General features: G+C 59.5%; 48 protein-coding genes (2 of these 48 only partly in view). 14 read left to right on the plus strand and 34 right to left on the minus strand.

The window, feature by feature from the left end:
- The 3 genes in view from H7H48_RS04780 to H7H48_RS04790 are tightly spaced (at most 22 nt apart) and all read left to right on the plus strand, a layout consistent with a single transcriptional unit that may run on beyond the window.
- Positions 1 to 3,901, plus strand: the 3' end of a protein-coding gene (locus H7H48_RS04780) for a non-ribosomal peptide synthetase/type I polyketide synthase (RefSeq protein WP_229447641.1). Its footprint begins 4,085 nt before the window's first position; 3,901 of the gene's 7,986 nt are visible here — the last part of the coding sequence; its start codon lies beyond the left edge, outside the window; its stop codon occupies positions 3,899 to 3,901.
- Entirely contained in the window at positions 3,898 to 6,705 is a 2,808-nt protein-coding gene (locus H7H48_RS04785) for a condensation domain-containing protein (RefSeq protein WP_229447642.1), read from the plus strand. The genes H7H48_RS04780 and H7H48_RS04785 overlap by 4 nt, the downstream gene beginning before the upstream one ends.
- Before the next feature lie 22 nt (positions 6,706 to 6,727).
- Positions 6,728 to 8,305: a hypothetical protein gene (locus H7H48_RS04790; protein WP_229447643.1), complete on the plus strand. Its 1,578-nt coding sequence runs from the start codon at positions 6,728 to 6,730 to the stop codon at positions 8,303 to 8,305.
- On the opposite strand, the gene H7H48_RS04795 is transcribed toward H7H48_RS04790, so the two are convergent.
- Together H7H48_RS04795 and H7H48_RS04800 are read right to left on the minus strand one after the other, a co-directional pair.
- Complete coding sequence (locus H7H48_RS04795) at positions 8,275 to 9,081, minus strand: 4'-phosphopantetheinyl transferase superfamily protein (RefSeq protein ID WP_229447644.1); 807 nt, start codon at positions 9,079 to 9,081, stop codon at positions 8,275 to 8,277. The genes H7H48_RS04790 and H7H48_RS04795 overlap by 31 nt on opposite strands.
- Complete coding sequence (locus H7H48_RS04800) at positions 9,071 to 10,249, minus strand: DegT/DnrJ/EryC1/StrS aminotransferase family protein (RefSeq protein ID WP_229447645.1); 1,179 nt, start codon at positions 10,247 to 10,249, stop codon at positions 9,071 to 9,073. Before H7H48_RS04800 ends, H7H48_RS04795 begins: the two co-directional genes overlap by 11 nt.
- A gap of 289 nt (positions 10,250 to 10,538) precedes the next feature.
- On the opposite strand from H7H48_RS04800, the gene H7H48_RS04805 reads away from it, so the two are divergent.
- Positions 10,539 to 12,194: a GMC family oxidoreductase gene (locus H7H48_RS04805; protein WP_229447646.1), complete on the plus strand. Its 1,656-nt coding sequence runs from the start codon at positions 10,539 to 10,541 to the stop codon at positions 12,192 to 12,194.
- 12 nt (positions 12,195 to 12,206) lie between these two features.
- Here H7H48_RS04805 and H7H48_RS04810 read toward each other — a convergent pair whose 3' ends face one another.
- The 6 genes from H7H48_RS04810 to H7H48_RS04835 all read right to left on the minus strand — a co-directional run bounded on the left by H7H48_RS04810 (position 12,207) and on the right by H7H48_RS04835 (position 20,836).
- On the minus strand, positions 12,207 to 13,730 hold the full coding sequence (locus tag H7H48_RS04810; protein ID WP_370633306.1) for an oligosaccharide flippase family protein: 1,524 nt from the start codon (positions 13,728 to 13,730) through the stop codon (positions 12,207 to 12,209).
- A gap of 376 nt (positions 13,731 to 14,106) precedes the next feature.
- Complete coding sequence (locus H7H48_RS04815; RefSeq protein ID WP_229447648.1) at positions 14,107 to 14,826, minus strand: sugar transferase; 720 nt, start codon at positions 14,824 to 14,826, stop codon at positions 14,107 to 14,109.
- A gap of 111 nt (positions 14,827 to 14,937) precedes the next feature.
- Positions 14,938 to 16,290 carry a glycosyltransferase family 4 protein gene (locus H7H48_RS04820; RefSeq protein WP_229447649.1) on the minus strand — a complete coding sequence of 451 codons (1,353 nt, stop codon included), beginning with the start codon at positions 16,288 to 16,290 and terminating at the stop codon, positions 14,938 to 14,940.
- Positions 16,291 to 16,300: 10 nt separating this feature from the next.
- Positions 16,301 to 17,215, minus strand: a complete 915-nt coding sequence (locus tag H7H48_RS04825) for a glycosyltransferase family 2 protein (RefSeq protein ID WP_229447650.1) — start codon at positions 17,213 to 17,215, stop codon at positions 16,301 to 16,303.
- Positions 17,205 to 19,472, minus strand: coding sequence for a polysaccharide biosynthesis tyrosine autokinase (locus H7H48_RS04830; RefSeq protein ID WP_229447651.1), 2,268 nt, complete (start codon positions 19,470 to 19,472; stop codon positions 17,205 to 17,207). The genes H7H48_RS04825 and H7H48_RS04830 overlap by 11 nt, the downstream gene beginning before the upstream one ends.
- Positions 19,473 to 19,504: 32 nt before the next feature.
- Positions 19,505 to 20,836: a polysaccharide biosynthesis/export family protein gene (locus H7H48_RS04835; protein ID WP_229447652.1), complete on the minus strand. Its 1,332-nt coding sequence runs from the start codon at positions 20,834 to 20,836 to the stop codon at positions 19,505 to 19,507.
- A gap of 322 nt (positions 20,837 to 21,158) precedes the next feature.
- Here H7H48_RS04835 and H7H48_RS04840 point away from each other — a divergent pair, with 322 nt between their 5' ends.
- From H7H48_RS04840 to H7H48_RS04865, 6 genes are all read left to right on the plus strand, one after another.
- Positions 21,159 to 22,355, plus strand: coding sequence for a glycosyltransferase (locus tag H7H48_RS04840; RefSeq protein WP_229447653.1), 1,197 nt, complete (start codon positions 21,159 to 21,161; stop codon positions 22,353 to 22,355).
- Positions 22,356 to 22,362: 7 nt separating this feature from the next.
- The gene (locus tag H7H48_RS04845) at positions 22,363 to 22,767 is read left to right on the plus strand and encodes a hypothetical protein (protein ID WP_229447654.1); all 405 of its coding nucleotides are present in this window, start codon (positions 22,363 to 22,365) and stop codon (positions 22,765 to 22,767) included.
- Between the two features lie 371 nt (positions 22,768 to 23,138).
- Positions 23,139 to 24,182, plus strand: coding sequence for a hypothetical protein (locus tag H7H48_RS04850; RefSeq protein ID WP_229447655.1), 1,044 nt, complete (start codon positions 23,139 to 23,141; stop codon positions 24,180 to 24,182).
- A gap of 117 nt (positions 24,183 to 24,299) precedes the next feature.
- The gene (gene panB / locus H7H48_RS04855; RefSeq protein ID WP_229447656.1) at positions 24,300 to 25,133 is read left to right on the plus strand and encodes a 3-methyl-2-oxobutanoate hydroxymethyltransferase; all 834 of its coding nucleotides are present in this window, start codon (positions 24,300 to 24,302) and stop codon (positions 25,131 to 25,133) included.
- Entirely contained in the window at positions 25,130 to 25,987 is an 858-nt protein-coding gene (gene panC / locus H7H48_RS04860; RefSeq protein ID WP_229447657.1) for a pantoate--beta-alanine ligase, read from the plus strand. Before panB ends, panC begins: the two co-directional genes overlap by 4 nt.
- A 209-nt stretch (positions 25,988 to 26,196) precedes the next feature.
- On the plus strand, positions 26,197 to 26,439 hold the full coding sequence (locus H7H48_RS04865) for a hypothetical protein (protein ID WP_229447658.1): 243 nt from the start codon (positions 26,197 to 26,199) through the stop codon (positions 26,437 to 26,439).
- Between the two features lie 81 nt (positions 26,440 to 26,520).
- Here H7H48_RS04865 and H7H48_RS04870 read toward each other — a convergent pair whose 3' ends face one another.
- From H7H48_RS04870 to H7H48_RS04925, 12 genes are all read right to left on the minus strand, one after another.
- Entirely contained in the window at positions 26,521 to 27,609 is a 1,089-nt protein-coding gene (locus H7H48_RS04870) for an AI-2E family transporter (protein WP_229447659.1), read from the minus strand.
- On the minus strand, positions 27,593 to 28,060 hold the full coding sequence (locus H7H48_RS04875; protein ID WP_229447660.1) for a hypothetical protein: 468 nt from the start codon (positions 28,058 to 28,060) through the stop codon (positions 27,593 to 27,595). Before H7H48_RS04875 ends, H7H48_RS04870 begins: the two co-directional genes overlap by 17 nt.
- Before the next feature lie 41 nt (positions 28,061 to 28,101).
- Positions 28,102 to 29,637, minus strand: a complete 1,536-nt coding sequence (locus tag H7H48_RS04880; protein ID WP_229447661.1) for a phosphatidylserine/phosphatidylglycerophosphate/cardiolipin synthase family protein — start codon at positions 29,635 to 29,637, stop codon at positions 28,102 to 28,104.
- A 137-nt stretch (positions 29,638 to 29,774) separates the two neighbouring features.
- Positions 29,775 to 30,137 (minus strand): ArsC family reductase, encoded by a 363-nt coding sequence (locus H7H48_RS04885; RefSeq protein WP_229447662.1) that lies wholly within the window; start codon positions 30,135 to 30,137, stop codon positions 29,775 to 29,777.
- A gap of 82 nt (positions 30,138 to 30,219) precedes the next feature.
- On the minus strand, positions 30,220 to 31,281 hold the full coding sequence (locus H7H48_RS04890) for an ABC transporter ATP-binding protein (protein ID WP_229447663.1): 1,062 nt from the start codon (positions 31,279 to 31,281) through the stop codon (positions 30,220 to 30,222).
- Between the two features lie 3 nt (positions 31,282 to 31,284).
- Positions 31,285 to 32,073 carry an ABC transporter permease gene (locus H7H48_RS04895; RefSeq protein ID WP_229448110.1) on the minus strand — a complete coding sequence of 263 codons (789 nt, stop codon included), beginning with the start codon at positions 32,071 to 32,073 and terminating at the stop codon, positions 31,285 to 31,287.
- Positions 32,073 to 32,936: an ABC transporter permease gene (locus tag H7H48_RS04900; RefSeq protein ID WP_229447664.1), complete on the minus strand. Its 864-nt coding sequence runs from the start codon at positions 32,934 to 32,936 to the stop codon at positions 32,073 to 32,075. Before H7H48_RS04900 ends, H7H48_RS04895 begins: the two co-directional genes overlap by 1 nt.
- Positions 32,937 to 33,013: 77 nt before the next feature.
- Positions 33,014 to 34,069: an ABC transporter substrate-binding protein gene (locus H7H48_RS04905; RefSeq protein WP_229447665.1), complete on the minus strand. Its 1,056-nt coding sequence runs from the start codon at positions 34,067 to 34,069 to the stop codon at positions 33,014 to 33,016.
- A gap of 31 nt (positions 34,070 to 34,100) precedes the next feature.
- Entirely contained in the window at positions 34,101 to 35,066 is a 966-nt protein-coding gene (locus H7H48_RS04910) for a PfkB family carbohydrate kinase (protein WP_229447666.1), read from the minus strand.
- Entirely contained in the window at positions 35,063 to 36,094 is a 1,032-nt protein-coding gene (locus H7H48_RS04915) for an ADP-ribosylglycohydrolase family protein (protein WP_229447667.1), read from the minus strand. Before H7H48_RS04915 ends, H7H48_RS04910 begins: the two co-directional genes overlap by 4 nt.
- Positions 36,095 to 36,097: 3 nt before the next feature.
- Positions 36,098 to 36,823, minus strand: coding sequence for a GntR family transcriptional regulator (locus tag H7H48_RS04920; protein ID WP_229447668.1), 726 nt, complete (start codon positions 36,821 to 36,823; stop codon positions 36,098 to 36,100).
- A 218-nt stretch (positions 36,824 to 37,041) separates the two neighbouring features.
- Entirely contained in the window at positions 37,042 to 37,626 is a 585-nt protein-coding gene (locus H7H48_RS04925; protein ID WP_229447669.1) for a TetR/AcrR family transcriptional regulator, read from the minus strand.
- Positions 37,627 to 37,756: 130 nt separating this feature from the next.
- Between H7H48_RS04925 and H7H48_RS04930 the strand changes: the two genes are divergently transcribed.
- The 3 genes from H7H48_RS04930 to H7H48_RS04940 are packed head-to-tail and all read left to right on the plus strand — an operon-like array spanning position 37,757 to position 40,525.
- Complete coding sequence (locus H7H48_RS04930; protein ID WP_229447670.1) at positions 37,757 to 38,968, plus strand: MFS transporter; 1,212 nt, start codon at positions 37,757 to 37,759, stop codon at positions 38,966 to 38,968.
- Positions 38,965 to 39,159: a hypothetical protein gene (locus H7H48_RS04935; protein WP_229447671.1), complete on the plus strand. Its 195-nt coding sequence runs from the start codon at positions 38,965 to 38,967 to the stop codon at positions 39,157 to 39,159. Before H7H48_RS04930 ends, H7H48_RS04935 begins: the two co-directional genes overlap by 4 nt.
- A complete protein-coding gene (locus tag H7H48_RS04940) occupies positions 39,146 to 40,525 on the plus strand; it encodes an amidase (protein ID WP_229447672.1) in 1,380 nt (459 codons plus the stop codon). The genes H7H48_RS04935 and H7H48_RS04940 overlap by 14 nt, the downstream gene beginning before the upstream one ends.
- A 57-nt stretch (positions 40,526 to 40,582) precedes the next feature.
- Here H7H48_RS04940 and H7H48_RS04945 read toward each other — a convergent pair whose 3' ends face one another.
- The 14 genes from H7H48_RS04945 to H7H48_RS05010 all read right to left on the minus strand — a co-directional run bounded on the left by H7H48_RS04945 (position 40,583) and on the right by H7H48_RS05010 (position 56,215).
- Complete coding sequence (locus H7H48_RS04945; RefSeq protein ID WP_229447673.1) at positions 40,583 to 41,671, minus strand: 3-carboxy-cis,cis-muconate cycloisomerase; 1,089 nt, start codon at positions 41,669 to 41,671, stop codon at positions 40,583 to 40,585.
- Between the two features lie 64 nt (positions 41,672 to 41,735).
- Positions 41,736 to 42,335 carry a protocatechuate 3,4-dioxygenase subunit alpha gene (gene pcaG / locus H7H48_RS04950; protein ID WP_229447674.1) on the minus strand — a complete coding sequence of 200 codons (600 nt, stop codon included), beginning with the start codon at positions 42,333 to 42,335 and terminating at the stop codon, positions 41,736 to 41,738.
- Between the two features lie 2 nt (positions 42,336 to 42,337).
- Positions 42,338 to 43,066 carry a protocatechuate 3,4-dioxygenase subunit beta gene (pcaH, locus tag H7H48_RS04955; protein WP_229447675.1) on the minus strand — a complete coding sequence of 243 codons (729 nt, stop codon included), beginning with the start codon at positions 43,064 to 43,066 and terminating at the stop codon, positions 42,338 to 42,340.
- The gene (gene pcaC, locus H7H48_RS04960; RefSeq protein ID WP_229447676.1) at positions 43,063 to 43,446 is read right to left on the minus strand and encodes a 4-carboxymuconolactone decarboxylase; all 384 of its coding nucleotides are present in this window, start codon (positions 43,444 to 43,446) and stop codon (positions 43,063 to 43,065) included. The genes pcaH and pcaC overlap by 4 nt, the downstream gene beginning before the upstream one ends.
- Before the next feature lie 242 nt (positions 43,447 to 43,688).
- The gene (locus tag H7H48_RS04965; RefSeq protein ID WP_229447677.1) at positions 43,689 to 44,702 is read right to left on the minus strand and encodes an amidohydrolase family protein; all 1,014 of its coding nucleotides are present in this window, start codon (positions 44,700 to 44,702) and stop codon (positions 43,689 to 43,691) included.
- A gap of 99 nt (positions 44,703 to 44,801) precedes the next feature.
- The gene (locus H7H48_RS04970; RefSeq protein ID WP_229447678.1) at positions 44,802 to 46,850 is read right to left on the minus strand and encodes a tripartite tricarboxylate transporter permease; all 2,049 of its coding nucleotides are present in this window, start codon (positions 46,848 to 46,850) and stop codon (positions 44,802 to 44,804) included.
- Positions 46,851 to 46,862: 12 nt separating this feature from the next.
- Positions 46,863 to 47,615: a class II aldolase/adducin family protein gene (locus H7H48_RS04975; RefSeq protein WP_229447679.1), complete on the minus strand. Its 753-nt coding sequence runs from the start codon at positions 47,613 to 47,615 to the stop codon at positions 46,863 to 46,865.
- Between the two features lie 62 nt (positions 47,616 to 47,677).
- The gene (locus H7H48_RS04980; RefSeq protein WP_229447680.1) at positions 47,678 to 48,715 is read right to left on the minus strand and encodes a tripartite tricarboxylate transporter substrate binding protein; all 1,038 of its coding nucleotides are present in this window, start codon (positions 48,713 to 48,715) and stop codon (positions 47,678 to 47,680) included.
- 212 nt (positions 48,716 to 48,927) lie between these two features.
- A complete protein-coding gene (locus tag H7H48_RS04985) occupies positions 48,928 to 50,007 on the minus strand; it encodes an AbrB family transcriptional regulator (protein WP_255663330.1) in 1,080 nt (359 codons plus the stop codon).
- A 3-nt stretch (positions 50,008 to 50,010) separates the two neighbouring features.
- The gene (locus H7H48_RS04990) at positions 50,011 to 51,489 is read right to left on the minus strand and encodes an aldehyde dehydrogenase family protein (protein WP_229447682.1); all 1,479 of its coding nucleotides are present in this window, start codon (positions 51,487 to 51,489) and stop codon (positions 50,011 to 50,013) included.
- 98 nt (positions 51,490 to 51,587) lie between these two features.
- Positions 51,588 to 52,661, minus strand: coding sequence for a tripartite tricarboxylate transporter substrate binding protein (locus H7H48_RS04995; RefSeq protein WP_229447683.1), 1,074 nt, complete (start codon positions 52,659 to 52,661; stop codon positions 51,588 to 51,590).
- Between the two features lie 43 nt (positions 52,662 to 52,704).
- Complete coding sequence (locus H7H48_RS05000) at positions 52,705 to 54,507, minus strand: thiamine pyrophosphate-binding protein (protein WP_229447684.1); 1,803 nt, start codon at positions 54,505 to 54,507, stop codon at positions 52,705 to 52,707.
- Positions 54,507 to 55,250 (minus strand): class II aldolase/adducin family protein, encoded by a 744-nt coding sequence (locus tag H7H48_RS05005; protein WP_229447685.1) that lies wholly within the window; start codon positions 55,248 to 55,250, stop codon positions 54,507 to 54,509. The genes H7H48_RS05000 and H7H48_RS05005 overlap by 1 nt, the downstream gene beginning before the upstream one ends.
- Before the next feature lie 227 nt (positions 55,251 to 55,477).
- Entirely contained in the window at positions 55,478 to 56,215 is a 738-nt protein-coding gene (locus H7H48_RS05010) for an IclR family transcriptional regulator (protein WP_229447686.1), read from the minus strand.
- A 244-nt stretch (positions 56,216 to 56,459) separates the two neighbouring features.
- Between H7H48_RS05010 and H7H48_RS05015 the strand changes: the two genes are divergently transcribed.
- Positions 56,460 to 57,671, plus strand: the 5' portion of a protein-coding gene (locus H7H48_RS05015) for an FAD-dependent monooxygenase (RefSeq protein WP_229447687.1). 429 nt of this gene lie beyond the right edge of the window; the window shows 1,212 of its 1,641 coding nt (coding positions 1-1,212); its start codon is at positions 56,460 to 56,462; its stop codon lies beyond the right edge, outside the window.

Genomic DNA, 57,671 nt, shown 5'->3' on the forward strand with positions numbered 1-57,671 from the left:
CCATCCGGAGCTGCAACCGGTCGAATTCGTGCGTGCGCTGCGCGCGCTCGCAACGGAACGCGATTTCGCTCTGGTGTTCGACGAGGTGGTGACGGGCTTCCGCGTCGACCCCGGTGGCATGCAGGCCGTGTGGGGCATACGCGGCGACCTCGCCACCTATGGCAAGGTGCTGGGCGGCGGAATGCCGATCGGCGTTCTGGCCGGTGACAGCCGGTATATGGATGCGCTCGATGGCGGTCATTGGGATTATGGCGATGACAGCGTGCCAATGGTCGCGCCGACTTTCTTTGCAGGCACATTCGTGCGCCATCCTGTCGTGCTGGCGGCGACACGCGCCGTGCTCGAGCACATCAAGGGTGAAGGCCGTGCGCTCTATGACCGGGTGGCCACCCGCACGGAAACGCTTGTCACGGAGCTGAACGGCCAGCTTTCGGATCGCGGGATTGCGACGCAGATCCATGGCTACAAGAGCTGGTTCGTGACAGATTTTGGCAATGCCGACCCGCTCGGCGCGCTGTTTTATCCCTATGCGCGGATGCAGGGCCTGCATGTCCAGGACGGCTATCCCTGTTTCCTGACGACCGCGCATTCGGAAGAAGACTTTTCGCGCATTGCAACGGTCTTCGGCGAGACGCTCGATGCGCTTCAAGGTGCCGGCATTCTAGTCGCCGATGACGGACGGGCGGAGCGCCCCACCGCAAGGCCCCTGCAGGAGACGCCGCAACAGGCACCGCTGACCGAGGCGCAGAAGGAAATCTGGCTTGCAGCGCAGGCCGGCGACGAAGCCTCCTGCTCCTTCAACGAATCCTTCAATCTCACGCTCGATGGCGCGCTGGATGAAGCCGCATTCCGCAAAGCGTTTGATCTTATCGTTGCGCGACACAATGCGCTTCACATCCGTTTTGCGCGGACGGGCAAGCATTTCGACGTGACGCCCGATTTCCGCATCGACATGCCGTTGACGGAGGTTTCTGATGACGAGGCGCTTGCACAAATCATTGAGCGCGAGGCGCGGACCCCGTTCGATCTCGTCAATGGTCCGCTGGCGCGCGCAGAACTCGTTCGGCTTTCAAACGACCGGCACGTGCTTGTCTTCACGGCCCATCATATCGTTTGTGATGGCTGGTCGGCGAATGTGCTGATCGAAGAGCTTGCAACAGCCTATAGAGCGCTCGCGCAGGGAGACACGCCTGACCTGCCCCCGGCACTGGCTTTCTCGAGCTATGCGCAGGCGCGCGCTAGCCGGACGGAGGACGATGAAGAGACGGAGCGGTTCTGGCTTTCGCAATTCGAGACCGTACCGGACCTGCCGGACATGCCGACCGACCGGCCGCGCCCAGAACAGCGCAGCTTTGCTGGCGGCACCGTGACCGCGCATATCGACAGCGATGTCTACAGGCGGCTGAAGAAGGCCGGCGCGAAGAACGGCGCGACGCTGTTTTCGACCCTGCTCGCAGCCATGCAGGTGATGATCGCGCGGCTTTCGGGCAGCAACGACATCGTGATCGCCGTGCCTTCGGCAGGGCAGAGCCTGCTTGATGACGAAACGCTGGTCGGCCATTGCGTCAATCTTCTGCCCCTGCGGCAGGCGCTTGATGAAGAACGGTCCTTCGCCGAGCATTTGAAGGACACGCAGCAACTGGTTCTTCAGGCTTTCGAGCATCAGGACTTTACCTATGGAACGCTGGTGCGGAAGCTTGGCCTGAAGCGCGATCCAAGCCGCCTTCCCCTGACCGAAATCCAGTTCAACCTGGAGCGGGTGACGAAGGGAATGGATTTTGGCGGGCTTGCCGCCGAGGTCACGCCCAACCCCAAGGCGTTTTCGAATTTCGACATGTTCGCCAACATGATCGAAAGCGAGGACGGCATCCGCATCGATGTCGACTACAATGGCGACGTGTTCGATCCGGAGACCATCGAACGCTGGCTCGGCCATTTCGCCACGCTCGTGGGGACGCTGGCAGAAGATATGTCCAAACCCATCGAGCGCCTGCCGCTCATGTCTCAGGACGAGATGGACTGGCTTGCCTATGAGCTCAACCAGACGCAGGCGGCCTATGACGACGAGCGCTTTGCCTTCGAGCTGTTTGGCGACCGTGCGGCGGAAACGCCCGACGCCATTGCCGCCACTCATGGCAAGGAAAGCATCACCTATGGGGAACTCGATGCGCGAAGCTGGCAGATGGCACGGCTGCTCCAGGAAAAGCTGCTCGTGCCCGGCTGCCGTGTCGCGGTGGCGCTCGACCGCTCCATAGACATGCTGGTGACGCTGCTGGCAATCATGAAAGCCGACCACATCTATGTGCCGCTCGACCCGGATCACCCCGAGGCACGCCTGCGGCAGACCATGGAGGCAGCCAAAATCTCCGCGGTGATCTGCAAGAGTGACAGGATTGCCGCCCTTGCCGGTGAAGACGTGCTGCCGATCATGCTCGATGAGGAGCGCGATGCGATTGCCGCCAGGGATGCAGCACCGCTCGAGGAGCGGGTTCATGGCACGCAGGCTGCGGCCTACATCATCTTCACTTCAGGTTCGACCGGTGTGCCGAAGGGCGTGGAGGTTCCGCACAACGCGCTGGTCAACTTCCTAACCTCCATGGCGAAGGAACCCGGCTTTACGGCAGATGACACGCTGCTTGCCGTCACCACCATTTCCTTCGACATCGCCGCGCTGGAACTCTACCTGCCGCTGATCTGCGGTGGCCGCGTGGTGATCGCCGACAGGATCGAGGTGCAGGACGGGTTTCGGCTCGTGCAACGTCTCGACGAATGCGGCGCAACCGTTCTGCAGGCAACGCCAACGCTCTGGCAGATGCTTGTCGAAGCGGGGCTGGGCGAGAGGAAATCGCTCAAGATGCTGTGCGGCGGCGAACCGCTGCCCGCAACGCTGGCGCAGAGCCTGTGCGCGCTGGGCGGCGAATTGTGGAACATGTATGGACCGACCGAAACCACGATCTGGTCGTCGGTCGCGAGGATCGACAATCCGGATGCGCCGATCACCATCGGCCAGCCCATCGCCAACACGCAGCTCTACATTCTGGACGCGCGCAACCGGCTTGCGCCCGTGGGCGTGACGGGTGAACTGAACATTGGCGGCGACGGCCTTGCCGTCGGCTATTTCAAGAACGCCGAGCAAACCCATGCCGCTTTCCGCAATGTGTCGATTGGCGGCGTTCCGCAACGGCTCTACAAGACGGGAGATGTGGGACGGCGCCTGGCCGATGGCTCGCTCCAGCTTCTGGGGCGCCGCGACAACCAGATCAAGCTGCGCGGCTTCCGTATCGAGCTGGGCGACATCGAGGCGGTCATCGCAAAGGCAGATGGCGTGCGCCAGTGCGCCGTTGTCGCCCCCGTGAACCGCAATGGCGACCGGCAGCTCGTGTGTCACACCGTGCCTGACGATCCGGCGAGCCCGCCGGAAGCAAAGGCGCTCAGCGCCCATGCCAAGGCGCATCTTCCCGGCCATATGGTGCCCGCCTTTTGGGTCAATGCCGAAGCGCTGCCCCAGACGGCCAATGGCAAGCTCGACCGCAAGACGCTCGAAAAGCAGGGTATCCCGCGCCAGGAGGCGGCCATCATCCGCACCGCGCCGCGCACGCCCATGGAAGAGAAACTCTCGGCCATCTGGTGTGACGTGCTCAACATTCCCGAAATCGGCGTGGAGGAGAACATCTACGCGCTGGGGGCGGATTCGCTCAGCATTTTCCGCATCGCAGCCCGGATGATCGATGCCGGCCTGCCGCTGGAGGCGCGGCATCTCCTGCAACACCCCACGATCGGGGAGCTGGCGCTGATCGCCGATGAAGCGGACAGCCAGCCGGTGAACGGGATCAAGCCGCATGTCCCCTCGCTGAAAGATTTCCGGCATGGCGCGCGGCGGCGCATGGAGGCACACGGATGAGCGACATTGAACACCGCGTGATGGCCTCCGGTTCGGACGACATCATTGGAGAATTTCCCTGCACGCAGACGCAGATGCGTTGCTGGTTCCTGGATCGTCTGAATCCGGGAAACCCCGCGCTCAACGTCGCCGTGCGGTGGGAGATTCGCGGGAACTTCAGGACCGAGAGCATTGAGGAGGCTTTCCGGCAGATCATCCAGCGACACGAGGTCCTGCGAACCCGTTTTGTGGAGAAGGATGGGCAACCCACGCAGCAGGTGGTGCGCGGGGTCGAGTTCCGCATGCCGGTCATCGACCTGCGTCACGTGCCGGAAGACCAGCGCGAGGCGCGCATCCAGTCGATCAGCAGGGAGACGGCGGCAGCGCCGTTCGACCTCGGCCAGCCGGGGCTCTTCCGCGTCACGCTGTTGATGGTGGAGAACAGGCGCGGCTTCATTCTCATCACCGCGCATCAGAGCTGTTTCGACGGCTGGTCGATCCGCGTTCTGGGGCGCGAAGTGGGAGAACTCGCAGCGGCCATCGACGCGAAACGCGCGCCGCACCTGCCGGAGCTGGCGCTGCAATATGGCGACTTCGCGCTGTGGCAGGACGAATACCGGAACAGCTATGGTTTCGAAGCGGAGAAGACCTATTGGCGCGAACAGTTGCGCGACGCGCCCTATTTCGAGATCAGGCCGGACCGCCCGCGCGGGCGCGTAAAAACCAGCCGCGGGGAGATCCTTTCCGCCGTGCTCCCGCTGGAATTCGGCGAGCGGATCGAGGCGGCGGCGCGGGCGCATCACGTATCGCTGTTCAGCTATGGCGTGGCGGTCATCAGTGCTGCACTTCACCACTATTCGGGCGAACGTGAAGTGCTGTTCGGGACGCAGATCGCGGGGCGCGAGGATGTGGATCTGGAGAATCTCATCGGCGTGTTCATCAACAATCTCGTTCTGCGTTTCGATATCGGTGAGGAGTTGAGCTTCGCCGATCACCTCTCAAGGGTCAGCGCAACGGTGGGGGCGGCCCTCAACCACCAGAAAATGCCGTTCAACAATCTCGTCGAACTGATCAACCCGGTGCGGGACCCTTCCCGCAATCCACTTGTTTCGGTGAACTTCAACCAGCAAAAGGCCTTTCTGGAAGACACTCGCTATGGCGATTTCGAGCTGATCAGCGCCCCGTCGCAATCGCCGGGCGTGATCTATGATCTCAACTTCATCATGATCGGCCGGCCGACCGGCTGGCGCATGTCGGTGGAATACAACACCGATCTGTTCGACGAAGCGACCGCGCGGGAGCTGCTCGATCTGTGGCAGAAGGCCTATGCCTTCGCGCTTGACGATCCGCAGGCGCAGATTGGCGCGATGGCGGGGCCGGTTCGTGCCGGCACATTGCCGAAGGAAGCGCAGCCGAAACCGGCATCGCGGCTGGAAGCGCTGCTTCTCGCGCAACCGGATGTCGCCGATGTCGCGGTCCGGCGAGACGGACCGGTCGGCCGGTCTCACGCCTTCGTGGTGCCGACTGCAGGGCTCATGGTGCCGCTCGAGACCCTTCCTGCACAACTGAACGCCTATCTGGCAGAACGGCTGCCAGAGGAAGAGGTACCCGCCGCAATCAGCGTTCTTCTTTCCCTGCCGAGACGGGCGGACGGCGCAGTGGAGTTGCCGGCAATGCCGCCACCCACGGCCAATGTCCCTGCCCCGGTTCCAGCGAAAGACCCGGCCCCGCCGGCGGACAGGCAGGCGGAGCTTGGCCGGATATGGGCGCGTGTGCTTGACGTGCCGCGGGTGGATGCAGACGACGACTTCTTTGCGCTGGGCGGTCATTCGCTTCTGGCTCTCAGAATGTTCTCCGGCGTGCGCGAGGCCTTCGGCATCCAGCCTGACCTCGCTCTCCTGTTCAGGGAGCCGACGCTCTCGGGCTTCGCGTCCGCGATCTTCGGCACACAGCCTGCCCCTGTCGCAGAACCGGCGGAAGAACTGGAGACCCCGTCACCGGTTACCGTCGACTGGGAGACAACGACCTACCGGCAGGGCAGCGGAGACTGCGCGGTCTATACGCTCAACCATCCCTTCCTCTATTACCGGATGGCCAAGTCGCTTCCCGGTCATGCCTCCGTCGTCAATCTTCACATGTTCAATGCGCGGATCGATGAACAAACCGAAGGCTTCTCGCTGGAAAAGATCGCCGGCGATGCGGTGGACGCGATGCAGCTTGGCGACACACCAAAAACCGTCGCGCTGGTGGGGCTTTGCGTCAACGGCATCCTGGCCGCCGAGATGACCCGGCAATTGCGGGCCAGGGGGCATGATGTGAGCTTCGTCGCGCTGATCGACAGCTGGGCACCCGGTTATGTGCGTTCGCAGCCGGCCCTGACCCGCTGGCGCTGGAACACCGAGAAACGGGCAAAACGTCTCGTCTATTTCACCGGTAAGCTTTTACGCGGGCGTATGTCGCTGATCACCTATCTGAAGGAGTTCAGCCTTTCGCTGAAGCTTGTCGAGCGCTTCGCGCCCGCCCGTGCGATGAATGAGGAAGAGGAAACCAACGAAGCGGTCACCCAGTATCTCGTTCGTGCGGCCCGGCGTTACAGTCCGCGCACGCTTTCCGGTGAAACCGTGCTCTTCTTCCGCAGTCAGGCCACACACCGGCGCGCAAGGCGGCTTCTATTCGGGTGGCGTGGTTTCGTGCCGGATGAATCGCCGGTTTTCGATCTCAGCGGCTGGCACGAGGATTCGTTGAGTGACAGGGGCGTCGACAAACTTTCATCCGTGCTTGGCGAGCGTCTTGAACTGGGAGGCTCCGCTGACCGCCGTTCCTAAAATGCATGGAAAGCAGGCGAAGGTGGCGGCGCCCCTGCGCATCGGCATCATGCGCGAGGCAGGACAGCCTTTTGAAAACTGGGAGCTTCAACTCATCGAGCGGCTGCTTGCGGACCGCCGTTTCCGGCTTGTCGCGTTTCTCGATACTTCGAAACCGGCTGGCGCAAAGGCCAACATGCTCACCAGAATGGTGGCACGATTTGACGGTGCGCTATTTGCGCGTCAGTCGGGCTATAGCGCAAAGCGGTTCGAGCGCGCGCGAAAAGCCATACTCAATATCCCGCTGGCCAATGCTGTCGCGAATGGAGACCGGCACGGACCGCAACTCGACATCATCCTTCGCCACTGCAATGCAGATTTGCCTGAGGCAATTCTTAATGCTCTCCCGCTCGGCGTCTGGTCGCTCAGCCATGTTTTCACGCAGTCGGGCTCGGCGAGCTGGGACGGCATCGCCGATATGGCGGCCGGTGCTCCGACAAGCCATCTCTCGCTTTTTCTGGAAACGGCACGGCACCCGGAAAGACGCGTCATCGCGCAGGCCGAATTCAATGTGAAATTCAGTGCGGCGCGCAATGCCGCCTTCATCAAGGAAAAGTCGGTTCTGCTTCTGATGCGTGAACTCAGACGCATCGCGGACACCAGCAAACTGCCAAAGCCGCTCAGAGCCCCCGATGCCGTCCAGGCGCTCAGGCCGCCCGGCATTTTCAGGACAGGCCGCTATGCAGCGGCGCTCACAAAAAACATAGCGCAGCGGGCGCTCAAGACCATGCGCCGCGCCTCCCATCAGGAAACCGCCGTCTGGACGCTTTTCAGCGGGCGCGGTGCCATTGACGATTTCGATCCCAGCGAAGCCATGGAGATCCCACCGACGGACACGGCCATCAAGGCCGATCCCTTCCTTTTTCACCATGAGGGGCGGACTTATCTGTTCTACGAGAACTATGGACTGGGCGATACCAAAGCGCACATCGCTGTGGGCGAAATCACCCGCAGCGGCTTCGAGCCCATCGGCATAGCGCTGGGCGGCAGCGAGCACCTCTCGTTTCCCTTCGTTTTCCGCGTGGGGGACGAGATTTTCCTCATGCCGGAGACGCATCAGAGGAAGCGCATCGAAATCTGGCGCGCGGTGAGCTTTCCGTTGATATGGGAGCCCTATTCTCGAGCCCTCGAGGGATGGTCAACCGCCGACAGCACGCTTTTCAAACATCGCGGTCAGTGGTGGCTTTTCACCAATCTTTCAGAGCATCACGCGTTCGAGGATCACTGCTCCGCGCTCTACGCGTTCCAGGTCGACGGACCGGAATTGAAACGGATCGTTCCCCATCGGCGGAATCCCATTGTTGTGGGCAGCGCCACGGCACGCAATGCCGGCCGCATCTTCTCACGCCATCGCCGGCTCTACCGGCCCGCGCAGTACAATGCGCACGGCATCTATGGCTACGGTCTCAACATCATGGAGATCGAGCAACTGGACCTGGATGATTATCGGGAAACATGTGTGCGCCGCATCCTGCCCGATTTCAAACCGGGCCTGACCGGCTGCCATCATTTCGATGCGAGCGGCTCACGCTATATTCTGGATGCGCGGCTCAACGCCTGATGACGTTCGATCCGGGCTGCGGGCCGCCAGGCCCCGCGCCTTTCTCGCCGGGCAGGCTGAAGCGTGCCGCCGCGATAGTTCAGCGAAACGGCGTTGCCTGCCGTCAGCGCCGCGACCGCGCCGACATAGCCGCGCGGCAGGGTCAGATTCAAAAACTGCCACTGGGCCGGCGCATCGTCCACGCCATCGAGCCGCAGCAGCCGCGGCTCACCGACGGGATCGATGGTGACATCAAAGGATTCAAGCGGCAGCGAAAGCCCCGCACCATGTGCCTTCACGAACGCTTCCTTGCGTGTCCAGCAACGGAAAAACGCGCCAAGATACTCCTGCACCGGGACCGCCCTGAGCGCTTCATTCTCAGCCCCGGAGAAAAAGTGCTCTGCGAGATTTTCCCGGAACGGAAGGACGCGCTCTATGTCTATGCCGAGCTGATAGCGATCGGAAACGGCGAGAACCGCCGTCGGGCCGCTGTGACTGAGATTGAAATGAAGCGGCGGTTCACCGCGCCCGGCAAGCCGGGGTTTGCCAAAGGCATTGTATGAGAAAGCTAGCCGGTTTGGCGCAACGCCGAGATAGGATCCGAGGATCGCCCTCAGCCGGCCCCGCCCGGCGATGAAACGCAGCCGGTGCTGCTCATGCACGAAGCGAGAGGCACGTGCGAACTCAGCCTCGCTGAGTGCCGAGACGAGCGGTGGAAGCGCCTCCAGGGGTACATCGAGGGTCCACTGCCAGACATCGATCGTGCCGGCGCCTATGCTCACGGGTTTAAGCTGCATAGGACAACCGCCTTTCCGGCGCTTTCCCCCCGACCATGCGGCGGGCAAGATAGGCCATAAGTGCCGTCGGATAGTTTTCGCCAAGGCTGATGCGGCAAGTGCGTTTCAGAATATCCAGCGAGCGGGCACACATGTCGGGCCCATACTCCACATCGGCCGAAGCCCAGCCATAGGGGTTCATGGCCGGATGGAATGCCCGCTTCTCAAGGATCGGAGTCCAGTGGGTACAGACGTGGCGACTTGAATCGAAAACACGGTAGACGCCGCGCCTGTTCCGGGCGGCAAAGGCCTTGGCCTCGCCTTCCGTCTCGAACAGAACATGGAGACCGACGGCGTTTTGCGGGTCGTTGTGCGGTCCCAGCCGGAAGGCATCGCTGCCCGACAGGATGTGCGACATGACCTGATGCCGCCTGCGCATGCGGCGCAGCATGGGATCGAGCTTGGCTAGCTGCACATTGAGCATCGCCCCCTGGATCTGGCTTGCCTTGAAGTTCACGCCGAAAAAACTCGGCTCGTTGTAATTGTCGAGATGTCCGCGAAAGAGTTCACCCACATCATGATACATGCGCGCGCGGGCGAAATACCGGTCGCTCTGGGAGGCCACCGCACCACCCTCGCCGATATTCATGTTCTTGAACTGGTTGAAGCTGAAAGCGCCAATGTCGCCAATCGTGCCGACACGCTGGCCCCGGTAACGCACGCCCACCGCCTGGCAGGCATCCTCGATCACCGTGAGGCCGTTCTGACGGGCGAGCGTCGTGATCGCCTCCATGTCGCAGACCATGTTGGCCATGTGCACCGGCAGGATCGCACGGGTGCGCGGCGTGATCTTGCGCGCAATGTCTTCGGGATCCATGGTCAGCGTCTCGTCGATATCGACGATGACCGGAACAGCCCCCACGGCGAGCACGGAAGCGGCCGTCGCAATCCATGTATAGGCAGGCACAAGCACCTCGTCGCCGGGCCCGACGCCGGAGGCAGCCAATGCACTGATCAACGCGCCTGTGCCGCTGCTGACTGTCAACACATGTTTGACGCCGAACTTTTCGGAAAATGCCTTTTCGAACCGGTCGAGCGGCCCCTCGCCGGGCCCGCCATAGCGCGCAAGACGCCCCGAAGCGATGACCCCGCCGATGGCCAGCCACTCACGCAAACCAACCTTTGCCATGGTGTTTTCCCGCTTGGCCGACGGGCGAGCCGTGCCCGTGGCGCCCCATTTATTCTTCAAGCGTATGCCCGGGCCATGGGGTTTTCAAATAATCCAATAATGTAGCGCCACGCCGTCTTGCCCTACCCGATGATGGCCAAAACCCTTAGCAAGCTGCCCCTTCTATGCAATTTGGATGAGTTCGGCCGGGCGCAGGATTTTGATAGCCTTTGCAGGGGCTTTACGACGCAGCGAACCCATTTTCTTTCGCAACTGACGTGCTGCTCTGGTGGCCCGCTCAGGGGGCAGTGTGTCCATTCTAGACTTGCGCAGCGTGCCATCCGGCACACGGTTCGAGGCCGATATCGCCCTTGTTGGGGCGGGACCGGCCGGACTGACGCTAGCGCGGGAGTTTGCCGATACGCGTCTCAAGATACTTCTGGTCGAAAGCGGCGGCGTGGAGTTTGATTCCGAGATCCAGCTTCTCAATCGAGTGGAGAATATCGGCGAACCTCGTGCGCGTGACGCCATGTCGCTTCAGCGAGGCTATACGGGCGATCTCGCCTGGCTCAACGACATTCCCCCATTCGAACTGCGAAACCGGATGGTGGGCGGCAGCACACACACCTGGGTCGGCAAATGCGCCGCATTCGACGAGATCGACTTCGATGCGCGCCAATGGGTGCCTGACTCCGGCTGGCCACTGCAACGGCGCGATCTGGCGGATGTGCTAGGTCGGGCAGCAAACCTGCTCAATCTTGGTCCCAATATCTACGACAAAGCACTCTACACCCGGCTGAAAACGCCGCCGGCAGACATCGATCTAAATGACAATCTGCTGCGCACTTTCTTCTGGCAATTCAGCCATAAGCCCAAGAGCAGCGAGCCATTGCGGTTTTCGGAGCTCGCAGCAAAACTTTCAACCGACAACATCGATATTCTCACACATGCGACCGTTATCCGGATCGGATTGTGTGAAAGCGGGAGGAAGGTGGAGACACTCCATGTCAAAAGCCTCTCCGGGGTGGACGCCGTGATACGGGCGCCGGTGATCGTGCTGTGTGGTGGCGGCATTGAAAATGCGCGCATACTCCTGGCATCCACGAATGTGGCCACACAGGGCATCGGCAACGATCATGACTGCGTGGGGCGATATCTGGCCGACCATCCGCGAACCGTGATCGCACGGTTCGGGAAGGAGCCCCTGCAGGACGTTGCCGAGCATTTCGGCTTTTACGGGCTCAGTCACAACCGCCGCACGCATTTTTATCTGCGTGGGCTGGCGCTTAGCCCGCGCCTGCAGGCGCGCGAGGGGCTGCTCAACTGCGCCACCTACCCGGTACAGGTGTTGGCGCCGAACGACCCTTGGCTGGCACTCAAGCGATTTTACTCCGGCAACCGGCGGTTCCGGCTCGACGACCTGAGGACCGCGCTTGCGGCCCCCGGCGGTCTGGCAGCGGGGCTGCACCGCCGGCTCATCATGAAACGGGGCCTGCCCCGCCAGCTCAGCGAACTGCGCTTCGACGCCATGGTCGAACAGAGGCCCGACCGCGAAAGCCGCGTGACACTCTCTTCGGTGCGGGACCGTCTGGGTGTACCGCTGGCGCGCGTGAACTGGAAGATCGGCTGGGCGGAAGCTGCAAGCCTCGCACGGCTCGCCGAACTCATTTCGGCCGAGTTCTGGCGGGTCGGCCTGCCACAGCCCAAACTCGAACCCTGGGTCCTGGACGAGGATTTCAGGAACGCTCCTTTCAGTGACATGGCCCACCCGGCCTGCACCACGCGCATGGGTGCAAACCCGAAGACAAGCGTTGTCGACCCGAACGCCAAGGTTCACAGTGTCGATGGACTTTTTGTGGCCGGCAGTTCGGTTTTCCCCACGCCCGGCCACGCCAACCCGACACTGATGATCATCGCCATGACGCTGCGCCTTGCCGATCATCTCAAGAAGCGCCTTCTCAAGTGAGCAGACAGCGCTTTATCGGCCGGATTTGAGCCAGCCTGTCCATCTCCAGCTTGCATAGAGAACGCCCAGATAAATCAATGCCCCCACCAGAACCTGCATCGCCATTTGCGAATAGGCCGGCAGGTGAGCCTCGGTGGGCCAGTGAGCAAGCGACGAGACGCCGACGAACATCACCGCGGCGGCCAGCATGATAAGACCGCTATTGGCAGAGATCCCCATCCAGTCGAGTTTTCCGTAGCGGACTTGAAACCAGACCGACAGCGCGCCGGCGAAAGCAGCCGCCACACATTGCCCGAGGGCTGCATACACAAGTCCGAAGGGCGCGAGAGCCACGATCATCAGGATCGAAGCAAAGCTGATGAAGAGTGACAATGGCCAAAGCCGTTTGACCTCCCCGCGAACCGCCAATAACGGTTCCGTCACATATCCCTGAAACATCAGAAGCTGGCGGATCGCGAGAATTTTGACCACCAACGCAACCGGCGCCCAGGCTGCTCCAAGAGCAATGTCCACCAGATTGCCGGCAACGAGAACCAGACCGAGATAAACGGGCGCGGCGATGGCGAAAAGAACAGGCAGGAAAAAGCTGCCGGCACGGGTGATCGGATCAACTGTCGTGGCAGCAGCGCTGCGGCTGTTTGCGCGGCGGAACACCACCCAGGCAAGCAATCTTGCCGGTTCGCCAACCAATTCTGAGAAGGCGGCCACAATCCTTTCCGCGGCCCGGTAGTAACCGGCGTCCGCGAGGCCGAGCAAACCACCGACAACAAGCGTGCCCGAATAGGATCGGGCGAACACGATGATCCGCACACTAAGAATATAGCGCGCAAAGTGAATCACCTCGGCGAACACCGCACGGCTCGGGATTTTCGGCGTGATCCAGCCAATCACCCAGACTCCGCCGAAAACACCCAGGATATGCGTGGCCAGCCGTCCAACCACGAGTGCGGCGATATTCCACCCGGCCCACAGGCCAAACAATGTTATTGCAAGGCCCACCGCTTCCGCGAGAATGCGGATTATAGCCTGCATGTTGAGTAGGCTTCGGTGCACCAACATCCCGTCATAAACGGCATTAACCGCAGCGGGTATGAACCAGAGCGCAAAGAGCGCGAACAGCCATGCCTGCCAGGCTGGGAACCAGAAGACGCCCACAAAGAGCCCCAGGAGCAGCCCAGCGGCAGTGAAGCCAAAGCCGCTTACAAGCGCGATCGCAGTGAGTTGCGGCAGTTGCTCCTCACCATGATCGGCGCGCATGATGAACTCCGCCCATCCCCCTTCACTCACCACCACAAAGAGAAAGGCGATGGCTGAAACGAATGCGAAAAAGCCGAATTCTGCTGGCGAAAGAACACGGGCAGCGGCCACAAAGGCGATCAGTTGCGCGACCTGTGAAAAAAGCCGCGCCACCATGACCCACACGCCCCCCCCAAGGAGAGACGAGACAGACAATCCGAAAAATCCGCCCGGTTGTGTATCATTTTGCGGTGGTTTGTGATCCGCTTTCACGTCGCCTTCCCCCCTGCCGCTATTCACCTGTGCCGGCGCTTCCGCTACGATTTCCCTTGCAACACTGATGATTCGTCGTCCTTGACGATGGGATTTGTGAGTGTGCGGCCGTATGGATGACGGGGCTCGATACGGCTTGAAGCCCGATGTGGGGACGCGAATGTGTGTGCTTTCCCTGTTCTGGTTTCCAGTTTCGATGCCTTGTGGCGGACGATGAGCAGCCAGTGCGAGATGCAAGCAAACAAGACCAGTTGAACCATGGTTTCCTTGCGCGGCCGTTCAAGGCAATCAGCGCCAAGATTTCCATACGCTGGGTCGTTGTCGTTTTCTGCCTCATCGTCTGGTTGGCCGTTCTGCTGTTCTTCCTTTTCTAAAGGAGCTCCCTCTCCACGCCCTACCGTTGTCAGCAGCCATTGCGATCGAAAAGAAAGACACCGACGGTACGCCAGACAATCTTCAGATCGAGCCAGGTCGTGCGGTTGTGAAAATACTGCACATCCAGTTGAACCCGTTCGGCGTACGATGTGTCGCTGCGACCTGATACCTGCCAAAGACCGGTGATACCGGGCTTCATCAACAGATAATCGTTTATGCGCTCGCCATAGCGTACCATCTCGTCCTCGACGATCGGACGCGGGCCGACCACGCTCATTTCGCCGCGCAGCACGTTCACGAATTGCGGCAACTCATCGAGACTGGATATCCTCAAGAAATGACCGATGGGGTGAATGCGCGGATCGTTGCGCAACTTCTGACAGGCGCGCCATTCCTGGAGGAGAACCGGATTTTGATCCAGTAATTCTCTGAGCAGGCGATCCGCATCCCGCCGCATGGTGCGAAACTTCAAGCAGTCGAACATTTTTCCATCCCGTCCGATCCGCTTCTGTCGATAGAAAACAGGCCGCCCATCGCTTACGAGGATGCAGAGGGAGATGAGCACAATGGCAGGGAAAAGAAACACGAGCACGAGGGCGCTGAACGCCACATCGAACACCCTTTTTACAAAGACGTAAGAGCGGAAATGCCTGACTTTCCGCAGCTCCAATCCCTGCTTTACGGAATCATCGTATGCGTACAGCATGAACCCGCCCCTGGGTGTTTTGTTTGCCTCGCCGTCGATCATTATAAGGCCCCGCAAAGCCCGTGATATAACTCCATCGGGGTATTGGGCAGGGCCATTTAGGTGCAGTCCACCGCACAATCGAACCATGCCTACCCCTGCAGCGCAGCCGGACTAACCGGCGTCATTTGACTGGCTGGCTGCGTGGCCAAAAGCATTAGAATCACGCCCCGGCTTCCCGCCTATTCCTGGCGGTACCGTAGACCTGGTTGCAGCGCCTCTTTTGCCGCCCGGCGTTGGTGACCGGGCGTTAATCGCGTCATGCAGAATGCCGGCATAGAGATCCAACAGTGCCGAAAGCCAGCTCTGCGTCGTGTTGGCGAGATGTGGGGCGCATGAGCGTGCATTTTCACTCATCGCGGAGACCAGTTCGTCGTCATCGGCCAAGCGGCTCAGCTTGGCGGCCAACGCCTCGATGCCCAGCGTGGGAAATGTGAATGCCGCACCTGCCTCCGCCAGTTCGGCAGCCAGCAATGCATGGGATGGCAACACGACAGGGATGCCGCTGCCCACCGCCTCGAGCGCGGCAAGGCCAAATGGCTCGGGCACCCGGGAAGAGACAATGACGCATCGCGCATGGCGCAGGCGGTCGGCGATCTGTGCGCGATTGCACCAGCCATGAAGCATCACCTCCGGATAGCGTTCCTCAAGAAGCGCTCGGCCAGCGCCCTCGCCGATCACGTGCAGGGGAACGCCCGCGAGGCGCGCGGCCCGTGCGGCGTCTTCAAACCCCTTCTCCGGCTCCAGCCGGCCAATGAAGAAGAAATCGCGCTGTGTATGGGGCCGGGTCGGGGATGACAAAAAAGGCGCAACCGGGTTGCGAATGGTAACCATGCGGCTGTCGTCAACTCCTGCACGTTTGAAGAAGCCGCGCATCTGCTCATGCACGAGCACGATGTTGGCAGGACTACTACGCAATGCGAAGAAGCGCTGCAGCAGGAGGTGCCGCGTGGAACGCCACACCTTCTGATGATAGCCACGCTTGTCGCATTGGGTCGACAGGCAGCGCATCGACATGGGATCGAGTGTGCATATGGATGCTGCCGGATAGTTGATAAAGCCGCCATTGGGACAGGCGAGAAAATAATCGTGCGCGTGCAGCACGACCCGCTCGCGCACCGGCATAAGCGCCCGGAAGATGGACGGCGACAGGATTTTGGACCATCCATGCACGTGATAGATTGTCGAGGGGTTGTCGTGCCCGGCGATCCAGCGGCTCAGGATTTTATAGGCGTCCCGGTTGTAGAGGCCGCCGGCGAGGGCGGACAAACGCCCCTGCTCGACGAGCGGCCTTCCATTGACGTGAACCGTCTGCGGCTGCGCCATTCCAGCGGGCTCATCGCCCGCAAAAAAAGTGACCGGAACGCCCGCCTCACGCAACATGCGCGCAGCAAGGCTTGACAGGTTCGACGCTCCGCCAATCTCCGCCGAACGGTCATTGATGATGACAACCCGCCCTGGACGCATGTTCGCCCCCCTATTCCAGAGCGTTCACGTTCTGGGGTGAAAGGCGACCGCGCACCAAATCAACGACAGCCCGCATGTTGCCGAGAAACCGCCCACGCCGGTCCACCCAGGGTTCGGGCCAGACGATCTTCACGGCATTGGCGACAAGATTGCGCATGATTTGCGGGGCGGCGTGACGAGGGCTCATCGTTTTCTTGCCCATGAGATAAACGGGATTGGCAATCTGTGAGTAACCCAGCCGGAGACCGGATGTCCGCCCTGACTTGGTGCCCAGGTGAACACCGTGAAGCCGTTCAGAAGTCACAATGCGGCCGTATCGCGCAAGCTGCCGGCTGAAGTCCACGTCCTCCAACCAACCATAAAGCGGCAGGTTTTCATCAAACCGAAGGCCATATCCGCGAACGGTCGAGAGGCGCACAGCCATGTTGCAACCATAGCCGCTATAGACCGGTTTTTCGCAACCGGCAGACCTTGATGTCGAATGTGTTCGGATAAGCCGCAGACCGTCTTCAAGCGGGATTCCCGGCCCCAGAATGCCGTCTGCATCGACCGTGCCTGTGCTCAGCACAACATCCGGGTATCCCCTGAAGATACGCAGGGTCTCTTCCAGATAATTCGGGGCGAGGAGGAAGTCGTCATCGAGGAAGAGAAGAATGTCGGCGTCCTCCACGCTTCCGAGAATTCGATTTCGCTGTCGGCAGAGCCCACGTTCGGCGAAAACGATGCGCGCATTGGAAAGCTGAGCGGACATGGCATCGGCATCCACATCCTCAGGGTCTGCCGCGCATATGACGATACTGTCGGCTGGACGCGTCTGGTTCAGCAGGTGCGGCACAACGGAGTGGAGTATCGGTCTGCGCCCAGTGGTGGCAATGCCGACGGCAATGCGAAGATCGCTCCGGCCCGGATAGCGTTCAAACCGCATGCCGTCCTCCCGACTCAAGCCTGTTTCTCCGCATCGGTCGCCACCACTGGCGGGTTTTGCGCTTGTTGAAGACCACCCCGAGAATCCCCACGCGCGACTTGCCGAATGTCGCGAGCGCACTCGCCAGCCACTCAACAGTCATCTTGCGCCGGTTGCCGAGAACCAGAAGGATGCCGTCGAGATGGGCACTGGCCGCCCGCGTGTCTGCCGATGTGGCAAAGGTCGACAGATCGACAATGATGACATCGTAATTCTGTCGCAGTTCATCGATCTTTTTCTTCAACGCTGGCAGATGACCAAAGCGATGGCCCGGATGTGCGGCTTTTCGAATCTGCTCCACTGTGAGCACCGGGAGGATCAGCCCATCCTCCATCTGCATCAGCTTGTCTTTCTTTCGTTTTTCAGGTTGTTCGTCATCAGGGGTATAGTCACCTTGATAGACAGTAAGACCCGCCTTTGCGTCGATATTGGCTGCCTGCAAACTCAGGAACGGATTCCTGAAATTGGCATCGACCAGCACCACACGCAGCCCCTCGTTGGCGTAAAGCTGGCCCAGATTGGCCGCAATCGTGCTTTTTCCTTCGTCGCCGCTCACTGAAGTAAGTCCCACGACGATTGGCCCGCCGGAAGGAAATGCCGCGTCAATGGAGCTCTTCACGCCGCGCAACGCTTCGGAGAAACCGGAATAGGGTGCATCGAGCACGAAGCGCAGGGCGCCCTTGCTGCCCGGCACCTGAAAGCGGGTAAAGGGAACGTGGCCGAGTGTCGGCAGACCCAGTTCACGGCTCAGACGCTCGCCCGAGCTGATGCGACGGTCGAGCACATCGCGCAGACCTGCGAGCCCCAGGCCGCCGGCAAAACCGAGCATCAAAGCCATGGGGATGATGAGCGTGGTTTTCGGCCAGTTCTTGGCGAGCGGCGGTGTAGCCGCGGTCACCATGCGGGCATCGCCGATGGGGAATGACTGCTTCTGCAGTGTCGTGATCAGTTGCTGAAGGACGCTTTCATACATGCGCCTATAGGTGGTCGCCCGACTTTCGAGCTCCGTGAGCTGGACACGGGCCAGATTCTTTTCAGTGACGCTACCCTTGATCGCCTCGAGTTGCTTGCTCAAGAGTTCTTCACGCGCCTGAGCCGTGTCGAGGTTGGACCTGTAGACGCCCTGAATGCGCACCAATTCGGTGTTGATGAGGGATTCTAGCCGCGCGATCTCCGATTTCGCTGTGAGGGTGGGCTCGCTGCCGGTGCCGTAGCGTGTCTGCAATGTTTCCAATCGCTTGCGTGCTGCGCCCAGATCCGCCCTCAGGCGATTGATTTCGGTGTTGCTGAGCGCCTCGCCGACATAACTGTCGGGCAGTTCTCCGGCCAGGATGCGGTTAATGGTGGCAAGCCGTGCTGCCTCACCAGCGGTTGCTGTCTGCGCTGCCAGAAGCTGGCTGCTGATCTCGGCCAACTGCTGCTGGTCGAGCCCCGAGGGACCGACCTGTGCAATGTCGTTGTTGTTCCTGTATTGCTCGGCACTGAGAGCAGCCTCCTGCGCCTGCCGTCCGATCTCTACGAGCCGATCCTCGATCCATTGCGCTCCACGCGCAATGATCTGCGATTTGGCGTCGAGGCTTGACTGCATATAGGTGTTGGCAATGGCATTTGCCGCCCGCGCCGCCTTGACCGGATCAGTGGAAGTGTAGCCGATTTCAAGAACATAGGACTGACCGACACGACGTACGGATACGCGCCCCAAAAAACCCGCCATGGTGCGCCGCATGATCTCTTCTTCGTTGGGCTCGCCCGCCGTCTCCGCCCCTTCCTCTGGCGCCGGGTCGAATATGGAAAGCATCGCTGCAAGCGCACCACGCACGGCCGATCTCCAGGAACTGCTTGTCTGGATTTCCGGGTCTTCGGTCAGGTTGAGCTGCTTGATCACCGAACGGGCAATTGCCTCGGATTTGACGATCTCGACCTCGCTGGCAATCTCGGCGGTTTCGATGATGATGGTGCCGGTGGAAGCGTCCTGTGATGCAATACGCGCCTGCTCGCGGTCGATAACGATACGGGCGATGGAGGTATAGGTGGGTTCGGTGTTTGCGATATAGAGCGCGCCAAGCGCCACGCCGGCGGCCGACGCCAGCGCGAGAACCAGAAAATGCCTTTGCAGGAAAGCCCAGATATCGCGAAAGGAGATGTAATCCTCATGCCGTCCGCTTTCCTTCGACGCCATCTCCGTCCCGGTCAGCTTCCTGATTTCCTGCACCACCATGGTCTGCCCCGCCCGTCTGGCCGTGAAATTCTCTAACGCGACTGCACCTGTCTCATTCCGCTTTCAAGGGAAGCACGCGGCATCGAGGCGCGCAGGAGATCGAGCTGCACATCCAGGACGTCACCGGGTTCGAGCCCGGTCGTTTCAAGCGCTTCTACCCTCTGTTTTTCATCACCGCCGCGCAGAATGCTGAACCGCAACGGCTGCTGCTCAAACGCCCTGTCCTCCCGCCGAAGGATCGACGCCCCGGTTGCCTGAAGTAGCTGCTCCGTCATTCCACGGCGCAGTTCCAGGTCGTCGATTTCCAGATTGACCCTTTGCAGCTCGACGCCGATTTCCGTGCGGCGTGAGCCCTCAAGACTGAGCGCATCACGCTCGGTTTCGCTCAATCTTTGCCGGGCGCGCATGGAAGCCACCGCAAGATCGAGCCGGCTGGATTGCAGGTCCGCCACGATGCGCTCAAGCCCGGTCTCTCGTGATTTCGTGACAGTGCCTCTTTTGACCAGTTGAGCGACATCGCCGAGCTCTTCTTCGGCGATTTTTATCTGCCGGTCCTGCGCCACCATCTTCTCGCCGAGAATCCGGATTTCCTCGCGAAAGAGCGTTCCGAGTTCTTCGAGCGCGTTGCGCTGCCGCTCATAGGCGTTGCGACGGGCCTCGAATATCGCCTGCTCATCCCTTACGAACTGCGCTGCGTGGCCAGCCAGGGGGCGTCCCTGCAAGGCGGCATCGAAATCGACACGCTCGTCCTCGACGAGTTCCGTTTCGAGCCGTGTTCTGCGGATCGTGAGTTGAAGGAGTTGCAGATCTATGCGGCCAATCTCGCCCGCATAGCGGATCTGCTCCAGCTCGGAATAGCCGCCTGCCTGATCAGACCTGCGCACACGGCCACCGGCCATCGCCAGCGCCTGCAAAACGTTGAGTCCCGGCTTGAACTCGAACTCACCCGGCCGTTCCACACTGCCCGTGACGAACACAGATGGATAGCGCACCACTTCCACGGTTGTGGCTGGCGGCGCAATAAGACCTGTTCTCTTTTGAAGTGCTGCCGAGATTTCATCGGCGAGTTCCTGGGAAGTTCTGCCATCCGCCTCAAGCTGCCCCACCAAGGGAAGAGAAATCATGCCAGCGGGCGAGACGGTGTATTCACCGTTCAGGGCGGTCCATTCCCGATATTCTCCCTGCGCCTCGTCCCATTCCACCACAGCGATCTTCACCCGCGTCTGCTCAAGAAGCTGAAACTCATCCTGCGCGCGAACAGCGGCATCGCTAATAAAAAAGGACAATGTGAACACAAGCACCGCAAGCACGAGGGCTCGTGCCTTTGAAAATGAAATGGTGGGACCAGCCTTTGCCTGCTTCATTCTGCCCGTTCCGGAGTGCTCATAACCTTCGGGAAGACGCAAAGCCGCCTCCCCCACCATCGATCATCAGCGGAAACGGGGGCAGGTAAATTCGGTTGAAATGGTGTGGGGCTAGTCCCTTTCGCCTAGCCCCTCTAAGCCCATTGGGCTTTTGACGCAGAAGGGATGGCGCACAGGTGTGGATGACGCCCGATCGGATGATGACCTAGACCGTTTGAGCGCATTTCTGCGCCCTTCAGACACGGGTTCAACCGTATTGTCGGTGTGCCCTGCTGCGCCTTTTCAAAGCAGTATTCCGGAGGGCAAATCCGGGAGAAGCATCTTGCGCGTCGCCATCGTTCACTATTGGCTGGTCTCCATGCGCGGGGGCGAGAAGGTCGTTGAAGCCCTGTGCGACATGTATCCCGAGGCCGATATCTTCACGCTCGTCTACGATGAAAGGCGGGTGTCGGAGAAGATCCGCAGCCACCGCGTCATCCCCTCCTTCTTGCAGAAAATCCCGGGGGCGCGGCGGCATTACCAATCACTCCTGCCACTGATGCCCTTTGCGTTGGAAAGCCTGGATGTCTCGGGCTACGACCTGATCATCTCAAGCGAATCGGGCCCCGCCAAGGGCATCACGCCCGGGCCGCAGGCAACGCATGTCTGCTACTGTCATTCACCCATGCGCTATGTGTGGGATCACTATCACTTCTATCGGGCGAACGCCGGCCTACCGACACGAATGCTCATGCCGTGGATTGCACCGGCCCTGCGGGCATGGGACGTCACCACCGCTGCGCGTGTCGACGCTTTTGTTGCCAATTCACGCCATGTGGCGGATCGGATCAGCAAGTATTACCGGCGTCGAGCCACCGTGCTCAATCCACCCGTGAACGTCGATGAGTTCGCGCCGGCAGCCGAATTGGGCGATCACTATCTCGTGGCCGGCCAACTGGTTGGGTACAAGCGGGTCGATCTGGCCGTACGCGCTTTCACTCGGATGAACCGCAAGCTTGTCGTCATCGGGGAAGGACCGGAAATGGCAGCCCTGAAACGCCTAGCCGGGCCCAGTGTGACGTTTCTGGGCCGGGCGCCCTTCGCACAACTCAAGGACATGCTTTCCCGCTGCAGGGCGCTGGTCTTTCCGGGAACAGAAGATTTCGGGATTGTGCCGGTGGAGGCGATGGCGAGCGGCCGGCCTGTGATCGCCCATGCAAGCGGGGGTGTGCTCGATTCGATCGTCCCCGACCAGACCGGGCTCCTGTTCGAGGAACAGTCCGAGGCCGGACTCATTGAGGCGGTGCACCGCTTCGAGGCCATGGAAGGGTGCTTCCGTTCTGAGGATATGCGTCGTCACGCGCAACAGTTCAGCGATGCCCATTTCAAACAACGCATGCGACAGATCATTGAGGAGGAGATGGCCAGGCGAAAGCCGACCCCGGTTTTGTTATCGGGGGCCGTCCGCAAGCAGCCCTCGCTACGACCTCGCGTCGCCAGGGTGAAACTCTCCGACCCCCATCTGAGAAACGGAGCATGAGAGAGCCATGTTTTCAGCCTTACGCGTGCGCAGCGCGGTGCGCGAGCAGGAAACCGACGCAATGCGGCTCAAATCACTCACCTATACACTCGATCTTTTGGAGCGGGAGCTGATCGCCGAACGAAGCGGTCTGAGGGAGCGCTGCGAGCGGCTTTCTGCTACCGCAGCCTTTGCGCAGGAGCGCTTCGAGAGCCATGGTCGCGAGAATGCGCTGTCGAGGCGGATCGATGACATGACCCGGTCCATGAAGGACTACACACGGAGGATGGCCGCACTCGAGCATCAGATCGAAATCGTCGGACAGTTGCGCGCAACCGCTTCAGACCTGGTCGAACCCGGAGAGCCACGAAAAGCATCAGGCTTGCGATCCATGCCGGAACCGCAGCCGCTACGCACATGCCTCTCAAAATGATTAGAGGAGCCCCGCCGATACGCTGACAAGATGAACGCTGTAACACCTAAGCGCAGGGGATTTGCCCCAACGTTCTATCTGCAGGATGCGCTTGGGCTTTTATGATTTCCAGCAGTTGGGAAGATTGAGAATCGTCAAGCATGAAACGCTAAACTACGGCCTTTATTGAGGTTTCCCGGCTTGGCGAAGTTCAAAAAACGAGGCTCCGGATCGCCAGTGCACAGGCCATGGCGAGGAATGACTTCCGGTCACAAGGAGAGGAACGGACCGGGAGCGTGGGAGGACACGCGTAAGGATGGACACGTCCGGGGCGGGTTGGCTTCGCAGCGGGCGGTAGACCAGGAAAGGTCGGCGAACCGGGCAGAACTCTGATGGCAAGCAGTGGCAGTTCAGAACGAGCACTTCAACACACAGACACCACCGGCATGCTCGCACTCATCGAAGAGAACATTCGTGTCTTCGATCTGAGCCTTTCTGGACTGCGTGTCGTGGTTCCCGTGGACAACCGGTTTCTTGCCGCCACCGCAGCGACGGCTCTGATGGCGGGAGCCGCTGCAGTAACCGCGGTGACACCGACGGCCACGCGTTTCCAGTCAGCCGAGGAGGCGGCGGAGGCCACACGCACGCTGGTGGAGGCTGCGGGTCTTGTGAAGGGGCTTTCCGTGGACGAGCGTATCGATCACGAGACCTGCCGCGCGACCAATGTTCTTCTCAACGGACCATCCATCCGCCCCATCACACGCTCACTCATCGAGCGCCTGCCCGACCATTCGGTCGTGGCGCTGATGCACGAGGCATGGATGACCCTGGCGGGCGAGGTGGACATCGAGGCGTGCCTTGAGCATGATATTCCTATCTCTGCCGTGAATGAATCGCATCCTCTGGTGGGCGCCAGAGATCGCCACGCGACCCTCTGTCTCGAATTGTTGAGGGAGGCAGGCATTCCGGTAGAGGGGGCGGACATCGCACTGATCTGCGACAACCCCCTCTCTGATCCACTCGAACAGGGGCTAAGGCAGGCTGGCGCACAGGTGGCCGTGGTCGCGCACGCCAGCCAGATCTTCGGGCATGACTGGCGCGCCATTCTTCTCGCCAAACGGCCGCGGGACGAACCAAGGCTGGGAATTCAGGACCTTGGCTGGATCGCCAAAAGCGCACCAGACGCAACGATCATCCAATACTGGGGCGATGTGGATCGAAAAGCGGCGCGCTATTTCGAGTTGAAAGTGTGGCCACAGCGCACCCCCGGTAAGGGGCAGTGGGGCATAGCTCTGGATACGCTGGGGCCCGAGCCGATATTGCAGCGCATCACGGCTGGCCTTAAAGCGGCACAAACGGTGCTGGCAGGACTGCCGACGGCACCTGACAGCCTGGCGCAAACCCTTACATCAACTGACATTTTCAACGGCGATTGACATTCGGCAATCTTCCTTATCTGCCTTCGCATCCGCAAAAAACTATGTCATATCCCTGTCGCAATCGTTTGGTGGCGGAACATTCCGCATCGTTTCGATCTGCGAAGGGAGGAGAGTTTGAGCGCCAATGTAAGGGTTTCGGCCCTGACACCCCCTGATGTACTGGCAAGAAAGGGCGGTGCACCGCTTGTCTGCCTGACCGCCTACACCACCCCGCTTGCGCGTATCGTCGATCGGCACTGCGACATTGTGCTAGTGGGCGACAGTGTCGGCATGGTCCTGCATGGTCTGCCAAGCACAGTCGGTGTGTCTCTCGATATGATGATCATGCACGGGCAAGCCGTTCGGCGCGGCGTGGAGAAGGCGCTTCTTGTGGTGGACATGCCCTTCGGCAGCTATGAAGAATCACCGGAACAGGCTTTTCACAATGCCGCCCGCATCATGGCCGAAACCGGCTGCGGTGCCGTCAAGCTCGAAGGCGGCGAAACGATGGAAAAAACCATCAGATTTCTGACGCGGCGCGGCATTCCGGTCATGGCGCATATCGGCCTCACACCCCAGACCGTGAATACTTTCGGCGGCTACAAGGTGCAAGGACGCGGCGACGATGCTTTCCACATCCTGCGTGACGCCGAAGCGGTTGCAGAAGCGGGCGCATTCTCTGTGGTGCTCGAAAAGCTTACAGCCACGCTGGCCGACCGCATCACGAAAACGATACCCATTCCCACCATCGGTATCGGCGCATCGCGTACCTGTGACGGACAGATACTCGTGGTCGATGACATGCTTGGCATGTTCGATACGTTCCGGCCGAAATTCGTCAAGCGCTTCGCGGAGCTTGGCGAAGCTTCAGATGTGGCCGTCGCTTCCTATGCGCGGGAGGTTCGCTCCCGGGAGTTTCCCAGCGACGCTCATATTTTCACCGACGGAAAGAAGGGAAAGACGGAATGAACCCCTGCATCCTGCGCACGGTCGCAGAACTGCGTGAGCGCGTTGGCACATGGCGCCGCGCTGGAGAGCGTGTTGCCGTCGTGCCCACCATGGGCGCCCTCCACCAAGGCCACCTGAGCCTAGTGGAGACGGCCAAGGCGCGTGCCGAGCGGGTGATCGTCACACTGTTCGTCAACCCGAAGCAGTTCAATAATCCTAACGACCTTGCCGCCTATCCGCGCACCGAGGCCGATGATGCGGCAAAGCTTGCGCCTTACGAAATTGATGTTCTGTTTGCTCCCTCGGTGGAGGAGATGTATGGCACCGGCTTCTCAACCACCGTTTCGGTGACCGGCGTCAGTGAGGGGTTGTGCGGAGCTCATCGGCCCGGTCATTTTGACGGCGTTGCCACGGTGGTCACCAAACTGCTTCTTCAAAGCGGTGCCGACATAGCTTGTTTCGGCGAGAAGGATTTTCAACAGCTTCTGGTGGTGCGCCGGCTCGTTGCGGACCTCAACATCCCTGTCGAGATTGTCGGCTGTCCGACTGTGCGCGAAGCTGACAATCTGGCTCTCTCATCCCGCAATATACGCCTGACAGCCGCGCAGCGTCGCATCGCACCCGCAATTGCAGATGTTTTGCTGCAGAGTGCGGCGCGCCTTGCCGGCGGGGCTGACGCTGCTCCCGTTCTGGAAGCCGCGCAGACGGCCCTGCAAGGAGCGGGGTTTGACCGGGTGGAGTATTTCGAGCTGCGCGATGCAGAAACCCTGAAGCCTCTTCAGCGCGCCGATCGCCGTGCAAGGCTTCTCGCAGCCGCCTGGCTCGGTGAAACCCGGTTGATCGACAACGTCCCCGTCACCTCATCCAACGACTGAAACCCATGGTCGTTCGGTCCCGGATTTTCAACGGCGCCGCCATAACGCCTGCGTGAACTCTGGTACCAATGGTTTTATCAAACGGGGCGGTTTTCCTCGCCACTGCTTGATTTCACAGTGATCATCCGTGCTGCGATGTTCCCGGCATCGGTACTGGCCATATCCAGTCCGAAATCGTGAAGCAAACCAGTTTTTATACGGAAATTATTATGAAAATAGCAGTTTTTGCCGCCCTCGCCACGCTTTACCTCGTCGCGCCCGCGGCGGCGCTCGAGCCGATCAAGGGAAGTTTGAACTACAACGCCGATCAATCCCCTCTGAACAGGACACCCGTGGGCTCGGTGACGTTCAACGAGTTCCACAGCGGCGGGAACCGCTACCGTGAAATCTATGTCGTTGAGCCCGATGGCCGCTTGAAAATCGTCAATCGCACGGTGGTCAGCGATTCATAATCGCCAGTCCGTTTTCAACCTCGAACGGCCCTGCACTGCGGGGCCGTTTTGATTTGGAGAGCGCGCTCGCACGACCTGATTTCACCGCTCCTCCTCCTCACCATTATGCAGCACTGCCTGAACATCATCCGCCAGCAGCAGGGCAATCGGCCGGGTGCTCTCGAAATTGGCCATGATGATGGCAATGATGGAGGTCAGCGGAATGGCGAGAATGGCGCCGGGAATGCCCCACAAGGAGGACCACAGGGCCAGCGACACCAGCACGACGAATGGAGACATGTTTATCCGCCGTCCGATCATGCGTGGTTCCAGAGCATTGCCCACCCACATTTGCGCAGAAGTCAGCAAAACCGCCACCAGAAGCGTCGTCTGGAGTGAGCCATACTGTGCCAGTGTGAGAAGGACCGGGAACATCACCCCCATCAGTGATCCGACATAGGGGATGTAGTTCAAAAGCCCGATCAAGACCGCCCAGAACAGGGCAAAATCGACACCAAAGAGCTTAAGCACGACAAAGGACAGAGCACCCAGAATAACGTTCACGAACGTTTTGACCGCCAGATACTCTCCAATGCTGCGGTTGATGTCGCGCACGATCGTGTGGGTCTGGCTGGCCCGGTCTCTGGGAAGGGCTGCCGCAATCTTTCTCGCAAAGCCACCCCGCTCTGCCATCAAAAAGGTCGAGTAGACAACGGCCATGACAATGATGCCGGCCAGAGATCCGACCGAACCAAGGCTGACAGCCGCCAGGCGTTGCAAGTTGATGCGCCCCCACAGGGTCTCGACAAGGGTCGAAAGATTGGGAATCTCTTCGATGTCGAACCGTGAAAGGATGCCGGTGAGCATGTCTGTCAGGTTTTTCTGATACACCGGCAGACGCGCAATCACCTGTTCGGCGGTCCCCACCATCACGCTGGCCAGCATGACAAGGGCCAGAACGAAAATCGCCAGAACAAGGCCGCGCCGCATCCACTCAGGAAGACGGCCTAGCACTGGCAGCCGCCCAAGCGCTTCGGACGCGGTCAAGAGAACGTAGACGGAGATCACCGCAATGAAGATCGGCATCAGGACCGAGCGGCCGACGACCAGTATCCACCCGACCAAAACCGCGAGAATGACGGCCAGAACCAGGGTTATAAATGCGCGAAGCGGGTCAGTTTTCTCCAGCATGTCTCTTCAATCGCAATGACAGCAGCACGAGCCCGACACCGCTGGCCAACAGTTCCAGAGCCACGATCAGACCGAAATTGATCGTCACTCCGAGAAGCACAGGAAACACGCGGTCTCCGTGCAGACTGCGCCCCACCCAGAGTTTTGTCGCACCCGACGCCATCAAAATTGCTCCAAGGAGAAACCGCAACACGCGACCGTCGCCAAACGGGCCGAACAGAAGAGACAGACCGAGAAAGACACCGGCGAGTGCCAGCAGACCGGCACCGATCATCGCGGGGACACTGGGGGCCTTATAGGCCGCCCAGCCCTGAAGTCCGCCAACGATGATCAAAGCCCAGCCGCCCAATGTCAGTGTCAAACTGGAAGCGGAGCCGAGGTTGAAAAGGGCGGCAAGACCACCGATCAGGGCAACAATCCCAGCAAGCAGCCACAACATCCAGTGCTTCATCTTCTTCTCCATCGGACCTTATACGCCAATTCGAACCGACGTTAGAGCAGCCACTCCACCGGAAGCCAGCCGACCACCACCGTTGCGATCTGCCGGAACCAGGTCGCGCCAGGCTCTTCCTGATAGATGACCGGATCCTGCTGCCGCCGTTCCTCGACCCAGACCATTTTGCTTTCGGGCGTAAGTCGAGGCTGATAGCTGACCAGTCCCAACCTATCGTCAAATCCATCGCTGATCTTCCGAGCCATGCTTTCGCTGTCAATCAGGAAGCCCATTTCGCAGTTCAGGATTGCCGACCGCGGATCGAAGTTGAACGAGCCAATGAAGATGCGTTTGCCGTCAACTGCGAAGGTCTTCGCGTGCAGACTGGCGCCCGACAGTCCGAAAGGCTTCAGCTGCTTCTCCGAGCCCTGTGTCTCGCCACCCCGCAATTTCAATTCGTAGAGTTTCACACCTGCCTCAAGGAGGCCGCGTCGATATTTGGCGTAGCCGCTGTGCACGAGGAGCACATCCGTTGTGTTGAGAGCATTGGTCAGGATACGCACCTGCTTACCGGCCCTTGCGAGATCGCTGAAATAGGTGCTGCCGATCTTGCTTGGCACAAAGTAGGCCGAAATCAGATCGAGCCGTTGTCGCGCTTCGCCGAGAATTGCGCCTAGCCGCATGATCATCAACTGGTCACGCGTGGCTTTCCCCTCGCCTTTCACCGGGTCATCGGCAACGAGTTGGACATCCGTCCATTCCAACGCGACACCGCCTCTGGCATAGCGTTCAGCGCTGCTTTCGAGCTCTGCCAGAACCGTCTGTGCTTCTTCGCTCGCCTTTACCTGTGCGACACGCGCATCGAATCCCTGAAGATCTCCGGACCCAGAAATGATCCTTTCGACTTCAAACACCGAAGCGCTGTTCCAATAGTCGTCAAATACCGCAGCCGTTTGCGGAACGATCGCCCCGGTCGCCAGCACATCCATATCCACGTAGAATGCTTCGCCGATCTGAAAATATTCGTCGCCAATGTTGCGGCCGCCAACGATTGCGGCAGCCCCGTCAACGACAAAGGACTTGTTGTGCATGCGCCGGTTCATGCGGAAGAAATCAAACATATAGCCAAAAAGTTTTGGCTGGCGCACGGTGGATGGGTTGAAAAGACGAATGTGGAAATTCGGTAGCGCGTTGAGGGCAGCCATATAGGGGTCAAGCCCCGGCACGCCATTGTCGTCCAGCAGCAAGCGCACTCGAACACCCCGCGCTGCTGCGTTGCGCAGAGCATCCAGCAGCAAAATCCCCGAAGTGTCATCGTGCCAGATGTAATATTGCGCGTCGATGGAGTTTTGCGCGCGCTCGATCAGTTCCAGCCGGCTCGCCAGGGCATCCTTGCCATCGGCTAACGGAAAGACACCCGTTTTGCCAGGATGCGCTGCTATGCCCGTCTCGAGAAGCTGGCCAAGCTGCGTTTCAGGATCTGCGGCAAAAGCCTCCTGGTGCTCTCGTTGCGAAATACCCGGCAACGGGAAGAGCAATCGGAGGACGACGACTGCCAGAACGATGGCAGCAGCTATAAAAATAACAGCGAACATAACCTGCTTTATACGCACGAAGTCCCCCTTTCGCACGATGGAATACCGGTTTTATCCCAACTGCGCGGATGCAAGGCAAGAAAGGCTTTTCGCGGAAGGCGCGGGCGTGTCTCAGCCGAGCCCGGCCTCGAGAGCACTCAGGAGGCGAATGCGGCCTCGTAAATCTCGGGCTTGAAGCCGACCACTCGCCGGTCTCCGAGATCGAGAACGGGGCGCTTTATCATGCTGGGCTGGTCCTCCATCAGGTGGACGGCCTTTTCAGCATTCATGTCCGCCTTCTCAGCATCGGGAAGCTTGCGAAAGGTCGTGCCAGCCCGGTTCAACAGCTTTTCCCAGCCGACTTCTTCCACCCATGCTTTCAGGCGATCTCGTTCGATGCCAGCGGCCTTGTAGTCGTGGAACCTATAGGCAATGTCATGCGCCTCAAGCCAGGTTCTCGCCTTCTTCATCGTGTCGCAGTTCTTGATGCCGTAGATCACGACAGGGCTTCCAACCGTCATCCTCAGATACTCCCAGTCAAAGATTTTCCTCAAAGCCGATGCGTTGAGGTGATAGGCGTGTTTGAAGCCGGTTGGAAGTGCCTCACATACCGATAAGCACCGCACTTTCGGGCGACCACCGCAATATCACGTCCTGGCCTTCAGCCAAGCTTGTGCCGCCATTGTTCTGGACGTGGACCTTGATGATGTCACCACGGTGTTCAACGAAATACGTGCTGCTGTTGCCCCCGAAAATCCGTTTTGAGACACGCCCCTTCAATCGGTTTTCCTCTCCAAGGGTGGCGTTGTCAGCCTCGCCAATGCTTATGCGCTCAGGCCGCACGGCACAGCTTGCACTGGTCCCGACCGCGGGCTTTGTTCCTTGATTTGCGACAACCACGGTGCCATCCGGCAAACGTATGCCATTGCCGGTCGCAACGCCGCGCAGGATGTTGGCGTCGCCGAGGAAGGTCGCAGCGAATTCACTCTCCGGCCTGTCGTATATCTCTTCGGGTGGCCCCTCCTGAACCAGTCGGCCGTCACGCAAAATGCCAATTCGGTCGCTCATCGTCAGCGCTTCTTCCTGATCGTGCGTGACGAAGATCGTGGTGATCCCGATCTCGCGCTGGATACGCTTCAACTCGATCTGCATGTCCACGCGCAGCGCCTTGTCGAGCGCCGACAGTGGTTCGTCCAGCAAGAGCACACGGGGCTTGGTCACGATTGCGCGCGCAAGCGCCACGCGCTGGCGTTGTCCACCCGACAATTGGTGCGGGCGCCGCTCGCCAAGGTGCCCCAGTTGAACGAGGTCAAGAGCGCGCTTCACCTCGACCTCGATCGCGCCTCTGGTTTCTCCTCGAACGGAAAGGCCGAAGGCCACATTTTCAGCCACGCTCATGTTGGGGAAAAGCGCGTAATTCTGGAACACCATTCCGATGCGACGCTTTTCCACCGGCACACGCTCGACCCCTTCACCGCCAATGGCGATACGCCCGGCATCGGGAAAGTCGAACCCGGCTATCATGCGCAACAACGTGGTCTTGCCTGAGCCAGATGGGCCGAGCAATCCATAAAACCCCTTGTCAGGAAAGGCGATCGACATCTCATCGAGTGCCTTGTGCGAACCGAAGGAACGCGAAACCTTGTCAACGACGACCTCGGCCATTGCTTATTTCTCTCCCCCGAACTTGAAGAAGCGGGCGGTGACGAGCATCAGCCCCATGGATATGCCTATGATGATGGTGGATACGGCATTGATCTCGGGCGTGAAGCCCTTGCGGATTGCCGCATAAATCTCCACCGGAAGTGTCGCTTCGCCCGGTGTCGACAGGAAATAGGAAACGACGAACTGGTCGAATGAGACCGCGAAAGCGAACAGGCCACCGGCGATCACCCCAGGCATGATCCACGGAAGTGTGACGCGCGTGGTGACCTGCCACTGGCTGGCGCCCAGCGAACGGGCGGCTTCTTCAAGCTCAGGAGCAAAGGTCTGCAAGCGTGCGGAAACGACCACGATGACATAGGGCAGTGCGAGAGCAACATGGCCGAGCAGGATGGCGTGAAGACCACGCCCGATGCCGACGCCGAAGAAGAAGATCAACATTGCGGTGCCGGTGATCAGCCATGGAATGGCTATGGGTGGGAACAACAGGGCCTGAAGCAGTCTCTTGCCGCGAAACTCATAGCGAAACAGCGCTATCGATGCCGCTGTCCCCAGCACGGTAGCGATTGCCGTGGTGAAGACCGCGATCTGGAGGGAATTCCAGGTTGCGGCGAGAAGTCGTCCGTTCCGTGAAAGATCGGCATACCAGCCCGTCGTCCACTCGAACGGCAATTGGTAGAATGGGGAAGCGTTGAACGACATCAACGCCATGATGCAGATCGGCAGGTAGAGAAAAGAGAGCAGCAGCCCGATCCACACACGACCGAGCGCTTCGAGCAGACGGGTCGTGAACATCATTGCACCCTTCTCAGGATCGGTGCCGACAGGCTGAGAATAACGAGCACCACAGCCAGCAAGATGAAGGAGAGCGCCGCGCCCAGCGGCCAGTTGAAGACGGCAACAAACTGATCCTCGATCACCGTGCCGTAGAATGTTCCGGTGCGCCCGCCCAGAATGCGCGGCTCCATGAAAGAGCCAACCACCGGCACGAATATCAGAACGGAACCGGCAAGCAGGCCGGGCATGGCGAGTGGCAGAACGACGCGCCTCAGGGTCTGCAGTCTCGAAGCCCCCAGTGAGCGGGCCGCCTCGATGAGCGCGTTGTCGATTGCCTGCAGGGTCAGATAGCAGGTAAGGACCATGTAGGGCACGTAGGAATGAACGAGGCCGATGATCACCGCCGGATAGGAATACATGAGGTCAATATCGATCCGGAACGGCAATATCGCGTTCAGTGTCGTGTCCAGAAGCCCCCCTTCCCGAAGCACCATGGCCCAGGAGAATATGCGGACGAGGCCATTTGACCAGAATGGAAGAATGACCAGGAGGAAAATCGCTTCTCGCGCCCTGCCCTTCAGAACCCTCGCCAACACATAGGCTGCAGGAAAGCCGATTATCGCGCACCAGAGGGTTACTTCGAGGCCGAGACGGATCGACGCCCAGAGCAACGTGACGTACAACCCGCTGGAAAAGAACGCCGCGTAGTGCTCCAGGGTTAACGACCAATCCCTGCCAGACATGGGCAGCTCGGTCATGAAGGAGAAAAGCGCCATCGCCGAGAGTGGAAGGAAGATGGCCACGACAAGCCAAAGATAGGCGGGCGTGAGCAGCGGTAATGCTGGTCCGATGCCCCCTCTTCCGCGGATCGATGTTGCCATGCCTCTCCTCCCGATGGTCTCGATGCCGCATCCCGCCCCTTTTCCTCATGTGAGCGGGATGGGGCCGCTTTTTCTGACTATTGTGCGCCGACCTTGAGTTCCTGCCAGATGGCCAGATATTCTTTTCTCTGTTCGTCGGTGATGGGAGCCTGAAACTGGATGCGATCCGCCACTTTGGGGTCGCCCATCACAGCCCTGTTGAATGCATCTTCGGGAAGAGCAGCGACAGCCTTTTCATTGGCGGAAACCGGCGCGCCGACTTTCGTGACCCATTCGACGTAGAACTCCGGGTCGATCATGTAATTAATAAAGGCTTCGGCACCCTCGACATTGTCGGAGCCGACAGGAATGGAGAAGGCGTCGAGCCAGGCCACGGCTCCCTCCTCCGGGATTACCAGACTGACCGGCAGGTTGAACTGGGTTTTGGCACGATCAGCCGAGCCGGACCAGTATGTTCCTATATCGATCTGGTTCGAAGCGACCATCTGATTCCAGTCGTTCTCCGAACTCCAGAAGGTGCGGATTTGCGGCATGAGTGAAGTGAGCTTCTCCTTCACCGCATCCATATCCTTGATGTCATTGATGTTCTGCCCCGAGGCGATCGCTCCGAACTGGATAGCCTCGACGGCGTCATCGCGAATGACGACCCTGCCCTTGTGCGCCTCATCCCACATGACCGAGATGCTGGTGGGGGACGTCTCGAACGATTTGTCGTTGACGGCGATCGCGGTCAGTCCCCAAACCCACGGCACACCATAAACCTTGCCGTCCTGGTTCAGCATGGGAGAGTTGGCCTTTTCGCCGGAAATGTCCGCGTAATTCGGGATTTTTGCGGTGTCGATCGGCTGGATGAGAGATTCCGCCAGTGCCTGACCGGTGAACGCCGCATTGATCATGACAACATCGTAAAGGCCGGGATTCGTCCTCAACTTGGTCAGCATTTCCTGTTCGGAATTGAAGAAGTCGTTGACCACCTTGTGGCCCGTCGCCTTCTCAAAGGCTTCCACAGCCCACGGCTCGTCAGCGCCATACCCTTTCCAGTTGAGCACGTGCAGCTCGGCGGCATGGACGGAGACTGTACACACGGACAGCAGCACCGCTTGTGCTGCCAGTTTCCCAAGCAAATTGGTCATCGGTTGTTCCTCTCTTTTTGTGCCATCGTTGTTATTGTTTCCTGCGCATATCATCGGTCGGTTCGCCGCAGGTTCTTTCAGTCAGGAAAGCCCGTATCTCAGTGTCGTTCGGCGCAGCGCAACCACCATGCCGGCTGACAGAGATTGCCGCCGCGGCGTTGGCATAGCGCGCAGCCGCGAAAGCCTCTTCGCCCCGCGCGAGTGCTGCGATGAAGGCGCCGATATGCGTGTCGCCCGCGCCATTCGTGTCCAAAGCAGGCACTGAAAACCCGTCGACGGCGCCATCGCTTCCACCACCCAAAAGCAGATATGCGCCAAGTGCACCGGAGCGGATGACCACACCATTTGCACGAGGGCAATGGTCGGACATGAGAAGGGCAGCATTGATGGCAGGATCGGCCGCACCGGCAAGTGAACGTGCTTCCGCGACATTGCAGCTCAACCATGTCGTACGGGCCAGAACGCGGGCACGAATGGAAGAAGGTATCTCGGCCACAACCGGCGTCGGGTCGAAAATGACCGGTGTGCCTGACGGCAAGGCCTCAAGCCAATCGGCCAGCGCATCACGGCTGCCGGGATAAGAGAGTGTATAGCCCGATATGAAAACCCAATCGGTTTCCTGCACGGTTATCGGAGCCAGGTCAGCGATCGTCAACGCGGCTTCTGCACCGGGCCAGGAGACAAAGGTTCGTTCGGCATCTGCGGTGACCAACACCACACAATTCCCGCTGTCGAGCTCGGGTGCGCGCGGGGTCAATGTTTCCACCCCTTCGGCCGCGAACGCTGCGCGCAGAAAATCTCCTTCCGGCCCTGTGCCATGGCGACCGGCAAACGCAACCGGCATGCCGGCCCGTCTGGCTGCGACCATCACGTTGAAACCGCCACCGGCGATGCGGTTGTAGCTCGATGCGGTCTTTTCGCCGCCAGGCTTCGGCAAGGCGTCTATCCGGTAGACGTAATCAACAACGGCGCTGCCGGCATGGATGAGACGTGTCATGCCGCCTCCTCGTCCCCGACACGACGGAAGCGCTCTGCAACGAGCTTCGCAGCCAATGTTTCGACAATCCTCATGTCGAGCCCGTTCAACTCCGCTATGCGGTTCTGCGGCAGGCTGTTCATGCCCGCACAGGCGCCCGCCATGCCTGCAGCAATCGCTCCGATCGTGTCGGTGTCGCCACCGAGATTGGCGCTGATGACCGCAGCACGCCACGGATCCCCTTGTGCCACTTCGAGGACAGCGAAAGCCGCAGGCACAGACTGCTGGCTTGCAACGCCCGTGCCCACGAGCTCTGAAATCAATCCGATTGCGCGTTCAGCAGGCTCGCCGCGTACGAGGTCTGTCGCCCAACGAATGCGCGCTGAAATATCGGGGCCGGCCACCCAGTGCCCGTGGCCTGCACCCAGCCTCGCGGCGTCTACGGCGTGCTTGGCCGCATGCCGCCAGTCGCTGCCAGAAACACCATGGCTCACGGCAGCCGCCACTGCCGCCGCTGAAGCAATCGCCATGGATGTGTTGTGGGTGGCGCGGCAGGTTTCGGCCACCTTGGCCGCGAGCGCAGCCGGTGCGCTGGACGGCATCATGATCCCGACCGGGGCGATGCGCATGGCGGCACCGTTGGTGTCGCCGTCGCGCCCCGCCTCTTCAGGTGGCGTACCACTGTTGATGGCATCAATGGCGCGTTTGGTAGATGGGCCCAGCAAATCGTAGCTGCCGCGCGCCTTGACGTCACGCTCCCACTCGACAAGCGCATTCACCCAGCGGTGATGATCAAACGCATCGTCGGTTTCAAGCAGGACCTGCCCCAACAACAGCGCCTGTTCCGTATCGTCGGTGATGGTGCCGGCGGGAAGCCCTTTCGACACCGGATGGTCGGGAACAGGTAGAACGAAATTTTCCACGAACCCGTAAGTCTCACGGATTTGGGCTGGCGAAAGCAACTGCGTTGGCATGCCAAGCGCGTCGCCCAACGCCCCACCGATCAACGCGGCCTTTGCCCGATCTTCAGCAACTGACCTGTCCGACATTCCTCAAAACTCCAGGTGCAGTGCAAAGTGCTTGGGGTTGAGCAAGCTGGTGACATACTCGATGGGATAGCCGTTCGGCCTGCGTGTCAGCCGGCGTGTGCGCAGAAAAGGCGTTCCCGTTTCGCATCCCAGAATGGCCGCATCCTCGGGCGACAACATTTCGATATCGGCCCACTCTTCTCCGTGATCCGGAACAAGGCCGGCTCCCCGCAATGTCTGGTGCAAAGACCCCTCCCGCAGCCCTTTGAGCGGCACCTCTTCGAGCTCGGGCGACAGGGGCAGGCGCGAACGCTCGATGGAGATCGCATAGCCGGTGCCCGCATTGCTGCGTGCGCGATCGACAGCGATGAAGGCCGGCTTTTCGATGCCGAGCATCTCGGCCAGTTCCGGATCCTCAATCACTTCCAGACGCAGCGTGCGGGTCTGGACATTGGCGCCCGCGTCAGCAAGCGCCTTCGACCAGCCGATCGCGTCATCAACCATTTTTCCGTCGAAGGTGACAAAGGAGCCGATCCCGACCTTCGTCGTGATCAGCCCCCTGGCCGAAAGTTCTTCCAGGCCGCGCCGAACCGTATTGCGACTGACGGCGAAGCGCTGCACCAACTCGTTCTCACTTTGCAGCCGCTCGCCAAACCCCAGGGCACCTGAACGAATTTCCCGTTCCAGAACGGTGGCAATCCGCTCGGGCTTCGCCATTCCCGGTGACAACGTATTCGCGCGTCGAGACATATAAACCTGTCCAGTGAACCTGTATAATCCTGTACTTTACAAGTCGGCAGGTGTCAACGCGTTCGGCTCCTGCCCTGTGCGCAAAGAGAATACCTGCGGCAGCGCACGATCAGGCGGACATCATGAATGTCGACAATGAAACCACCACCATGCCTGCTGAACTCTTGATCCCTTCGTGAAGGTCGCCGACAGCGACCAGGGATGGGAATTATAGCGCTTCACCGGTGAGGGTGATCGCTCTCCAATGCCCTGTCGAGCAGGGACTGCGCATAATCCCGGTCCGGCGCGGTGGTCGTGAACAGAATTCGGTACATGATCGGCGCGATAACCCGGTCGAGGAGTTTATCGACATCGATCGGGCGGTCTTCTCCCTCTGCTGCACGGTCCAGAATCATTTCCAGTTGCTGGCGCGTGTAGGCGGAGCATTGACCCGCATTCTCGGAACGCTCGCCACCAAGAACCTCACGCAGCATTTCCCGTCCCGGTTCGGAGGACATTTCCTCGACAAATTGCTGCAGCCAGATCGCGAGATCATTCCGCCAGTCGCCTGTTTCTTCCGGTGGGGCATCGGGCCGCAGGTTCCGGGCCGCCACCTCGGAAAGAAGCTCCTGGAGAGAACCCCACCGCCGGTAGATGGTCGACGGTGTGACGCCAGCCCGCACGGCGATCGCAGGAACGGTCAGTCCAGACGCGTCGCCCTCCTGTTTAAGCTCTTCAACAGCTTTGAAAACGGCAGCCTGCACCCGGGCAGAACGCCCTCCCGGCCTTGGAACCACGTCAAGTGCACGATCTGAATTCTTCATCTTTTCAACCACTTCCCCCCAGGGTGACCATACAACCGGCGGCAAAAAAAATCACTAACGCAAAATATTTGCATTAAGGAGCCTTTCGCATTATAACGCAAAAAATTCGCTTTTAGCAAAGGACCAGACCATGACCTCGCGAACGATGGGGGCGACGGCCTGCCCCACAACCCAAACTGGCCTCAGTCTGCACGCCTTGTCTCTTATTGCGTTCCTTGCTGCGTCCAGCGTTCCGGCACCGCTTTATCCGCTTTATCAGGCAAAATGGGGCTTTTCCGCTTTCACCATTTCGCTGGTTTTTGCTGTCTATGCGCTGGCTTTGCTTTTCGGCCTGCTGTTTTTCGGAACAATGTCGAACCGTTTCGGCAGGCGCCCCGTCATTCTCGTATCGCTGGCAATACAACTCGTCGCGATGGGGCTGTTTCTCATGGCCCAGGACAGCGCCTGGCTGATTGTCGCGCGCACGATCCAGGGGTTTGCCACCGGCCTCGCGACGACAGCTCTTGCCGCAGCATTGCTGGACATCGATCAAAAAGCGGGTGCAACCATCAACAGCATCGCCCCCATGATCGGGATGGGGGTCGGCGCACTTGGCTCGGGCCTGCTTGCACAGCTCGCTCCCGCACCCCTCCATTTCGTCTATTTTCTTCTGGTAGCGATTTTTATCGTTCAGGTTCTGCGCACCTTTGCAAGCACGGAAACCGCGACCGGCCTTGCAACCGAGCCCTGGCGCCCTCGCTTGCGCATCGAAATTCCCCGGCAGGCACGCCTGGCTTTTCTGCGGGTTGCGCCGATCAACATCGCGGTCTGGGCGCTTGGCGGGTTCTTTCTCTCTCTGATGCCTTCCCTGATTGGCGAGATCGCCCCGGGGCAGACGCAGGTGCTGGGAGGTGGAGCCGTGGGCGCATTGACACTTGCCGGAGCCGTCGCTGTTTTAACCTTCCGCAACCTACCCATCCGCTCTGCCCTGCTTTTCGGCAGCCTCGCCATGATTGTTGGTCCCGCCGTCATTCTTGGAGGCTTCAGTCATTCCAGCACGATGGCTCTCATGTCAGGAGCCGTCATTTCGGGGCTTGGATTCGGGGCGGGCTTTCTGGGCGCTATGCGCAGCCTCGCCGCTCTTGCCACAGCACAGCAGCGCGCCGGCCTGCTCTCGGCATTCTACACCGAGAGCTATCTCTCGAATGCCCTTCCAGCCCTGGTGGCCGGGGTTGCGGCACAGCGCATCGGACTGGTTCCGACTGCCACGATCTTTGGCGCGGTCATCATTGCGCTCGCCACGCTCTCCCTGATCCTGACCTATTTCGCAACAGTTCCGACCTCGATGGACAAGAAGCCATGACCATCCCCGCCTACACTGCTGAAATGATTGCCGATCTGGCCAATCGTCACGAACTGCCCTTGCCCCAGGAGCGGCGCGCCGCGGTGGCTGCAACATTGACACATGTGCGCAGCTTCATTGGCACACTTCAGTCCGCCCGACAGGATGCCAAAGGCGCCATCACGGAGAAAGACTTTCATGGAACCGTTTGAACTGTCGATTACCGAAGCGTCCACGCTAATCGCAAAGAAAGAACTGTCCCCGGTGGAACTTGTCGACTCGGTGCTCCAGCGGGTTTGGAAGCTGGATGACAATATCGCCGCCTACTCCCTGCTGCTTGCCGAACCTGCGTTGGAGAGAGCCCGGCTCGCCGAAGAGCAGATCATGACCGGTGCTGCCCTTCCACCGCTACAAGGCATTCCGATCGCATTGAAGGACCTCATCGATGTTGCCGGATTGCCGACCAGTGCCAGCTCCAGAGTTCAGGTGGGACATGTGGCAGAAAGCGATGCTGTGACCGTGAAACAGCTCCAGAAGGCCGGTGCCATTTTCACCGGCAAGACGCACACGCACGAATTCGCTTTCGGCCTCACAACACCGCAAACCGCCAATCCCTGGCACACCGAACACACGCCCGGCGGCTCGAGCGGTGGTTCTGCCGCGGCAGTGTCATATGGCGGAGCGCTTGCTGCATTGGGAACGGACACCGGCGGATCAATCCGCGTTCCTGCTGCGCTATGCGGCGTGGTGGGGTTGAAGCCGACGCGCGGAACGGTTTCACTTGAGGGCGTCATTCCCCTTGCGCCGTCGCTCGATCATGTGGGACCGATCACCCGCACGGTGAAAGATGCAGCGCTTCTTCTGGAGGCAATCTCGAAAGCCAAGGTGGACAACTCATCAGCAAATGCGCTGGTCGATCATGAGATTACCGGAACGAAACTCGGCGTGCCGGTCAATTATTTCTACGAGCGGCTCGAGCCGGAAATCGAGGAAGCTCTCGCACAGCTGCAGAGGGCCCTGGCGGACGCCGGCGCCGAGCTTGTGGAAGTCTCGGTGCCGCTGACCGAGACCATTATGCCGGGCCAATGGGGAATCATGCTGGCGGAAGCAGCTTTCGTGCATCGTGACAACATTCGGTCGCGACCAGACCATTACGGCGAAGACGTGCGGCTTCTCCTTGAAACAGGAAGTCTTTTGCCGGCCCAGGACTATCTAATGGCGAAGCAGGCACAAGCACGGCTGGAGCGCGCATGGACAGAGATGTTCCAGAAGGTCGACGCATTGATCGTCCCCACCGTACCGACCGTGGCAGCACGACGCGGCCAGAGCGCTTTCATCTGGCAGGACGGCAGCGAGGAGCCGGTCGTGGTGGCTTATGTAAGATTTAACGCCGCTGCCAATCTGACGGGTGTACCAGCGTTGTCGGTCCCGGCCGGGCGGCACTCATCCGGCCTGCCTTTCGGCGTACAATTCATCGGCCCCGCCCATTCGGAGGCGGTGCTCCTGAAACTGGGGCAGTTGGTTGAAGGCATCACCGGACGGATGCCAATGCCTGCACCGTTTGCCATATGCGCCTGACTGGATTGAGCGACCGCTTTGAGGCAGCGTTTCGGCGCTGCCTCAAAGCGGCGCAGCTTATCGATGATCGCGACGGGTGGTTTTTCCGTCCGCAGACGGTTCGCCAATCCATGTTATCGCTTGAGACAGGTCCCTGGCCGCTGAAAGCGCGCGCGCAGTCGCCATCAACATTTGCGGAAGCACCATCCACTCAAGGCTCCACGCTGCCCCCGAACGCTCCTGCTCATGGATCACTGCATGATGCATGGCCGAAACCTGCGTGGCATTGAAGCGAGCAAGCGTTACCAGAAGTTCACCCAGAACCGGGTTCTGCTTGTGAGGCATTGCCGATGACCCTCCGCCGCCCGAAAGCGCGATCTCGTCGATCCCCTGCTGCGCCATCAGCACCACATCCTGCCCGAACTTGCCGAGAGTTCCTGTCACAAGGGAAAGGAACGATGCGTAATCGGCGATGCCGTGGCGCATGGCGTGCCAGGCCTTGGCTGTGGGGGCGAGCCCAAGGACTTGCGCAACATTCACGACGACGGTGTCAGCCTGAACGCCCAATGCTTTGCGGTCACCAGATGCGCCACCAATCTGGACCCGCTCGACATCAGAGCGTAGCGCGGTTAGCCGCTTCAAATGATCATCCAACGGCAGACGCCAGGTTTTGATCCGGTCGCCAGCCGTAATCATGGTGGCAGCCTGCATGCGCGTACGTCCCATCAGAGGCGCATCCCCGAAACGACTGATGAGTTCATCGAGCGATGCCGCCAGCGCCTTGATGCGCGCTTCCAGAAGATCGGAGGCTTCTTTCAGGGTGAGGGCCAGCGCCGTGTCCACGACATCCTGAGATGTGGCATGACGATGAACCGGATCGGGACCCGCTACGGCCTTCAACTGCCGAACCAGGCGCGGCACCGGCACACCGTCCTGCGCCATGCCGGCTGCAATATCCGTCAAGTCGATCCGTGCATTCTCGATTGCAAGCGCCGCCGCCTCAGCCTCTCCCTCATCGAAAAGACCTGCCCGGCCACAGGCCCGCGTCCAAGCCGCCTCGAAGGCGAGCATGTGGCGCATCTGCTGATCCGGGCCCAGGAGCGTGGCCATCTCCGGGTCGCCGAACAAGCCCGCCAGCCATGGATGATCAAAAACGGAGACGTCCATCCCGAAGCGCCTTTCGACATTGTTCGCGTCGCCTTGATCGGCGCTGCACGGTGAGCTGCATCTTTCAGAGATCAAGAAACACCGTTTCGTGATCGCCTTGAAGGCGGATGTCGAAACGGTATTTCCCATCGGCAACTTTCTTCGCGATCAGCGTTTCCACGCGCGTGCGCTGTTCGATGCGGCTCAGCAGCGGATCGCCAGAATTATCCTCATCCTCGAAGTAGATCCTGGTGTTGAGCCCGGTGTTGATGCCGCGCGCGACGATCCACAATGAGATGTGAGGGGCGCTTCTTACCCCTCCCCGCCCCACATAGCTGCCGGGCTTGACCGTCGTGAGCCTGAACTCGCCGGTCGCCTCATCGACGGCAAAGCGGCAATGGCCCGAAACATTCGGGTCGGCACCCTCCTCCCCCGGGAACCTGCCGCCTCCGTCGCACTGCCAGCTTTCAATCAGCGCGTCGCGCAGCACCCATCCGGTGCCATCAAAGACAGAGCCCACAATGTCTATCATCTGCCCGTTCACCTTACCTGTGACAGGCGACGCGCCGATCTCCTGCGGGAAGGAGCCGGCATTGCCTGCATAAGTGGGCATCAGGCCGATGTGAACGTATGGACCTGCGGTCTGTGAGGGCGTTTCAGCAAGAGTCGTCAGCTTCTGCACCATGATCACATCCCCTCCAGCTTGTTTTCAAACATCGTCTGCCGGCGACCGCGCAAAACGATATCGAACTTGTATGCGAGAAAATCGAGTGGGCGTGATTTCGAGAGGTCAAGAGGTGCCACAAGGCGATCAAGATGGCTGCGATCCCTGACGGTCGCTGCGATCGGGCAATGGGCAATCAGCGGATCCCCCTCGAAATACATCTGCGTGACCAGGCGCTGGCCGAAACTTTGGCCATAGATCGAAAAGTGGATATGCATCGGGCGCCAATCATTGGCACGGTTCGGCCAGGGATATGCGCCCGGCCGTATCGTGAGGAATTCATAATAGCCGCTTTCGTCCGTGAGCGTGCGGCCACATCCACCGAAATTCGGGTCGAGCGGAGCGAAATAGGTATCCTTGACATGCCGGTAGCGCCCGCCGGCATTTGCCTGCCAAATCTCGATAAGCGCATTCGGCACTGGGCGGCAATTCTCATCCAGTACGCGGCCATGCACAAGAATGCGCTCACCCACGGCAGGTGCCAGCCCCTTGGACCAGTTGAGAATGAGGTTGTTGTCGAGTTCGCCGATCAATTCGGCTCCGAAAACAGGACCGGTTTCCTCCGATGGCGTGCTCTCCATCGAAAGAAGCGGCAGATTGGGCGAACGCGTCACGCTGGTCTTGTAGTCCTCAGCATAAGGTGCCGGATGAACCGCCCGGTTGCGTGGGATGAGTGGTCCGAGATCGCTCATTCCTCATTTTTCTCCATCTCTGCATAAGTCTGTTTGGCGAGTTTGAGAGCGTGATTGGCCTTCGGAACGCCGGCGTATATGGCAACGTGTTGCAACGCTTCCGCGATGTCCTCCCGGGAGGCACCTGTGCGTGTGGTGGCCCGGATATGCATGGGGATCTCCTCGAAATTGCCAGTCGCTGCAAGAAGCGCGATCGTCAGCATGGACCGCTCGCGGCGGGTAAGGCGGTCAGACGCCCATACCGTGCCCCAGGCCCCTTCGGTGATCAGCGCCTGAAACGGCTGGTCAAATTCGGTCTTGGCGGCCTCTGCCCGATCCACATGAGCATCTCCAAGCACCTCGCGGCGGACCTTCATGCCCCGTTCAAACCTGTCGCTCAATGCCGCATCCTTTCCAAAAACCTTTCAGTTCCGCCGCAAAGTCACTCAGTCGCTTCATCCGGGCAAAAGACCGGCGCCATCCAACAGCCGCAAGTCTGTCTCAGTCGAGTTTACAAATACGGAAGGGATGACCGCGCCAACCAAGCGCTGAATCTGCATTCGGTCCCAATCGCGCTTCAACACCTGCATTCCCTCCCCCCGAGCCGAAGCTTGCCGCCCCCGCTCTGCGGGGGCGGACGGCATCAATCGATGCGGAACAGCTTCTGAGCGTTCTTGTAGCAGATTTTCTCCATATCTTCGCGCGCCAGGTCCAGGGACTTCAAAACGGCGATCGTGTCGCGGATATATCCCGGACCTTTTTCGGGGTCGAAGGGGCTGTCAGACGCAAACAACACTTTGTCCACCCCGTAGAACTCCAACCCGCAAACGGTGGCCGCGCGAGAACCGAAAACCGCAGTATCCGCATAGAAGTCCTTGAAATAATCGAACGGGCGCTTCTTGAGCCCTTTCAAAACATACGAAAGATCCTCGGTGGACGTACGCTTGCCGAGTTGATCCTGCCCCGGCCCGACGCGCCCTTCGAAGAAGGGAACCATGGCGCCCAGATGATGAGCTAGAACCTTGAGCCCGGGCAGCTTGTCCATCATTCCAGACAGGGCGATCCGTGCCATTGCCGCGCTGGTTTCGTAAGGCCATCCGAAGGTCCACCAAATCTCATAACGGGATTTCGACTCGGTGAGATAATCCGGCATTTCCTCTCCGCGTGAGGGATGAAGAAACACCGGCCTATCGAACTTGGCCGCCGTTTCGAAAATCGGAAAAAACTGCTCATCATCAAGCGGTGCACCGTTGACGTTCGTGTGAATCTGAACGCCGACGGCGCCATCGTTGGCAGAGAATACGCGTTCCAGTTCAGCGACGGCGGCGGAGGGATTGTTCATCGGCAGCGCGGCGAGATAACCTGGAAAATGTTGGGGATGCTTGCTGACAAGCTCGGCAAAACCCTCATTGCCGAGACGTGCAAGTTCAGGTGTTTTGTCCGGCGTTCCCATCTGCTCGATGGGCGGCATGCCCAGACTCAGGATCTGCCGATAATTCTCAAAGGGTTCGATAACTCTGAACCGCTCCTCCAAATCGAAGATGCAGGGGATATTCTGCATACGCTTGCCGATATTTTTGCCGGCACCTTCGAAGGTCTGAATCTTGTCCCAAAGCGGTTTCGGGAAGAAGTGATTGAAGGCATCAATGTACTGCATCTCTCGCTCTCTCTTTATAAAGTGGGTTTCAGCCCCGGCGCTTCGTTCAGCACCGGCACGATTGGGGAATTTGGAGATGCAGGCTCTGCCTGCACCCGGTTAAACCGACGGAATAACGGTCAATGCGGGGAACCACTGGCCTAAGAGTGTCTGTGGCCAGGGTATGCGCAAAAGCTGGTCGAAGATCAGGTAGACAGTCAGTGTGAGTGCGGCTGCATATCCTGCGATCAACTGCCATTTTTCACGCCCTTCGATGCGCATGAAAACCGCAACGAACAGTGGAACTGTGGGGATAAGACCGATCACCGCCATCATCGCGATGAAAAGGACGAGAAAGGCAAAGAACCGTGCCGCGCGCAGAGCAACTGTTTTCAGCGTAATGTCGCCATGATCGACGGATGTATCCATGTGTACTTCTTGCCGAATCTCTCCAGCGTCGGCCCGCGCCCGCTGTACTGACCGCGTAAAGACCTGATTGAGGAAACTCAGCACACAGAAACTCAGCGTCAGTATGCCAACACTCAACGGTCCGACCTTCGCGCCCCAGGGCCACTGGAGCGCTTCGGCAACCATGACACCCGCCAAGGCCAATACGCCGACATAGAGCAGATCCGACCATTGAAGCCGCGGTGTCCCAACATAGCTTGCGATACCCTTGAAACCGCCGAGCGCTCGAACATGGCGGATGAGCGGGCCGGCCAGCACGATGACCGCCATGGTGAAAAGCACGACGACGAGCGGGCGCAACATCCACTCGAAACCATATCGGGTGGTCGAGATGAACATGTAGCGTTCAATCAGGGCGCCAAGCACAAAGCCCAGAACAAGTGGTGGCCGTGGCCAGCGCAATTGCTTCATGATCCAGCCGACAGCGGCAAAGATCAAAAGCGCGTAGAGATCTCCCCAATTGCGTGAGGACTGGAATGCTCCGACATAGACAAATATAAGAACAGCCGGCAGGATCAGCGTGTAGCGAAGAACTGCAATCTTTGCCAATTGCCCGGAAAACAGGAAGCAAAGACCTGCGCCCAGAATATTGGCGATCGCGATCGACCAAACCATCGAGTAGGTGACGTCCAGGTTGGTTGTCAGCATCTCGGGCCCCGGCACGAGGCCGTGGATCAGGAAAACGCTAAGCAGAATGGCCATGGACGCCGATCCGGGCACACCGAAGGCTATCGTTGGAACAAGTGAACCCGCAGTGATTGCATTGTTGGCCGCCTCAGGGGCGATGACGCCGCGCACATCGCCTTTGCCGAAAGTCTTGTCCGCACCCTTTGTGGTCTGGAAAGCCCAACCATAAGCAATCCAGTCGACAACGGAAGAGCCAAGCCCGGGTATGGCACCGACCCCTGCGCCTAACCCGCCGCCACGCAGGACAAGCCACCAGTTCCTGAGGGCATCGCGGAGCCCTTCGCTCATTCCCTTGCGGGTGTCATATTTGGATTCCGAAGCAATGGCGGACCTTTTGATCGCAAGGTCTGCCAGCTCAGGCAAGGCGAAAAGGCCAAGAACGAGCGGCACGATCGGAAGCCCGTCCCATAGATAAAAACTTCCCATCGTATAACGCAGCGTGCCGGTTTGCGGGTCAGCGCCGATCATGGAAATCATGACACCGATTCCAGCGGCAACCAGACCTCGCAGTGGCGAGGTTCCTGACAGAACCGCCACCATTGCTATGCCGAATACAGAGAAGCCTAGAAGTTCCGGTGAGCCGATATAGAGCATGAATGGACGCAATACCGGCACGGTCAGGGCCAGCAGCAGCGCGCCGACCAGCCCCCCGAAAAGAGACGATGTGAACGCTGCACTCAGTGCTCTGCCAGCCTCCCCGTTTTTTGCCATGGGATTGCCGTCCATCACGGTCGCCTGGGCGCCGGCTGTACCGGGAACGCCGAAAAGCACAGCCGGGATCGTGTCGCTTGTACCCGTGACTGCCGACATCCCGAGCAGCATGGCGAAGGCCGCATAAGAATCCATCGTGAACGTAAATGGCAGCAGCAGCGCCATGCCTGCCAGCCCGCCAATCCCGGGGATGATGCCGAGAAAGAGCCCAAACAAGACGCCGCAACCCAGCATGAGAAGCCGGAACGGGTCTGCAAGTGCCACGATGGCATCGCTTGCTGCGCCGAGAACACTGATATCCATAGTCCGAAGGTCCTACTCTCGATTTCTCGATGCAGCGTCCCGGAGGCTGGCACTCCAGGACTGAGGTATGACATTTCCCGATTGCGCCTGGCGAATGTAGAAGTTCCACAGCTTAGCGATATGAAAGCCTCTTGGGCTCGATATTTGCGCAATCTCTTCTGCGGTGAGCGGCATCGGTTCCTGCCCTGCCTGAAGGACCATCATGTGCTGCCTGGCATTCTCGAGAAAATGCACGGCATCCACGAACAGGGCAGGCACCGTTTCAGCTGTCATCACCAATCCGTGCGCGCGGATCAAAGCGGCATCGTGCTGTCCAAGCGTCTCCGCCAGAGCTGCGCCCTGTTCGGTTGTGGTTATCAGACTTGGATCAGGATGCGTGGGTATGCCTGAGGCCCAGCGCACCGCGCGCGCCCGCATTGGCTTCAGCTGGATGCCCTTCATCAAGGTGAAGGTGATCGCCAACTCCATGTGGCAATGCAATACGGCTCCCACATCAGGCCGGGCGCGGAGTATTTCCGTGTGCAACGCCAATTCGAGTGGTGGCTTCAGATCACCGTGAATGACCTTGCCATCCATATCAACAACAAGCAGCCGTGACGGATCAAGTTCACCGCGCGAGTCCGAAGCCGACTGAATCATAAAATGCTCGCCGTCCGGCATGCGCGCGCTGATATGGCCGCTGTAGTCAAGTATGCCGTGAGCGACGAGCATTCGGGTCGCCGCAGCAATTTGTTCGGCCAGAATGGCGTGAGGGTCGTTATCCATGATGAAACATGCTCGCTATGCCGGAGGACAGGGCGCGCAGCGCGGCACACCCTGGTTCAGGGTTAGTCCGATACGCCGATGAATTCGCTCAAGCGTGCAGCCACTTCCGGCTTGGTTGCCAGAATTTCACTGACGGTTTTCTGCAATTGCTCGCCAGACAACGGGATGACGGAAAGTCCCTCATCTGCAGCGGCTTGGGCGAAGGCCGGGTCTGCCACCATCTCGTCAAACGCCTTGCGCAGGGCCTGCAGGCGCTCTTCCGGAACATTCGGCGTGGTAAAAATCGGCCGGCCCATGGCGGTCGGGGCAGACAGCAGCCGCAACAGCTGCTCATCTTCGTCTGTCGATGCCAGCTCATAAAGCAATGGTACATCGGGAAGATCTGCCTCCCGCTGAAGACCGATCTGCACCAGCACGTTTATGAGGCCCTCCTCGTACCAGCCGAGTGGTTTCAACGAGGCCCAGTTTACACTCCCGCGCCCGTCGACTTCCCCCGTTTCCATCGCGTAGTTTATATCATTGCCGCCAGGATATCCGCTTACGATCTCAAACTTCGTCCCCAGCAATGCATTCATGATCGATGGATATTGCGAAGAGGTGGACCCACCTGTTGCTCCGATAGGGATAGCGATCTGCTTGGCTTCATCGACTGACGAAACTTTAGAAGTATGCCAGGTGATAAGGACATTGTTTTCCATCGTGGGACTGCCGATGTAGCCGAACGCGCTTGCATCGAGTTCGAGCGACTCTCCCATCGCCTGCGCCACCGACAGCGACTGGTCCGCGGTGCCGAGAACCGTACCATCCTGTGGTGCAACATTGTAGATGTAGCCAGCGGCAAGTCGGCTGGACGCTCCAGGCATGTTGCGGGGCACGATCTCTGGATTGCCTGGGATATATTTTCCAAGATGTCTGGCGACCAGACGCGCATATCGGTCATATCCGCCACCGGAAGAGTATCCGATGATCATATCGATCGTCTTGCCCTGGTAGAACGCCTCGACCGTCTCCTCAGCGTGACCAGGAGCCGCACAAACGGACCCAATCAGCATTGCTCCCAATAGACCCGACAGACCCGGAAGCCTTGATGCAAACGCCATGTTCTCCTCCCCAATTGTGTCGGGCGGCCCCTCCTGCGCCCTACGACGTAATTAGCACCCTTCCTGGTGCATCCGTCAAGCAAATATCAAAAAATTCCCTTATTATGAGATTTTCAAATTAAAGATCAGAGCGCTAAATATCACTCGCATTTGCGAATATCATTTTGATAAATATATATTATTTTCGTTTTCGTCTTTTGATTTTCGCTTTTTCATTCTCTTTTTATCCCGAATAATGGCATAAGAGACCTGGCGCAGATGACAACAAGAAATATGCGCAGAACGTGGTGCGTCGACACCAGCGCCACATCCAGATGCAATGCCAAGGCCAGGACACCCATCTCTGCCAATCCTCCCGGAGAATAGGCCAGGAGCAGTTCCGTCAAGGTGTACTCCGTGAGATGAGAGACACCAAAGGCGAAGGCGCAGCTCAGCAGGATCATCAAGAAACAGGACCCCAGTGAGGCCAGGAATATCTGCAGGATGTCCACGGTTCTGCTGCCTGCGAACCGGCAGCCGATCACCGAACCGAGGACCAACTGGGCCAAGGCAACCAATTCCCAGGGCGGCTTGAATGTCGAAATGCCGCTGATGTGAACAATCACACTGACGATCAGCGGCCCAAGAAGGTACCGCGCAGGCAGATTGACCAGCCCTCCGAGCACCAGGCCTCCAGAAAACGTGACAAGCAACCAGAGAAGGGAATCAGCCCGCATGTCCAACAGCGAGGTAGAAGAGGTCGCGGAGCGGACGATCTGCCCTCCTTCCACCCATTGGACGATAAACGGAATCGAGAACACGGTGAAAACGATGCGTGCGGCGTGCACAAGTGCAACGCGGCGAAGGTCAGCCCCACTGTTCTCACCGAGCAGCACCATCTCCACGACCCCGCCGGGCATGCCGGCAAAATAGGCTGTGGGAAAATCATACCGCGCCACGCAACGAAAATATGCCACGCAGACCGCGCCAGCCACCAGCATGAAGGCCAGCAGCCCGGCGATCGTGGCCCACCAGTTTGCTACATATCCCAACAATTGCGGCCCGTAGCCCGACCCGAGCATCACTCCGATCATGGCAGCCATGGGGGAACGAAAAACGGTCGGCGCGGCCAGCGGAGCGCCCAGCAAGCTCGCTATCAGGCAACCGGCTAGCGGACCGAGCATCCAAGGCATGGGCGCTCCGATCCAAAGGAAGAGGAGCGCCCCCGCTACCCCCACGCACAGAGCCAGCGAAGTGCGCGGATAATTTACCCGTTTAACTTGGGCAAACCAGGAACGCAGCCCACCTTTCATCTCTCACCGTTTGCCGGAGAAGTTGATATGGATGGTCTTCTCCTGAGTGAACTCCAAAAGTTCACTCAAGGATTCTTCACGGCCCAAACCCGACTGCTTGTACCCGCCAAACGGGGCACCGGGAAAATGCTTGGAGACGTCGTTGACCCATACATAACCCGCCTCCACAGCCGCAGCTACGCGATGGGCCCTTGCAAGATCATTTGTCCAGATGGAACAGGTCAGCCCGTAGTCGAGACCATTCACTTGCGACAGCAAGCTCGCTTCATCCTGCCAGTCGAAGACCGAAAGCACCGGGCCGAATATCTCTTCACGCGCGATCCGCATGTCAGATGTCACGCTGGTAAATACGGTCGGCTCGATAAAGCAGCCGTCCGCAAGCTCAGGCTCCGAAGGATGCCTGCCCCCCAGAAACAGCTTGGCGCCCTCTGCTTTCGCTCCATCGATATAGGCCATGACACGCTCATACTGCGCACGGTTGATCAAAGCGCCCATTGTGGTTTGGGGGTCCGTCGGCAGGCCGGGTTTGTATACCGCGATCTTTTCCGCCAACTTCTCCAGTACGGCATCGTGGATATCGGCATGAAGGAAAGCGCGGCTGGTGGAGCCACAGCTTTGTCCACACCAGGTGAAATTCATACCATCCGCCAACGCCTCGGCGACCCGCTCGGGTTCGGCATCGGGAAAGGCGATCAGCGCATTCTTTCCACCAAGCTCCAGAAGCACCGGTTTCAGCGTGTCCGCCGCCGAACGCATGACCGCCTTGCCCGTCGGAACGCTGCCGACCAATCCGACCATTGCGATATCCTGATGCGCTGAAAGCGCTTCTCCGACCTCCCGCCCGCCAGTGAGGACGGAAAACGCGCCGGCAGGCAGCAACCCACCGACCAGTTCCGCAAAGAGAACGCCGGAAAGAGGAGCCTGCTCCGGCGGCTTTACGATACAGGCGTTGCCGGCCGCCAAGGGTGCCGCCATCCGGCTGGAGGTGAACATGAAGGGATGATTGAAGGCCACGATGCGCGCTACGACCCCCCGGGGCTCGCGCTGCGTCAGCGTGAGTGTTCCCTCTCTCCCTGGAATGGTATCGCCCTTCATCTCTGTGATGAGGCCGGCAAAGAAGTCGAACCGCTGCGCGCCCTGCATCACATCGGCGCGCACCTTCGTGATCGGATTTCCAGAGTCCGCAGCTTCGATTTCACTCAACCTATCCACATTGGCGCGTATGACCCGGGCAATCTCTCGAAGGACGGCGGCACGTTCCGTCGGCGGCACGGCTCGCCAGGCGGCAAACCCTTCGCGTGCCGCAGAGACAGCAGCAGCGACATCATCAGCATCACCCTCAGCCACCCGTCCGATCACTGCCCCGGTGGCCGGATTTATGGTTTCAAAGGTTTTCCCATTGATCGGAGCATGCCAGGCGCCTCCATAATAAAGTTCCGGCTTCGAAACGAATGATCCCGACGAGGCATGATGGGCAACCACGGCAACACTCCAGTCATGAATTGAGCAAAAGAGACGGCGGCTCCGGCGCGCCTCGACTTGAAAAAACGGCGGGGCGCCTGGAGCCCCGCCGCAGCAGTTTATTGCGCCACCACATACGGCTTGACGCGATCAATCACCTCTTGCGGGTAATTCATCTGCTCTTCGATCTTGGCCTGCAGCTCCTCGCCGGTAAGCGTATCAATCAAATGATTGCGTTCCTTTGCTGCCGCAAGAAACTCCGGATCGGACACCATTGCGTTGAAGGCAGCACGAAGCGCTTCAACGCGATCTTCAGGCACATTGGGCGTGGTAATAACGGACCGACCGATTTCGGCGGCGCTGGCAACGAGGCGCAGGGCCTGCCGGTCCAGATCATTCTCACCGAGTTGCCCCACCGCAGGAACATCGGGCAGCAATTCATGCGGCGTCAAGCCAAGCTGCCAGACGACGTTCACAACACCTTCGGGTATCCAGGTCGGACGAGAAGCGCTCATGCCGGCTATACCCTGCATGGCACCATCGACCTCCCCCGTCTCCAATGCCATCATCGCTGCGTTGGCGCCCTGATAGCCCTGAATAACTTCAAATTTGGTACCCACCATGTCGTTGAGCATGCGTGGAACGAAACTCGAAGCCGATCCGGCCCCCGTGGAGGCGAAGCTGACCGATTTCTCCTTGATCTCGTCCAGTGTGGTGATGCCAACATTCGACCAGATCATTCCAAGCTCGTATTCAGGCGTGATGCGGCCGATCGCGTTGAATTTGCGCGCGTCCAGATCGCCGGGCAGAACATTGAGCAGGCTATCCAGCGCCATCGACTGGACGGGAACGCTAAGCGCTGTGCCATCCTGCGCGGCCACATTATAGAGAAACTGGATAGCAGTCCGCCCGCCCGCGCCCGGCATATTTTCCACGATCACTTCGGGATTGCCTGGGATATGCCGCCCCAGGAATTCGGACACCAGCCGCGCATATAGATCGTAGCCTCCGCCCGGCCCAAAACCGACATAGATGGTGACCGTCTTGCCGCTGTAGAAATCCTCCACAGTCTCCTGGGCTGCTACGGGTACGGCCTGCGTCGCAGAAAGCGCAGAAAGCCCCAGCGCCAGCGCGCCTGCCAACAGCCCGCGCCTGCTGATGCGCTGCAAAATCCCCAAACGTTCGTTTCTCATTTTTTTCTCTCCCTGTTCTGGCAAAAGCGCCTCCTCCCAAATTTCAGCCTTTGGTTGTGCCTGTAAGCGCATTGACCAAAGTGGCTGGATAGCTGGCGTCGGTAATCACCTCGACCACCGCCACCCTTCCCTCCTCGACCGCTGCTATGGCCTGCGTGATGGCGCTTTCGAGCTCCGCCTGGGTCGTGGCCGGCCCAAAGGCCGCGCAACCCTGCGCCCTTGCCATATCAGCGAGGGCTATCTCCGGATCGTCCATCCGCATGCCGATCCATTTGTTCGAGACATCGCGCCCCCGCATGCGTGCGACTTTTTCCTGGTGAACCTCATCGTTGAAGAATGAGCGGTTGTTGGCGACGATCATCAACAGCGGGATTTTGTAGTGCACCGCGGTCCATAGGGCGGTAACCCCCATCAGGAAATCACCATCACCGCATATGGCGACCGGGAGACGGTCTGCGCCCATGTCCCGCAGTGCAAGAGCCGCCCCCACAGCGTGGGCAGGACCAGCCCCCAAACCTCCTCCTCCATCCGAGCCGAGATAATCGAGTGGATGGTCGAACGGCCAATAACTGCCGTCCCAGGAAAGAGTCACATGTGTCAGGCAGCTCTGCCTTCCTCCCAGAAAATGCAGGAGGGTTCGAGCGATCGCTTCTACAGTCAGTTGTTTGCCGTCCTGCGCCGATAGCTCGGGGGTGCATGCACGGGCGGGCTTTGCGTTTGTTCCGCAAAGTTTTGCGCTGCCGATCATAAGCGCGGTGAATCTATCCGGATCCGTACTGACCACCAGATCAGCAGGTGGATGCGCCTGGTGATCCATACTCCAGCCATTGTGGCTGTGATGATCGAGCCCGACACGAATAACTGTGCATTCCGGCCCCGCTGGACCGAAGGCCGCTGTCAAGGTGCCATTCAAATCGACCCAGTCCAGGGCTATCACCAGGTCGGCGGCCTTGAGAACCTCGAGCGTCGCTGCGCCATTTCGTCCACGCAGGTCGCCGGCATACGCGTCGTGACTTGTGGGAAAGGCTGCGGCGACCTTCAGGTCGGTAATCACCTTGGCCCCCATGGCTTCCACCAGAGCCACACGCCTGTGCCAGCTAACCTCGTCACGGGAGACACGACCTGCCAGAACGACCGGACGCCGCGCCTTCCTGATCAATGCCCATACCTCTGAGACCGTCTCCTGATCGACGCCCGACCGGGCAGTACTGAGATAACGGCTGGCGTCAACTGACGGCAGCTCGGCATCGATCCCGCTTTCCTGCATTTCCGCATCGAGATTGATATAGACCGGCCCCATGGGCGCATTCTGCGACAGCCACACACCCCGCAACACGGCTTCCCGGGCGGCTGCAGCCGAAGCAGGCTGGTTGTCCCATTTGACATAATTGCGGACCAGCGCGCCCTGATCAGCGGCGGTGTGGATCCAGTCGATCCACGGACGGCGCTTGCTGGCATCTACGGGCCCCGTGGCTCCAAGAACCAAGACAGGCATGCGGTCGCACCATGCATTGAAGACCGCCATGGTGGCATGCATCAGCCCAACGTTCGAATGCACTGCGGCTGCCATCGGCCGCCCGGTCACCTTGGCATATCCATGGGCGAGCCCCACGGCACTTTCCTCATGAAGGCAAAGGAGGATTTGCGGTGATCTGTTACCAAGAAAATTGACCAGGCTGTCATGCAGCCCACGGAAGCTCGCCCCCGGATTGAGCGCGACATAGTCAATGCCCGCATCGCGGAGAGTCTGGGCCACGACATCCGATCCAAACTGCGCCTTCTCGGCGGCGGCGCCGGAAGGACGCTCTATATCATCAAGCTGGGTCACGGTGGTCGAGGCAACCATCAGACATCACCGTCCAGTTGCCGCGGCTCGACCCCTGCCTGGTGACACCAATACTCCCAGGCTCTGTTATAGCCCTCACCCGGTTTGGCATCCGCCAAGCGGGACTGGATCTTTTCAACCTCTCCGGCCGTCAGGAAGGTAATCGGACCGAGTGCGGACGCGGCGATCTGAAGGCTCGCGTTCACCTCGAGATAGACGGCCGTATACACTGCTTCGCGGATCGAAGCGCCCACCACAGTGGAACCGTGCCCGCGCATCAAAGCGCTGTTTCCCTTGCCCAGCACGGAAGCAAAATCCTGCCCCATAGCCTGGTTGGAGATCAGCAGGTTGGTATCTCCAAAGCTGGTCTGAGCGTCCCAGACCGGCACCGCATGGCCGATGGTCGCACAGCTGTGAACCAACGGGCGCAGTTTCGCCTGCGTTACAGTGAAGGGGATGACACTGCGTGAGTGACTGTGAATGACGCAATGAACATCCGCGCGTTCCGCATAAAGCGCCCCATGAATGAACCGTTCCAAAAACGGCTTGCGGCTATCACCATGCATCGGCGTTCCATCGAGATCAAACTCCATGATGTCTTCGCGCTCGACCAATTGGGGCGCACGCGCTCTCGAAAGCAGGTAGGCATTCGGATTGTCGGGATGGCGCACACTGATATGGCCGAAAGCGTCGCACACCCCCTGCGACGCCAGTATCCGGTTGGCCGCGACCATGTCGCTCAAAAGATTCTCGTATGTCGACACGCCTGCCATCCTCCCGCAAATCCGCTCCACCGCCGGAACTTGATTGCTGCAAAGGCTAGAATTTCTAGGCCTGAGGAGTCAACAGAATTATCGCAATAATCCTATAATATGCGAATTTCCTTAAATCTTAACCGATAGTGTACCCCGCAAAATGCAGCGCGTGCGCACGCACGAGCTGCGTACGAATCGCACATCCAGCCCGGAAATGAGATCACTGCCAGCCAGGGCTATTCGAGCGATTTGGAGATGATACGCGAGCAGAAAACCACACGCTCGGCGATCGCTTCCTCGCGTTCGGCAGGCATGCTCGTTTCCGGCAGGGTCAGGCTCAGGCTACCAATGATTTCTTTTTTGCCATCAAAGATCGGCGCGGCGATACCAGTGACCCCTTTGGTGACTTGACCTGTCGTCTTGACCCATCCGCGCTGCCTGATGCCCTTAAGCGTTTCGCGGACTTCGGGCAGCGTATCCCCCAATCCGGCCAGCGCAAATTCACCAGACTGCTCATCATAAAGCTTTGTGAGCTGATAGGTGGAGAAATGCGCCAGCACCGCCAGCGAAGCCGCGCCCTGCAACAACGGACGCGCGCGGCCACGCTCATAGGTCGACCGGAACTGATCCGTGCTGGTTTCCTGATGAATACACAACACTTTCTGCTTGTATCGGCGACATAGAAGGCTGACGCCAGAATAGCCGAGCACAAGCTCATTCATGACGGGACGCGCCACATGTATCAAAGGATCTGTAGCAACAATCTGGTAGTCGAGCTCGATAACGCGCGGGCCAAGTGAATACCCACGCCCCGGAAACGTGGTTAGAAACCCGGCATCAGTCAAGGTCTTGAGATAGCGGTAAAGCGTCGATCGGGAAAAACCCAACTGCGCATGCATCTCATCAAAGCTCCACTCCGGCCGCTCCAGATCAAACAGATCAAGGACACTGAGCATTCGTTCGTGACTGAGCATAATCGACACCATCCCAAAGTTCGGAGAGGGCTCTGCGCAAAGCTGCCCTGATGCGGGCGCCCCTCCCCTTCGTCCTTATAGCCCGACTTCGAAACAGGCATCAATCTTGAGCCGAACGCAGCGCAAAAGGAAACAGGTGCAAGCCTTTTGGATCATCTTTAATCCCATAAAATGAGATTTTTATTGACTGTCATTTACTCGACCGCTAATTACCGGGAAACGGATGATCGGGATGAGTAGAAACATGAAGACCGAAGTACTTATCGTTGGCGCAGGGCCAGTGGGGCTGACCTTGGCCATTGACCTTGGGCAGCAAGGCATCGACTGCATACTCATCGAGAAGAAGGCAGCACCGGAGTTTCTTCCAAAGATGGAGCGCTGCAACGCTCGCACCATGGAAATCTATCGACGCCTGGGCATCTCCGATCAGATCCGCAAGGCCGGCCTTGATGGCGACGTTCCGATGGACGTTTTTGTCATTACCAATATGACGGAACCGCCACTGCTGAGACTAGAGTACGATTCTGTCAACAAGGCTTTGGCTGAGATCAAGGCCAGCGACGACACGTCTCAACCGGCCGAGCCCTATCAACTCGTCTCCCAGTACACTCTGGAGCCGCTGCTCAAATCCGTTGCCGAGGCCCTCCCCTCCGTCAAGGTGATGTACGGAACGGCGTTTGAATCCTTCGTCCAGGATCAATCCGGCGTGACAACCACAGTCCTTGGTTCGGACGGCTCCCGTTCTACCATCCACTCCAGCTATATGGCAGGCTGCGACGGCGGATCGAGCCAGGTTCGCAAAGCACTCGATATTTCGCTGCGGGGTGAAGGAAATCTTCTCAAGTTGCGCCAGGCGCTCTATCGATGCGATGAGTTGTTTGACCGTATCCCTATGGGAGACGGACCCGGGCATGGGCGACACTACCACGTGGCCGACAATCAGGCCTCGTTTTTGATCATGCAGGATTCCACCAAACACTGGACATTGCACGCCGTGGTCGAGGACGATGCCGCAATGGCAAGGCAGTTCGAGAAAATCATTGGCGCGCCGATCCACTACGAAATGCTCTATGTGGGTGAGTGGAAACAGAACCTGCTTCTGGCCGACCGGTATGGCGAAGGCCGTGTATTCCTGGCAGGTGACGCAGCCCATCTGGTCATCCCAACGGGAGGACTGGGCATGAACACCGGCGTGGGCGATGCCATCGACCTGTCATGGAAACTTGCTGCCACACTGCGGGGCTGGGGAGGCCCTAGACTCCTGGAGTCTTATGAAATCGAACGCCGCCAGATCGGGGATCGCAACATTGGCGCTTCGCGCTATGCATCGCTGGGTCGGCGCAAATGGCGCGCCCAGTGGGCGCCAGGTTTCAATGACGACACGCCTGATGGCGCCGCATTGCGACAGAATCTGGCCGAGGTGGCAGACATCGAGCAGCGCAAGACCAATGAAATG

The organism is Nitratireductor sp. B36 (genome assembly GCF_020833685.1).
GTDB lineage: Bacteria > Pseudomonadota > Alphaproteobacteria > Rhizobiales > Rhizobiaceae > Nitratireductor.

Excerpts from the sequence above, each read along its gene's own strand:
- pcaG (WP_229447674.1), bottom strand. The coding sequence starts at position 42,335 with ATGGTGCAGAAGCTGACGACTCTTGCTGAAACGCCCTCACAGACCGCA.
- H7H48_RS04820 (WP_229447649.1), bottom strand. The coding sequence starts at position 16,290 with ATGCGTCCAGGGCGGGTTGTCATCATCAATGACCGTTCGGCGGAGATT.
- H7H48_RS04920 (WP_229447668.1), bottom strand. The coding sequence starts at position 36,823 with ATGTCTCGACGCGCGAATACGTTGTCACCGGGAATGGCGAAGCCCGAG.
- panC (WP_229447657.1), top strand. The coding sequence starts at position 25,130 with ATGAACCCCTGCATCCTGCGCACGGTCGCAGAACTGCGTGAGCGCGTT.
- H7H48_RS04905 (WP_229447665.1), bottom strand. The coding sequence starts at position 34,069 with ATGACCAATTTGCTTGGGAAACTGGCAGCACAAGCGGTGCTGCTGTCC.
- H7H48_RS04925 (WP_229447669.1), bottom strand. The coding sequence starts at position 37,626 with ATGAAGAATTCAGATCGTGCACTTGACGTGGTTCCAAGGCCGGGAGGG.
- H7H48_RS04800 (WP_229447645.1), bottom strand. The coding sequence starts at position 10,249 with ATGGCAAAGGTTGGTTTGCGTGAGTGGCTGGCCATCGGCGGGGTCATC.
- H7H48_RS04890 (WP_229447663.1), bottom strand. The coding sequence starts at position 31,281 with ATGGCCGAGGTCGTCGTTGACAAGGTTTCGCGTTCCTTCGGTTCGCAC.
- H7H48_RS04945 (WP_229447673.1), bottom strand. The coding sequence starts at position 41,671 with ATGGACGTCTCCGTTTTTGATCATCCATGGCTGGCGGGCTTGTTCGGC.
- H7H48_RS04985 (WP_255663330.1), bottom strand. The coding sequence starts at position 50,007 with ATGAAAGGTGGGCTGCGTTCCTGGTTTGCCCAAGTTAAACGGGTAAAT.
- H7H48_RS04965 (WP_229447677.1), bottom strand. The coding sequence starts at position 44,702 with ATGCAGTACATTGATGCCTTCAATCACTTCTTCCCGAAACCGCTTTGG.
- H7H48_RS05000 (WP_229447684.1), bottom strand. The coding sequence starts at position 54,507 with ATGGTTGCCTCGACCACCGTGACCCAGCTTGATGATATAGAGCGTCCT.
- H7H48_RS04865 (WP_229447658.1), top strand. The coding sequence starts at position 26,197 with ATGAAAATAGCAGTTTTTGCCGCCCTCGCCACGCTTTACCTCGTCGCG.
- H7H48_RS04795 (WP_229447644.1), bottom strand. The coding sequence starts at position 9,081 with ATGCAGCTTAAACCCGTGAGCATAGGCGCCGGCACGATCGATGTCTGG.
- H7H48_RS04910 (WP_229447666.1), bottom strand. The coding sequence starts at position 35,066 with ATGACACGTCTCATCCATGCCGGCAGCGCCGTTGTTGATTACGTCTAC.
- H7H48_RS04830 (WP_229447651.1), bottom strand. The coding sequence starts at position 19,472 with ATGGTGGTGCAGGAAATCAGGAAGCTGACCGGGACGGAGATGGCGTCG.
- H7H48_RS04895 (WP_229448110.1), bottom strand. The coding sequence starts at position 32,073 with ATGTTCACGACCCGTCTGCTCGAAGCGCTCGGTCGTGTGTGGATCGGG.
- H7H48_RS04785 (WP_229447642.1), top strand. The coding sequence starts at position 3,898 with ATGAGCGACATTGAACACCGCGTGATGGCCTCCGGTTCGGACGACATC.
- H7H48_RS04875 (WP_229447660.1), bottom strand. The coding sequence starts at position 28,060 with ATGAAGCACTGGATGTTGTGGCTGCTTGCTGGGATTGTTGCCCTGATC.
- H7H48_RS04900 (WP_229447664.1), bottom strand. The coding sequence starts at position 32,936 with ATGGCAACATCGATCCGCGGAAGAGGGGGCATCGGACCAGCATTACCG.
- H7H48_RS04850 (WP_229447655.1), top strand. The coding sequence starts at position 23,139 with ATGGCAAGCAGTGGCAGTTCAGAACGAGCACTTCAACACACAGACACC.
- H7H48_RS04935 (WP_229447671.1), top strand. The coding sequence starts at position 38,965 with ATGACCATCCCCGCCTACACTGCTGAAATGATTGCCGATCTGGCCAAT.
- H7H48_RS04885 (WP_229447662.1), bottom strand. The coding sequence starts at position 30,137 with ATGACGGTTGGAAGCCCTGTCGTGATCTACGGCATCAAGAACTGCGAC.
- H7H48_RS04980 (WP_229447680.1), bottom strand. The coding sequence starts at position 48,715 with ATGGCGTTTGCATCAAGGCTTCCGGGTCTGTCGGGTCTATTGGGAGCA.
- H7H48_RS04870 (WP_229447659.1), bottom strand. The coding sequence starts at position 27,609 with ATGCTGGAGAAAACTGACCCGCTTCGCGCATTTATAACCCTGGTTCTG.
- H7H48_RS04995 (WP_229447683.1), bottom strand. The coding sequence starts at position 52,661 with ATGAGAAACGAACGTTTGGGGATTTTGCAGCGCATCAGCAGGCGCGGG.
- pcaH (WP_229447675.1), bottom strand. The coding sequence starts at position 43,066 with ATGAGCGATCTCGGACCACTCATCCCACGCAACCGGGCGGTTCATCCG.
- H7H48_RS04940 (WP_229447672.1), top strand. The coding sequence starts at position 39,146 with ATGGAACCGTTTGAACTGTCGATTACCGAAGCGTCCACGCTAATCGCA.
- H7H48_RS04970 (WP_229447678.1), bottom strand. The coding sequence starts at position 46,850 with ATGGATATCAGTGTTCTCGGCGCAGCAAGCGATGCCATCGTGGCACTT.
- H7H48_RS04915 (WP_229447667.1), bottom strand. The coding sequence starts at position 36,094 with ATGTCGGACAGGTCAGTTGCTGAAGATCGGGCAAAGGCCGCGTTGATC.
- H7H48_RS04835 (WP_229447652.1), bottom strand. The coding sequence starts at position 20,836 with ATGAAGCAGGCAAAGGCTGGTCCCACCATTTCATTTTCAAAGGCACGA.
- H7H48_RS04930 (WP_229447670.1), top strand. The coding sequence starts at position 37,757 with ATGACCTCGCGAACGATGGGGGCGACGGCCTGCCCCACAACCCAAACT.
- H7H48_RS04975 (WP_229447679.1), bottom strand. The coding sequence starts at position 47,615 with ATGGATAACGACCCTCACGCCATTCTGGCCGAACAAATTGCTGCGGCG.
- H7H48_RS04880 (WP_229447661.1), bottom strand. The coding sequence starts at position 29,637 with ATGTTCGCTGTTATTTTTATAGCTGCTGCCATCGTTCTGGCAGTCGTC.
- H7H48_RS04845 (WP_229447654.1), top strand. The coding sequence starts at position 22,363 with ATGTTTTCAGCCTTACGCGTGCGCAGCGCGGTGCGCGAGCAGGAAACC.
- H7H48_RS04815 (WP_229447648.1), bottom strand. The coding sequence starts at position 14,826 with ATGATCGACGGCGAGGCAAACAAAACACCCAGGGGCGGGTTCATGCTG.
- H7H48_RS04825 (WP_229447650.1), bottom strand. The coding sequence starts at position 17,215 with ATGCGGTTTGAACGCTATCCGGGCCGGAGCGATCTTCGCATTGCCGTC.
- H7H48_RS05010 (WP_229447686.1), bottom strand. The coding sequence starts at position 56,215 with ATGCTCAGTCACGAACGAATGCTCAGTGTCCTTGATCTGTTTGATCTG.